At 61.1% G+C, this 47,072-nt stretch carries 42 protein-coding genes and 2 pseudogenes (1 of these 44 running past the window's edge); 16 read left to right on the top strand and 28 right to left on the bottom strand.

Annotated elements, in window-relative coordinates; genetic code table 11:
* Positions 1–11: 11 nt before the first annotated feature.
* Positions 12–1,007, bottom strand: coding sequence for a P-type conjugative transfer ATPase TrbB (gene trbB / locus VNS12_RS07140; protein WP_325487134.1), 996 nt, complete (start codon positions 1,005–1,007; stop codon positions 12–14).
* Between the two features lie 208 nt (positions 1,008–1,215).
* Here trbB and VNS12_RS07135 point away from each other — a divergent pair, with 208 nt between their 5' ends.
* Positions 1,216–1,785 carry an ATP-binding protein gene (locus VNS12_RS07135; RefSeq protein ID WP_254693014.1) on the top strand — a complete coding sequence of 190 codons (570 nt, stop codon included), beginning with the start codon at positions 1,216–1,218 and terminating at the stop codon, positions 1,783–1,785.
* A gap of 17 nt (positions 1,786–1,802) precedes the next feature.
* On the opposite strand, the gene VNS12_RS07130 is transcribed toward VNS12_RS07135, so the two are convergent.
* The 5 genes from VNS12_RS07130 to VNS12_RS07110 form a co-directional block, all read right to left on the bottom strand.
* Positions 1,803–2,255: a GNAT family N-acetyltransferase gene (locus VNS12_RS07130; RefSeq protein ID WP_254693015.1), complete on the bottom strand. Its 453-nt coding sequence runs from the start codon at positions 2,253–2,255 to the stop codon at positions 1,803–1,805.
* 127 nt (positions 2,256–2,382) lie between these two features.
* Complete coding sequence (locus VNS12_RS07125) at positions 2,383–2,862, bottom strand: CopG family transcriptional regulator (RefSeq protein ID WP_254693016.1); 480 nt, start codon at positions 2,860–2,862, stop codon at positions 2,383–2,385.
* 10 nt (positions 2,863–2,872) lie between these two features.
* Positions 2,873–4,861 carry a conjugal transfer protein TraG gene (locus tag VNS12_RS07120; protein ID WP_325487133.1) on the bottom strand — a complete coding sequence of 663 codons (1,989 nt, stop codon included), beginning with the start codon at positions 4,859–4,861 and terminating at the stop codon, positions 2,873–2,875.
* Between the two features lie 131 nt (positions 4,862–4,992).
* A complete protein-coding gene (locus VNS12_RS07115; protein ID WP_254693018.1) occupies positions 4,993–5,946 on the bottom strand; it encodes a LysR family transcriptional regulator in 954 nt (317 codons plus the stop codon).
* A 298-nt stretch (positions 5,947–6,244) separates the two neighbouring features.
* On the bottom strand, positions 6,245–6,679 hold the full coding sequence (locus VNS12_RS07110) for an SRPBCC family protein (RefSeq protein WP_254693019.1): 435 nt from the start codon (positions 6,677–6,679) through the stop codon (positions 6,245–6,247).
* Positions 6,680–6,737: 58 nt separating this feature from the next.
* On the opposite strand from VNS12_RS07110, the gene VNS12_RS07105 reads away from it, so the two are divergent.
* The gene (locus VNS12_RS07105) at positions 6,738–7,553 is read left to right on the top strand and encodes a helix-turn-helix domain-containing protein (protein ID WP_254693020.1); all 816 of its coding nucleotides are present in this window, start codon (positions 6,738–6,740) and stop codon (positions 7,551–7,553) included.
* A 114-nt stretch (positions 7,554–7,667) separates the two neighbouring features.
* Here VNS12_RS07105 and VNS12_RS07100 read toward each other — a convergent pair whose 3' ends face one another.
* The 8 genes and pseudogenes from VNS12_RS07100 to VNS12_RS07070 all read right to left on the bottom strand — a co-directional run bounded on the left by VNS12_RS07100 (position 7,668) and on the right by VNS12_RS07070 (position 14,419).
* Positions 7,668–8,900 carry a DUF3363 domain-containing protein gene (locus VNS12_RS07100; RefSeq protein WP_437437287.1) on the bottom strand — a complete coding sequence of 411 codons (1,233 nt, stop codon included), beginning with the start codon at positions 8,898–8,900 and terminating at the stop codon, positions 7,668–7,670.
* A 174-nt stretch (positions 8,901–9,074) separates the two neighbouring features.
* Positions 9,075–9,530 (bottom strand): annotated as a pseudogene (locus VNS12_RS15435) (relaxase/mobilization nuclease domain-containing protein); the annotation flags it as partial.
* 505 nt (positions 9,531–10,035) lie between these two features.
* Positions 10,036–10,803 (bottom strand): lytic transglycosylase domain-containing protein, encoded by a 768-nt coding sequence (locus tag VNS12_RS07095; RefSeq protein WP_254693021.1) that lies wholly within the window; start codon positions 10,801–10,803, stop codon positions 10,036–10,038.
* A gap of 34 nt (positions 10,804–10,837) precedes the next feature.
* Positions 10,838–11,383: a S26 family signal peptidase gene (locus tag VNS12_RS07090; RefSeq protein ID WP_254693022.1), complete on the bottom strand. Its 546-nt coding sequence runs from the start codon at positions 11,381–11,383 to the stop codon at positions 10,838–10,840.
* Positions 11,380–11,895 carry a DUF2840 domain-containing protein gene (locus VNS12_RS07085; RefSeq protein ID WP_254693023.1) on the bottom strand — a complete coding sequence of 172 codons (516 nt, stop codon included), beginning with the start codon at positions 11,893–11,895 and terminating at the stop codon, positions 11,380–11,382. The genes VNS12_RS07090 and VNS12_RS07085 overlap by 4 nt, the downstream gene beginning before the upstream one ends.
* Positions 11,892–13,121: a DNA cytosine methyltransferase gene (locus VNS12_RS07080; protein WP_325487132.1), complete on the bottom strand. Its 1,230-nt coding sequence runs from the start codon at positions 13,119–13,121 to the stop codon at positions 11,892–11,894. Before VNS12_RS07080 ends, VNS12_RS07085 begins: the two co-directional genes overlap by 4 nt.
* A complete protein-coding gene (locus VNS12_RS07075; RefSeq protein WP_325487131.1) occupies positions 13,118–14,146 on the bottom strand; it encodes a replication initiator protein A in 1,029 nt (342 codons plus the stop codon). Before VNS12_RS07075 ends, VNS12_RS07080 begins: the two co-directional genes overlap by 4 nt.
* Positions 14,147–14,419, bottom strand: a complete 273-nt coding sequence (locus tag VNS12_RS07070; protein ID WP_254691266.1) for a helix-turn-helix transcriptional regulator — start codon at positions 14,417–14,419, stop codon at positions 14,147–14,149.
* A 468-nt stretch (positions 14,420–14,887) separates the two neighbouring features.
* Between VNS12_RS07070 and VNS12_RS07065 the strand changes: the two genes are divergently transcribed.
* The gene (locus tag VNS12_RS07065; RefSeq protein ID WP_325487130.1) at positions 14,888–15,175 is read left to right on the top strand and encodes a DUF2285 domain-containing protein; all 288 of its coding nucleotides are present in this window, start codon (positions 14,888–14,890) and stop codon (positions 15,173–15,175) included.
* 16 nt (positions 15,176–15,191) lie between these two features.
* Here the strand turns inward: VNS12_RS07065 and VNS12_RS07060 are convergent, their stop codons facing one another.
* From VNS12_RS07060 to VNS12_RS07030, 7 genes are all read right to left on the bottom strand, one after another.
* A complete protein-coding gene (locus VNS12_RS07060) occupies positions 15,192–15,671 on the bottom strand; it encodes a DUF2285 domain-containing protein (RefSeq protein WP_254691264.1) in 480 nt (159 codons plus the stop codon).
* 88 nt (positions 15,672–15,759) lie between these two features.
* A complete protein-coding gene (locus tag VNS12_RS07055; RefSeq protein WP_254691263.1) occupies positions 15,760–15,975 on the bottom strand; it encodes a transcriptional regulator domain-containing protein in 216 nt (71 codons plus the stop codon).
* A 264-nt stretch (positions 15,976–16,239) separates the two neighbouring features.
* Positions 16,240–16,530, bottom strand: a complete 291-nt coding sequence (locus VNS12_RS07050) for a hypothetical protein (protein ID WP_254691262.1) — start codon at positions 16,528–16,530, stop codon at positions 16,240–16,242.
* Positions 16,531–16,600: 70 nt separating this feature from the next.
* The gene (locus VNS12_RS07045) at positions 16,601–17,272 is read right to left on the bottom strand and encodes a DNA methyltransferase (RefSeq protein WP_254691261.1); all 672 of its coding nucleotides are present in this window, start codon (positions 17,270–17,272) and stop codon (positions 16,601–16,603) included.
* A gap of 324 nt (positions 17,273–17,596) precedes the next feature.
* On the bottom strand, positions 17,597–20,884 hold the full coding sequence (locus tag VNS12_RS07040; RefSeq protein WP_254691260.1) for an error-prone DNA polymerase: 3,288 nt from the start codon (positions 20,882–20,884) through the stop codon (positions 17,597–17,599).
* Entirely contained in the window at positions 20,881–22,404 is a 1,524-nt protein-coding gene (locus tag VNS12_RS07035) for a Y-family DNA polymerase (RefSeq protein ID WP_254691259.1), read from the bottom strand. The genes VNS12_RS07040 and VNS12_RS07035 overlap by 4 nt, the downstream gene beginning before the upstream one ends.
* On the bottom strand, positions 22,319–23,080 hold the full coding sequence (locus VNS12_RS07030) for an ImuA family protein (protein ID WP_254691258.1): 762 nt from the start codon (positions 23,078–23,080) through the stop codon (positions 22,319–22,321). Before VNS12_RS07030 ends, VNS12_RS07035 begins: the two co-directional genes overlap by 86 nt.
* Before the next feature lie 161 nt (positions 23,081–23,241).
* On the opposite strand from VNS12_RS07030, the gene VNS12_RS07025 reads away from it, so the two are divergent.
* Positions 23,242–23,910, top strand: a complete 669-nt coding sequence (locus VNS12_RS07025; protein ID WP_254691257.1) for an SOS response-associated peptidase — start codon at positions 23,242–23,244, stop codon at positions 23,908–23,910.
* A gap of 57 nt (positions 23,911–23,967) precedes the next feature.
* Positions 23,968–25,041: a DNA polymerase IV gene (dinB, locus tag VNS12_RS07020; RefSeq protein WP_254691256.1), complete on the top strand. Its 1,074-nt coding sequence runs from the start codon at positions 23,968–23,970 to the stop codon at positions 25,039–25,041.
* Positions 25,042–25,056: 15 nt separating this feature from the next.
* Here dinB and VNS12_RS15430 read toward each other — a convergent pair.
* A pseudogene (locus VNS12_RS15430) lies at positions 25,057–25,197 on the bottom strand (DUF6429 family protein); the annotation flags it as partial.
* Positions 25,198–25,424: 227 nt separating this feature from the next.
* On the opposite strand from VNS12_RS15430, the gene VNS12_RS07010 reads away from it, so the two are divergent.
* The 7 genes from VNS12_RS07010 to VNS12_RS06980 all read left to right on the top strand — a co-directional run bounded on the left by VNS12_RS07010 (position 25,425) and on the right by VNS12_RS06980 (position 40,052).
* Entirely contained in the window at positions 25,425–29,309 is a 3,885-nt protein-coding gene (locus VNS12_RS07010) for an AAA family ATPase (RefSeq protein ID WP_325487129.1), read from the top strand.
* A 73-nt stretch (positions 29,310–29,382) separates the two neighbouring features.
* On the top strand, positions 29,383–30,870 hold the full coding sequence (locus tag VNS12_RS07005) for an ATP-binding protein (RefSeq protein ID WP_254691254.1): 1,488 nt from the start codon (positions 29,383–29,385) through the stop codon (positions 30,868–30,870).
* A 567-nt stretch (positions 30,871–31,437) separates the two neighbouring features.
* Positions 31,438–32,619, top strand: coding sequence for a Fic family protein (locus tag VNS12_RS07000; RefSeq protein ID WP_254692428.1), 1,182 nt, complete (start codon positions 31,438–31,440; stop codon positions 32,617–32,619).
* Positions 32,620–32,631: 12 nt separating this feature from the next.
* Positions 32,632–34,515: an SIR2 family protein gene (locus tag VNS12_RS06995; RefSeq protein WP_325487128.1), complete on the top strand. Its 1,884-nt coding sequence runs from the start codon at positions 32,632–32,634 to the stop codon at positions 34,513–34,515.
* Positions 34,512–35,963, top strand: coding sequence for an argonaute/piwi family protein (locus VNS12_RS06990; protein WP_325487127.1), 1,452 nt, complete (start codon positions 34,512–34,514; stop codon positions 35,961–35,963). Before VNS12_RS06995 ends, VNS12_RS06990 begins: the two co-directional genes overlap by 4 nt.
* A 164-nt stretch (positions 35,964–36,127) precedes the next feature.
* Entirely contained in the window at positions 36,128–36,943 is an 816-nt protein-coding gene (locus VNS12_RS06985) for a Hachiman antiphage defense system protein HamA (RefSeq protein WP_325487126.1), read from the top strand.
* A gap of 46 nt (positions 36,944–36,989) precedes the next feature.
* A complete protein-coding gene (locus VNS12_RS06980; protein WP_325487125.1) occupies positions 36,990–40,052 on the top strand; it encodes a DEAD/DEAH box helicase in 3,063 nt (1,020 codons plus the stop codon).
* Between the two features lie 293 nt (positions 40,053–40,345).
* Here VNS12_RS06980 and VNS12_RS06975 read toward each other — a convergent pair whose 3' ends face one another.
* The 6 genes from VNS12_RS06975 to VNS12_RS06955 form a co-directional block, all read right to left on the bottom strand.
* Positions 40,346–41,080: a hypothetical protein gene (locus tag VNS12_RS06975; RefSeq protein WP_325487124.1), complete on the bottom strand. Its 735-nt coding sequence runs from the start codon at positions 41,078–41,080 to the stop codon at positions 40,346–40,348.
* On the bottom strand, positions 41,077–41,604 hold the full coding sequence (locus tag VNS12_RS06970) for a hypothetical protein (protein ID WP_325487123.1): 528 nt from the start codon (positions 41,602–41,604) through the stop codon (positions 41,077–41,079). Before VNS12_RS06970 ends, VNS12_RS06975 begins: the two co-directional genes overlap by 4 nt.
* 3 nt (positions 41,605–41,607) lie before the next feature.
* Complete coding sequence (locus VNS12_RS06965; RefSeq protein WP_325487122.1) at positions 41,608–42,345, bottom strand: hypothetical protein; 738 nt, start codon at positions 42,343–42,345, stop codon at positions 41,608–41,610.
* 112 nt (positions 42,346–42,457) lie between these two features.
* Positions 42,458–42,766: an Arm DNA-binding domain-containing protein gene (locus tag VNS12_RS15425; RefSeq protein ID WP_414693080.1), complete on the bottom strand. Its 309-nt coding sequence runs from the start codon at positions 42,764–42,766 to the stop codon at positions 42,458–42,460.
* A 422-nt stretch (positions 42,767–43,188) separates the two neighbouring features.
* Positions 43,189–43,692 (bottom strand): GAF domain-containing protein, encoded by a 504-nt coding sequence (locus VNS12_RS06960; protein ID WP_325487121.1) that lies wholly within the window; start codon positions 43,690–43,692, stop codon positions 43,189–43,191.
* Positions 43,693–43,780: 88 nt separating this feature from the next.
* Positions 43,781–44,536 (bottom strand): FadR/GntR family transcriptional regulator, encoded by a 756-nt coding sequence (locus VNS12_RS06955; RefSeq protein ID WP_325487120.1) that lies wholly within the window; start codon positions 44,534–44,536, stop codon positions 43,781–43,783.
* Positions 44,537–44,783: 247 nt separating this feature from the next.
* On the opposite strand from VNS12_RS06955, the gene VNS12_RS06950 reads away from it, so the two are divergent.
* The 4 genes from VNS12_RS06950 to VNS12_RS06935 form a co-directional block, all read left to right on the top strand.
* Positions 44,784–45,593 (top strand): transporter substrate-binding domain-containing protein, encoded by an 810-nt coding sequence (locus VNS12_RS06950; RefSeq protein ID WP_325487119.1) that lies wholly within the window; start codon positions 44,784–44,786, stop codon positions 45,591–45,593.
* Between the two features lie 82 nt (positions 45,594–45,675).
* On the top strand, positions 45,676–46,395 hold the full coding sequence (locus VNS12_RS06945) for an amino acid ABC transporter permease (protein ID WP_325487118.1): 720 nt from the start codon (positions 45,676–45,678) through the stop codon (positions 46,393–46,395).
* Positions 46,392–47,048, top strand: coding sequence for an amino acid ABC transporter permease (locus VNS12_RS06940; protein ID WP_325487117.1), 657 nt, complete (start codon positions 46,392–46,394; stop codon positions 47,046–47,048). The genes VNS12_RS06945 and VNS12_RS06940 overlap by 4 nt, the downstream gene beginning before the upstream one ends.
* A protein-coding gene (locus VNS12_RS06935; RefSeq protein WP_325487116.1) for an amino acid ABC transporter ATP-binding protein crosses the window boundary here: on the top strand, positions 47,029–47,072 show its start. It continues 688 nt past the right edge of the window; the window shows 44 of its 732 coding nt (coding positions 1–44); its start codon is at positions 47,029–47,031; its stop codon lies off the right edge, out of view. The genes VNS12_RS06940 and VNS12_RS06935 overlap by 20 nt, the downstream gene beginning before the upstream one ends.

Genomic DNA, 47,072 nt, shown 5'->3' with positions numbered 1-47,072 from the left:
GAGCGTGCGGATCATGAAGATTCTCCTGTGCTGGTGGGGATTGCCGAAGGGATGGGATGCGTGATGCGGTAGTCGCCGTCCGGCCCCAGCCCCTCGACGCGGGCAAGTTCGGCCAGCCGGCGCGCGGAACCGCGCCCGGAAAGGACGGCAACAAGGTCGATAGTCTCGGCGATCAGCGCGCGCGGGACGGTGACGACAGCCTCCTGGATGAGCTGTTCAAGGCGACGGAGCGCGCCGATGCCGGTGCCGGCGTGAATGGTGCCGATCCCGCCCGGATGGCCGGTGCCCCACGCTTTCAGAAGGTCGAGGGCTTCGGCACTGCGCACCTCGCCAATGGGAATACGGTCGGGGCGCAGGCGCAGCGAGGACCGGACCAGATCGGAAAGCGTCGCCACGCCGTCTTTCGTCCGCATGGCGACAAGGTTGGGCGCGGCGCATTGCAGCTCGCGCGTATCTTCGATGATGACGACGCGATCCTGCGTCTTCGCCACCTCGGCGAGCAGCGCGTTGGTCAGCGTGGTCTTGCCGGTGGAAGTGCCGCCGGCCACCAAGATATTGGCGCGGGCTGCGACGGCTTCGCGCAGCGTTTCCGCCTGATCGGCGGACATGATGCTGGCGGCCACATAGTCGTCGAGCGTGAACACCGCGACGGCGGGTTTGCGGATGGCGAAGGCCGGCGCGGCGACGACTGGCGGAAGAAGCCCCTCGAATCTTTCGCCCGACTCCGGCAGTTCGGCCGAGATGCGCGGGCTGCGCGGATGAACCTCCGCGCCGACATGATGGGCGACCAGGCGCACGATGCGTTCGCCATCGGCGGCGGACAGCCGTTCGCCCGTATCGGACAGCCCTTCGGACAGCCGGTCCACCCAAAGGCGGCCGTCCGGATTCAGCATCACCTCGACCACGGCCGGGTCTTCGAGCAGCCGGGCGATTGCGGGGCCGAGCGCGGTGCGCAACATGCGCGCGCCACGCTGGATCGCTTCCTGTCTGTGGTGGTTGCTAGTCATGTCGGCCCCGGCTTCTGGCGGGGCGCAACAGGCAATCCCCGGATCGGGGTCGATTAAGAAAGACCGAAATCGGGCCGGTTCAACAAGTATTTACGCGCGTGCGGGCATCGGCGGCGATCGGCGGCAAATAGGATGGGTGGGGCAGCCTATGTTGAGCGGGTCAAGCCGCATGAATATGAAGGCAGGTATGAAAAGGGAATCGATCTGAATGCACGGCAAGCCGAAAATATACATAACGGGAGCTTCCTGTTCCGGCGTCTCGACGCTCGGTGCGGCCCTGTCAAACCCGTTCGACATTCCACATATCGATGTCGATGACTTCTACTGGATGCCGACCGACCCGCCGTTCAGCGTCAAGCGCCCGCCCGAAGATCGCGTGAAACTGATTGCAGAACGGCAAGCTGCGTCCGATGGATGGGTATTGACCGGCTCCTTCATCGGATGGGGAGAGGCCCTGATCCGGGACGTTGGCCTGATTGTCTTTCTTTACACGCCCGCCGCCATCAGGTTGCAACGTCTCGACCTGCGCGAGGCGGCTCGCCACGGTGATCGCATCCTTCCCGGCGGTGACATGCACGACGCGCATGTTGCGTTTCGGACATGGGCGTCTGGCTATGATGATCCCAGCTTCACCGGGCGGAACCTCGCTCAACATGAACGCTGGCTTGGACAGCAAACGGCTCCGGTTCTCAGACTGCAAGGCGAGAAGCCGACAGACGAACTGGCAGATGCGGTAACGAGTGAGATTGCCCTCATTGGTGAGAGGGCGGGAAATTAACCTGCCCTCTCTGAGGTTTACGTGCTCAGCGTCAATCGCGCGTTCTCGAACGGCAAGCCCTCATCATCGTAAGGACGACGCGAGATTTCTCTGAAACCAAGGCTTGTATAGAAGCGGATGGCCTGTTCGTTCTGTGTATAAACCTCGAGTGTCAGTTCCCTTTTCCTTTCTAGCGCGAAGGCGATCAGCTGGCGTCCGACACCCTTTCCCTGTTGTCCGGGTGCAACGAAAATGCCGCCGACGAATTTGTCGAGGAGGCTGATGAAGCCGAGCGACTTGTTGCCTTGGCAGGCAACCCAGGTCTCGGAATTGGGCAAGTACTTGTCTTCGATCAGCAGCCGCTGTTCCAGCAGACGCTGCCTGCCGATGAAGGGATGCGCGATGAGGGAGGCGTCGAGCCATATGGCTGACAGCGTTCTTGTGTCCGATGCCAAATTGAATGGCCGGATAACAACGTCATTTTGTGTCATGATATTCCTGCAGAAAAGACATGCGAAAAGGATCGGCAAATCATCGTGCCGAAAGACACCGCTCGATGCGGCTCACTAGAAACCTCTGCGCATAAATCTCCTTCTGCTTCGATGGATCATATAGACCTTATGTACCGCGTTCAATGGTCTGCGGCTCTGCCGCTAAATCATAGGGCTCATCGCCCGGCATATCCCGCGACAGCTCTTTGAGGAACCTGTCGCCCGTCGCCAGACGCCGGCCGAGGGTTTGCATGAAGCCCTCGAACCGCTCTGCCGCTTTGGCACGGGCTGATTGTCTCGCTGCATCCGGTAAAGGCGGTGTAATCGTCATCCAGTAATGGATGAACTGCGCCACCGTCTCGCCGAGGACGGCGAGATCCAAGTCGAGCGTGTCGATCTGGCGGCCGAGCTTGTCCAAGCGGCGAGACATGGCGGCTTCAAGCTGGTCGTCGGCATCGCCGGATAGGTAGGACATGACCGCCGCCTCCACGATGGCGGATTTCGAGACATTGCGGCGCAGCGCCACCGAGCGGCGCAACGCCATCGCCTCGATCTGCGGAATGAGCGCGGGGTCGAAATAGATATTCAGGCGGGTGCGTGTGGTCATGGGCGTATCCTCAAAGGTCGATTCCGTCATCGGGGTTCATCGCCACCTGCCGCGCCACCATCCTCATGCGCTGGCGCATGGCGCGGGCCTTGGCCGCGTCAACGTCCGGCTCGTCGTCCAGAAACTCGAATTCCTGTTCGGGTGACGGCGGCGGGGCGACGATTTCCTCTTGGCTTGGCAATTCCGGCTCGCGGCGGATTCCGGCATTGGCCGGATCGCCCTCGGCCGCGTCTGCGGCGGCCGAGGCGGAACGGCTATCCGCTGCGACCACCCGGCCGGACCAATCATCGGCGGATGGGCTGGGCGCCAGCGGAGCGGCGGCCAGATCGGGCGGGGTCAGGATGCGTTCCTGAAACCGTGCATCCTCATAGTAGCGGGCCTTGGTGGCGCGGATCGGCGGCGTGCCCGCGACCATCACGATTTCATCGGTGGGCGGTAGCTGCATGATCTCGCCGGGCGTGAGCAGCGGCCGGGCCGTCTCCTGCCGCGAGACCATGAGATGCCCGAGCCACGGGGCCAATCTGTGCCCGGCATAGTTGGTGGAATCGCGCAGCTCGGTCGCGGTGCCGAGTGCGTCACTCACCCGCTTCGCGGTGCGCTCGTCGTTCGTGGCAAAGCTGACGCGGACGTGGCAGTTGTCGAGGATCGCGTTGTTCGGCCCATAGGCGCGCTCGATCTGGTTGAGGCTCTGCGCGATCAGGAAGCCTTTGATGCCGTAGCCCGCCATGAAGGCGAGCGCCGATTCAAAGAAATCGAGCCGGCCGAGCGCCGGAAACTCGTCCAGCATCAGCAGCAGCCGATGGCGTTCGCCGGAGGTAGTCAATTCTTCCGTCAACCGCCTGCCGATCTGATTGAGGATCAATCGAATGAGCGGCTTGGTGCGGTTTATGTCGGACGGCGGCACGACCAGATAGAGCGTGACGGGCTGGCGGCTGCCGACCAGATCGGCAATGCGCCAGTCGCATCGCTCCGTCACCCGCGCCACCACGGGATCGCGGTAGAGGCCGAGAAACGACATGGCGGTGCTCAACACGCCCGACCGTTCGTTCTCGGATTTGTTCAACAGTTCGCGGGCCGACGACGCGATGACGGGATGAACGCCTGCTTCGCCGAGATGCGGCGTATCCATCATGGCGCGCAAGGTCGCCTCGACCGGGCGGCGCGGGTCGGACAGGAAGTTGGCGACGCCCGCCAGCGTCTTGTCCTTCTCCGCATAGAGAACATGCAGGATCGCGCCGACCAGCAAGCTATGGCTGGTCTTTTCCCAATGGTTCCTTTTGTCCAAGCTGCCTTCGGGATCGACCAGAATATCTGCGATGTTCTGCACGTCGCGGACTTCCCATTCCCCTTGCCGGACCTCCAGCAGCGGGTTGTAGGCCGACGATCTGGCGTTGGTCGGATCGAACAGCAGCACGCGGCCATGCTTCGCGCGGAAGCCCGCTGTCAGCGTCCAGTTCTCGCCTTTTATGTCGTGAACGATGGCGGATGCCGGCCATGTCAGCAGCGTCGGCACCACCAGCCCGACACCTTTGCCGCTGCGCGTCGGAGCGAAGCATAGGACATGCTCGGGACCGTCATGGCGCAGATAGTTCCTGTCGTATCGGCCGAGCACAACGCCATCGGGGTCGAGCAGTCCGGCATTGCGGATTTCCCGATCCTCGGCCCATCGCGCCGATCCATATGTGGCGACATTGCGCGCTTCACGCGCCCGGATGATGGACATAAGGATGGCGGCGGCGATGGCGAGGGAGCCGCCCGATACGGCGATGATGCCGCCCTCGACGAAGATCGCGGGCGCATAGGCGTCGAACGAAAACCACCACCAGAAGAAGGCGGGCGGGTAATAGACCGGCAGGCCCGCCAACTCGAACCACGGCGCTCCAAGCTGCGCCTGAAAGCCGAGCCGCCACGCGGCCCATTGAGTAGCCGCCCACGTCATCGCCAGAACGATGGTGAAGACGACAGCGATTTGACCCCAAAGGATTCGGCTTCCACGCAATACAGGCTCCAGTCGACAAAAGAGACGGAGCCGATCAGAGAATAGGCAAAATCGCGACAGGCAACAGGAAAGAGGATGCGGGAGGGCTGCCGGATACTATCGGCGGCAAATAGGACGGATCGCCTTCACTGTTATAGTTCCGTCCGAGTGCCACCGCGCAACCGATTGGGCGAATCGCTGTCACGGTTCATCTTGCCTGCGAGGTCGAGCAGATTTTGCAGTGCGGCGCTGCGATTGAACGGCGACCAGACTGCGGTGAAGGCAACCGGCTCCGGCTCGTCGGCGAAGGGCAGGAAGACGATGCCGGTTGTCGGCAACAGCGCAGTGGCTGCCCCGACGATAGTGATGCCGAAGCCCTGTCCGACCATGGACAGCAGCGCGCCGCGCCCCACGTCGAAGCGCAGGATCGACGGCGCGGGCGAGCGTCCGGCATGGCGCAGGACGATATGACTATGGACCTGCGGGCCGGTGCCGCCATGCCGGACAAGGAACGTGTCGCCCGCCAGATCGGCCCAAGTAACGGCCGACCGCGCGGAGAGCGGATGCTGCTCCGGTAACACCGCCAAGAGCGGTTCGGTCCATATGCGCCGGGAATGGCAGTCGGGCAGTTCGGGCGTGCCTGCGACGAACACCACGTCCAGCGTGTCGGCACGAAGCTGCATGACCGCATCGCGGACCGTGCCTTCGGTGATTTCGACCTCGATGCCAGGATGGGCCTCCCGATACCGTCCGATCAGCTCGGAGAGGAAACTGCCCGGGATCAGAGCGTGGATGCCGATACGAAGCCGGCCGCACTCACCCACCGCCGTCATACCTGCGGTCTTCACCGCATGGTCGAGTTGATCGACGCCGACCGTCACTCGCTCGACGAAGTGGCGTCCGGCCTCGGTCAACCGGACACCGCGCGCATGACGCTCGAACAGGAGGATGCCAAGGTCTTCTTCCAGCGCCCTCACTCGGGCGCTGACGCTGGATTGCGCTACGCCGAGCGCTTTGGCGGCGTGGCGGAAGTTGAGATATTCGGCGACGGCAAGCGTTTGGATCAGGGACGCCAAGGGGATGCGCGAGCCGAGCGAGGTCGGCATCCCGAATTGACAATCGGTAGTAGATGCTGAACGTCGCCGCATGGATCGAAGGTTCCGCTTCTATGTTGGATTGAGGCGTCTGGTTGCTCTCGCAACGCACGAGCCCTGATGCCAACCATGAATTCTCAGTTCGCGTGTCGGAATTGAAAAAGCAAACGGTGACACTGTACTTCGGTCACGTATAGATCGCGTCCTTGTTGACAAGTGAGAGCAATTTAGGAAGCGAGCGTCGAGAACCTCACCGCGTAGCAGCAAGACTCGCTAAGCTTTGCTATTGAAGGATAGGCAGGTGCAGAATTTATTCCGTTCGCGTCAAAAACTCGCCAAGCTGGCCTAGCACGACATCCCAGTTCTGTTTGGATCTGTCGGCAAGCTCCTGTGACGGATTGTTGCCCTGCCGGATTAGGACGCGACACCCATTCCCTTCGGGCCGGACTTCAAATGCCAGGGTATTGTGGCCATCCGGCACAGCGTGTCCCGAGTCGGTTTCCCGCGCCACGGTCATCGCCAACAAGCGGGGTGGCTCCAGAGCTGTGATTGTCCCCCGATCGAAGAAAACCTTGCCTTCCCATTCGTAGCGATAGGAAATGGGTCCGCCGACGATACCGGAGCTTTCAACCTGCGCTCCGAACATATACTGGCGGACCTTTGCCGGGTCGATTAGGGCACTCCAAGCGGCCTCAGGTGATACCGGGAAAAATGACGAAGATTCAGTTTCATAAAGCGATTGCATCACTGGCTCCTGAGATTAGGGTGTGACTTTCAGCCTAGGTATAAAATCGAGCAGCGTATTGAATATTTCCGCAGATCAAAGCGTAGCTCTGTTCCCTACCGATGAGGGGATATTGCACCCCGCGTCCGACCGCCCTGCTTTGCGGATGGAACGTTTTGCGCCGCCATCGCCGTTGGTGCCGTTCCTAGATCATTTCTGGGTTGCTGAATGGTCCGTCCCGCCCGGCACGAAATTTCCGGTCGAGGTCTTAGCCATGCCCTGCGTCAATCTCGTGCTGACGAGCGCAACGGCCATGGTGGCGGGTGTAAAGACAGAGCGCCAATGCCACGAGCTTTTCGGTTCGGGTCGTATCGCGGGCCTGCGCTTTAAACCAGGAGGGTTCCACCCGTTCTATTCGCGGCCAGTGGCCAGCATCAGGAATCTGGAGTTTCCGTCCGAAATGTTGCATCCGTCGCTAACTACGGGCTGGGTGCAGTCGCTCATGTCCAGCGACGATTTCAGCACAATGGCAAATACGCTATTCGACACCATCACGCGTTTACCTACCCGCCGGGCGCCTAAGACCGTTCTGGTGGAGCAGATCCTCAAGAGATGCTGGCATCAACCCGAGCTTCCAATTGCAGCTATCGCGGAATCATCTGCGATGAGCGTTCGCACATTGGAGGCATTGTTCCATGATGCCGTTGGGGTAAGTCTTGTCTGGATCAGGCGACAGATTCGCGCCATCTCGGCAATGCGCGTGGATAGTGCCGATAGCGGATGGGCGGAAATCGCCCAGCAGCTCGGCTATAGCGATCAGGCACATTTGACAAATCAGTTCCGGCAGGTGGTCGGCGTGCCTCCAGGCACGTTCTTCCGAAAATACAAAAGCTGAGGTCACGCAGCGCAACACTGGCCTCGGAGTGGGTTGTAATGGGCAGCCCTTTGCTAGAGCTTCCAAACTACATCGAATTGATCATTCAAGCGATGCGAACTCCAGCTATTTGTTCTATATGGCGTGTCCGCGTGTTCGCCCCAACTGCCACGACACCGATCCGCCCTGCACGACGCCCATAATCTCGCGGCCGAGCTGGCGGTCGATGACCGGCCGCCACGGGACAAGGGTGAACTCGTGGGATTGCTCGACTACGGCGAACTTGCCGCTGGATAGCTGCACGGTGCTGGTGAACTTGCCGCTGACGTTTTCGCCGTCCATGGCGGCGCGGAACGGCAGCCCCTTGCTCTCGACCATCTCCGCGCCGACGCGGGCAACCTCCCGCTCGCGCAAGGTGGCGAGAAGGTTGCGCCGATAGAAGATGCGGCCGTTCCGCGCTCGGGTGGCGTCGCCCTGTTCGACATGATGCTCGCGGCGCTGGTCCATGGCCTCGCGCACCTGCTGGCCGAACCCGGTCGGGGCAAGGTCGGCCGTTTCGCCATGGATCAATCGCCGGTCCAGCCATGTCGCGCCGTCCGATCCGATCTGCTTGCCAAGATCGACCGGGGAAAGGACGCGAACGCTGGCCTGCCGGTCGCGGCCTGCGTCATAGATGGCGGCGCGGCTGATCAGATCATCGGGGATGCGCCATTGGTCGGCGTCGATCCGCTCGACGATCCCGGCCCGGCGCAATGCCTCCAGCCGGCGGACATGGGCATCGACATAGCCCTCATAATCGCCGCCGGGAACGCGGCCCTCGAACTTCGCCTGCTCCAGATGGCGGCTCGGCCGATAGATTCCGTCCTCGGCGATGGCCGTGATGGTGCGGTCGGACGGCCGGGCCGTCGCCTCGGCCGGGCCGATCTCGATGATGCTGCCGATGCGGGCATCCTCCAACCGCTCGGGCGCGATGCCGGCGATGTGGTGCGTCCGCCCGTCGATGCCGTCCACCACAATGGTCAGGTTCTCGCCCAGCTCGTCGGACAGATGCTTGTCCACGACGCGGCCGACGATGGGCGTCTCGGGCGCTCCGTCATGGATTTGGAAACTCATGGGATCGCGTTCGCCGCCCTGCGGGCCGAGCGCCTTCTGCATGGTGCGGATAATGTCGCCGCGCTCGCCCAACTCGCGCAGGGCCGGTTCCATGTCCTTGCTCAATTCCCAAACGCCGGGCGCGTGCTCGGTCGCCAGCCCCATCTTCTCCAGCTTGCCAAGCCTGCGCAGGCGCAGCGTCCGCTCGAACTGCCGCCTCGGCTCTGCCGGTTCATGGCGCAGGTCGAGGAAACGGGCATCGGCTTCCTCGGTCATGGCGCGGTCGATCCGAGTGAAACGGTCCTGGTCGATTTCGGCCGACAGCTTGCGGGTCTGCTCGATCTCGGTCACGGGGCCGAGTTCCAGACTGGCAAGCTCGCTGGCGCGTTCGCGCAGGCCCGCGGAAAGGTAGTCGCCGTTGATGACCAGATCCCCGCCGGCATCGTCGCGGCCGTTGACGATCACATGCACATGGGGATGGCCGGTGTTGTAGTGATTGACGGCGACCCAATCGAGTTTCGTGCCGAGGTCCGCTTCCACCTGTTTCATGAAATCGCGGGTGTAGGCCGTGAGGTCCGACAGCTCCGCGCCGTCCTCGGGCGAGACGATGAATCTGAATTGGTGGCGGTCGTCCTTGCCGCGATCAAGGAAGGCGTCGCCATCGGCGCGGTTCTCGGTTGCCGAATAGAGCCGGCCGCGCTCGCCGTCGCGTGACGTGCCGTCGCGCTGGACATAGCGCAGATGCGCGCGGGCGCGGCCGCCCTTCCACGCGGCCCGAACGCTGCGCTGCTTGACGATTACGCGGCGGCTGCCGGACTGGCGATGATGCCATTGACCGGAGATGTTGCGGGCGCGGACGAAGCTCGCGCCCCGGCCGCGCTTCACGCCCTTGCCGCTGGCGACCATGGCGCGGGACCGCCCCTGCGATGACGGGCGGCCGGGTGACGGCATGGAAGGATCGCGGGCGGCCGCTGCCTGATACTGGCGGGTGATCTTCCTGACCTGCGTGAAAAAGCTCTTGGGTCTCCCGGCCTTCGGCACGTCGGATTGGATACGTCCGGGCTTCGCACGGAAGCGGTTTTCGTCGTCGGCGCTCATGGGCGCGACTCCAGCAAAAACCGCCGAAAACAGGCCGATATGGGCCTATGGTGCCGCTCGAAACCCTGCAAAGCCAAGGCTTTGCGCGAAATCGCGGTACGCGGCCCCTCAAAACCATGGTGCCGGAACCGGGCACCTAACCAGTGTGCAGACAACAATAATTTCCAGAAGCGGCCCGATATGGTGCCGTCTTCTTTAATCTTGCCCTCCGCCCTTTCTGCCTTCTCTGCCCCTCCTGCCGGGAATCCAGCCGGGCAAAAACCTGCCTGACTGGACACCGGAATGAGCGCCGCCGAGCGCGGGAACGCCGCCCTCATGGCGTTCCCGCGCTCGCGTCGGCGACGAAAATGCTGTCGCCCTGTGACTCCGACTCCACGGGATCGCGCGCCGGAACGGTCGCGCGGCCGTCGCCGGATCGCGCGTCGGACGGCGGCGCGGCGACAGCCCGCACGTCGCCTGCACGCATGACGAACAGCGGTGCCTCGCGCCAATCGGGCGGCGGTGGCGGTGCCGATGACGGCGGTTCGGTTGCAGCCGCGCCGCCGAGGATCGGCGCGAGCGCAGCGACATAGGCCCGCGTCTCAGCCGGCAGGGTGCGGCCGGTCGCAAGGTAATCGTCATAGCGACCGGGACCGGCATTGTAGGCCGCCAGCATCGCCGCGACATTGCCGTAGCGGTCGAACATTTCGCGCAGGTAGGCCGTGCCTGCGAGTATGTTGTCGCGTGGGTCGTAGGGATCGCGGCCGAGGCCGTAGCGGATGCGCAGGCCCGCCCATGTGTCGGGCATCACCTGCATCAATCCCATCGCCCCGGCCATTGAGACCGCGCGCACATCGCCCGCGCTCTCGGCGTGCTGCACCGCAACGATCCAATGCTCCGGTATGCTGAAACGCTGCGACGCCTCGGCGATGTGGGCCGCATAGGGATGAGCGGCGGCTGGGCGCCCGACGGGCGCGGATTGCGCGACCGCGACGCCCGATCCGGCGCAGACGAAAAGCGCTCCGGCCAGCAACAGGACGGCATAATGCCATGATGTGGCGCGCCTATCGCCGCTGCTGATTGCCTGGCCGATCTGTGCCATGGAAAATCTCCTGCGGTTGGTTCTCGGGGTGGTTTCAGTGCGTCGGCGCGCGCCACTCGTAGCGGCCGACGCCTTCCTCATCAGTCCAGAGCGGGACCGCTCGGCCGATGACGGAAGTTGCGGGGGTTAGTCCGAAATAACGGCCGTCGAGGCTGTCGCGGACTTCCCAATTCATGAGGAAAAGCTGGTCGTCGCCGATGACGCGGCAGCCCTGCCAGGCGGGGAGATCGCGGCCGAGGCTGTCACGGTCCAGCGCCTCGCCCATCTCGATCCCATCAACCGTGATCGTGGATCGCAAGCGGCAAACCCGCTGTCCCGGCAGGCCCAAGACGCGCTTCAACAGCGGGACGCAGCGCGCGATATAACCGCGCTCAACCATGAAGGCCGCGAGCGGTTCGGGCGGCATGACGGCGACCAGCTCGTGCACCTCGATCCGCTCGGCCGGCTCGACGGTGTAGAAGCCGATGGGTGCGCTGGCCGTCGCGTTCCAGATGAGTTTCACGGGCCAATTGACGGCGCTGGCGGCGGCGATGCCGATGGCGGCGAGCGCCGTCACCGTGAGGGTGCGGCGGCGCGTCATGGCTCGATTCTTCGGCGATGAAGCCACGCGGCATGTCGCTCGGGCGTGTAGGCGTGCGGCTCCAGATTGGCGGTCAAACGGTTGTGGACGTGCCGCCAATGCTCCGGTGCGGCGTCGGCCGGATCGAGGCCGAGCGATTCCACGGCGTCGATGGCGGCAAGACCGCGCTGCACCTTCGGCCAGCCATCGAGGCGCAACAGGATTTCGCCGCCGGGGCGGACGAACGGCAATGTCTGGAATGGCTCACCGCGCCCGATGGCCCGCACGATATCGATGCGGGAGACGACCGTGCCATGCTCGCCATTCGCCCATCGGACGAAGGCGAAGACGCTGCCCGGCGCAAACCCGACGACGCTGCGGCGGCGGTCGATGATCTGTTCGTAGCTCTTGCGCCCGAAGCGTATCCAGTGTTCGACCTTCTTCCGCTGAAACGTCAGTTCGACCAGCGTGATGAAGGGTGGTGCATCCGCAAGACCGCGTCCGCGCGCGCCGGGAAAGGTGCGCCGGGTCATTGTTCTTCTCCGGGAATGTCTAAGGATGTACAGGCGAGCACCGCGTCGAGTGCAGCTTCAGTGCGCAGAATGGCGCGCCCGATGGCTTCTGGGATTTGCGGAAGAACGGCGTCGCCGAACGCCTCGACGATCAGGCTGGCCGCAGCAGTCCCTTTGCGACTGCCGAGCGCAATGCGCGTGTCAGCCACCCAGGCGGAAAGCCCATCATCCAGCCGTAGGTGATGGGCAAGGCCGCCGTTCCAGTTAGCCCATGGTTCCGCAGCATCGCCGCCAGCGCCCGCGCTCCCGCCCATCTGTCCGGCGCACGATTGGTCATCGCGCCATCCATCACCGCATCCATCGTCGGCGAATTGCGCCGATCGTAGGCCGGGCTCCAGCCGTCCATGCGGCTGTCGCGTTTCGTGGGTGTCGGCAGGATTTCCGCCGCGTGGCGCAAGAGGTTCGGCGTGTCGATCTGCGCCTTCGTCCCGTTCTCCCGCTTGCCCGTCTCGATTTCCCGCGGACTCAACCTGCGCCCGCCATTCGGCTTCACCGGCGTCGGCAGCATACCCGCATGGCGGCTGGCATGGCCCTGCAACTGGCTGAGAACGTCGCCCCTGCCACCTCGATCCGCATCCGATTTCCTCGGAGTCGCCAGGATTGCCCGCAGCGGATATGTCGATCCCGCTCCGCCGCCTGCGGCGTCTTTCATTCCATCCGAGGCCATGGGTGTTGGCAAGCTGCTCGGGATCATAGCCGATGAGCCATGACCGCTTGCGTATATGGTTGGCGCCGACGTCCGCAGCACCCACCACGCACGGTTCTGTGGCGTAGCCGAGCGCTTCCAGCTCGCCGAGCACTCGGTCAGCGCCGCGAGTTCTGAGATTAGCGCTGTTCTCAAAAGCGAACCAGCGAGGGCGGCAATCTCCGACCAGGCGGACGGCTTCAAGGTAGAGGCCCGACCGTTCGCCCTCGATCCCCTTGCCTTTGGTGTTGGCGCTGGAGATGTCCTGGCAGGGCGGGCTGCCGACGATGATGTCGGGGAGTATTCCAAGGTCGGAAACAAGGCGAGCTGCCGTGAGTCCACGGATGTCGTCGTAGAGGCGGACATGAGGATTGTTCTCTGCGTAAAGGATGCGCCGCCATTTGACGATCTCGCAGGCAGCAACGGTGATGAAGCCGGCGCGATGGAGGCCAAGCGACCGGCCTCCGGCGGCTGCGCTGAACAGATCGAGCGCGCGCATCATGGCGCAGCTCGGCGGTTGGCACCAGCACCATGGCTCGGATGCGCGCGCGTCAAAGAAGAAGAGTTAGTTTTATTGTTAGAGTCTTCTATAGAGTGTCGGCGGCGATTTGCGCCTGATGTCCCGATGCTGCGTGCGCCCGATGTCCCGATTGCCTCCATAGGGTTATCCACAGTGCCTGTGGATAGTTTTGCAGGGAGAAAGCGCAGCAGTTCTCGCCCGTCCTGCCACTCGATCTGGAGACGATAACCGGGCAGAGATTGGCGGGCTGCAATCCGGCGCAGATCGAGCGCGAAGTCAGACGGCCGTGCGAGGCTGCCAGATTTATGGTGCAGGTGAGAAAACTCGAATACCCAGCCCTCGGGCTGATGTCCGGCATGCTTGCGGGCGACGCGATAGAGCCAGCGCTCGATGCCACCTTTCAGCCGGAAATATGCCGGGTCGATTGCCAGAACCAGCGAGCGATCGATGACGCTCTGATAGAGCCATTCGGGCAGGACGAACTCCATGCCCTCGACGCGGCCCCTGCGCGTCGTCATCTCTTCCCATTCGTTGATCCATGAGAATTGGCGGCGCCGCCAATGCGCGCCATTGCGGATGCTGGTCGCGATGACGGTCGATTGCAGCCGCGCGAGTGCGGCCTTCAGCAGAAGATAGTCGCGGTTTCCGGTGGACCGGCCGACCGCGCGCAGGAGCTGATAGGGCATGAAGCGAAAGAAGCGCGAGGTGGGAAAGCCGGCGTTCTCGGCCGCGACGATCTGGGACGCCGCCCAGATCAGCACATCGGCATCCCAGATGGTCGCCATGCCGTGCTCGGGCATGGCGAGCACCTGCACCTCCACATCGGCGGCCTTGTAGAGAATGGGCCTGGTGCGCGGGGATTTGGCCAGCGAGAAGAACGGTCGTTCCATCAGGTCGCGCTGATCGCGCGGCGCGGCGTCTCCGGTGGCTACGACGAATGGGTCGAGGTGGCTGCGCTCGCTGACAGCATCGCGCCTCGACGGTTTATGATCGTTGGTGCACAGCATTCAGAGTTCACCCCTCTCGGCAGGGGTGAGCGGACGCGCCGGAAAGACCGTACCGGCATTTTGGTCGCGCGTGGATTTCCGCGAGCCGACTGCGCTCCAGGCCTCCAGATCGTGCAGGGTGTAAAGGACGCGCCCGCCGATCTTCCGATAGACGGGCCCAGTTCCATAGGTCCGGTGTTTTTCGAGGGTGCGCAGCGAGATACCGAGGAAGCGTGCAGCTTCCTGGGTGCGAAGCAGGCGCGGCGGCAGGTCGGCTTTGCGGCCGTGGGTCATGGGATCGCCTCCGGTTGGTCAGACAGACAGGCCGTCGCGGGGACGGCGGACTGTGGCGAACCATGGCGAGGCACCGGCGGCGTGTAGCGTGCCGCATTTGCGACCACTCGCTGGCGGCACCCCCTCCAAGACGGGGCTGGCACGGAAAAAGACGTGAGATTTCAGAGGCGAGATGGCTGCCTCGTCGAATTGCCGAAGACAATCCTGCGCGGTTCAGCTATGAATGTAGATGGAGCAGACGCACTGCTCCGGGGGCGTCGAAACCCCTGACTAGCGGTTGGTGTCGGCCGTGACGACACCAAACTCCTTGACCCTATGGTCGGGGAGCCCATGGCGTATGTCCAGGGCTACCCGCCTAAAGGCCATGGGGCCGTCTAGTCACGGTTTCGAACTTCCCGATCACCAGGTCAAAGGGGCCAGTTGCGGGGGCGCACCGCAAGCAAGGCAATTCTTCGGATGGGGAGTGAAATGAAAACACCCACTGAACTCGATCCCGATGTCGATGACGTCGCGCCGACCGGCGATCAGATCACGCCGTATGACGAGCAGCATTTTGTGACCTACCTGCGGCTACTCGATGCCAAGGCCGAAGATGCAGACTGGAAGGAAGTGGCGCAGATCGTTCTGCACCGAGATCCGATTGGCGAAGAATTGCGAACCTACCGCTGCTGGCAAAGCCACCTGGCACGCGCGCAATGGCTTTCGCGTGAAGGCTATAAACGGATTCTGGAGCAGGCCGCTGCAAACAAGGCGTGATGCTGAGATCCCAGTGTCAGGACTTGCCCGGCTTGACCGGGTAGTGAAGCAGCAGACGATAGCCTCCCCGCATCATCCTGATGCCATGCTTGACCAGACGGCGCGCCTTGTTCTTGCGCGGGTCGTTCTCAAAATCTTCTTTCGTCCCCTGAAAGCCGAGCAGGACTTCGGCAATGGCGCGATAGCTCTCACCGCGCAGTTTCGCGTCCAGCGCGCGCAAGGACAGGATGTGCCATTCGCGCAATTGATCTGGGAGCGTGCCGATGGCCGGGCCTGGCGGGCGGCGTGTCAGGGAGCGCCACAGTCGTCTTGCCGCGTGGATACGCAATTCCAGAAAGCTGTCCAGCGGCAAAGTCACCGCGTAGCTGGCTGCTGTGTCCGGTGTGCCATCCGGCAACCAGAATTGGTGCGCTATTCCGTCTAGACGCCATATGCCGTGCCAGCCGTCAGTCGCTCGGCGAAGCTCCAGACCATCAAGATGCGCCAGCGTGAACAAGGAGCTGCCGTGAGCTCCATCGGCCTCGACCTCTGATAACCTCACTGCTTGTGGCTGGAGTTTTGGCGACCATATTATGGTCTGCTGTTCATGCGGCTCGTCGGGATTGCTGGGGAAATCGCACACCCCAACGCTCGACGAACGCCTCCAGATGTCCGGAAGCCGACTGCTTACTCGCCGCCAGAGCCCTGTATTCCTGGCGGTATTCGTTGTTGCGGCGAAGGTATTCCCAGGCGAAACCGGCGGCCGGCAGATTCCTAGTGTGCCTGTAAGCCGCCGGAGTACGCCAATCGATGCTGAGCATGGCGCTTCCTCCCTATGTCGGGCGCGCAAGCGCTGCCCGCATAAAGATCATTCGGTACGTCCGGCCACAGGGGTAGCCCTCGTTGAGAGATAACTGGTCCGCGTAACCCGATCAGTGCCCCAATGCGTTCCGACAATGCTTGCATTGTCCTGCGAGCCGGGCCCCGCCCGGCGAGCGTGTTTTTCCAACGCGATGCCGAATGGACGCGCGAAAGCCGCCGTCCCGGCTGGGACGGCGGCGGCGACTTGCGGCCATACAATTTTTTTATGGGCGAAGCGAGCGCCAGGCGTCTTGAGTTCCTGCACGGCGGTATGACAGGCGGCGGCAATGGAACGGATGCCATAGGTAATTCAGCGGCTCGAAACCGTTCCACCAATCGGCATCGATGTCACCGCAACGGCCCTCGAACAGCACTTCTCCGCTTGCGAGGTGAAGCCTGAAATCCATCGGAAGGGCTGCGGCCTGTTTCGGTTCTCCGCGTGCCGGAATGCCATTCGCGTCCTCGCCCAAGCCTATGCAGCCGCCATGGTGATCAACCGTAACAATCCGGCGCATTGTGAGGTCCTTTTCGTAAAATGGTGGCATGATGGCGCCCGCCCCATCGACGAGCGCCGGTGCAAAGGGGCTATGCGGCCACCCGGTGGTGTTGCAGCTCCGCAAGGCGCTTTCTGGCGGTGTGATAGTGGGCGTTGTCCAATTCGATGCCGGTCCAGTTACGCCCAGTCTGCTGCGCGGCCGCCAGGGTCGAACCGCTGCCGCTGAACGGGTCCAGCACTAAATCGCCGGGCTTCGTGAACGCCTCGATAAGCGGCGTCAAGGCTTCGACGGGTTTCTGCGTCGGATGCAGCCGGTTGCCGGTATAAGGAAAGTCCAGCACGTCAGGGATAGGCTGGGCGGGCAAAGTCGGATTACCCTTTGCCAGCAAATAAGCCTGTTCGTGCTGATAGCGAAGGAAGCGCGTTGATGACGCATAACGCTTGCGGAAAACAAGATGCCCGACAACTCGGAAGCCTGCCGCCTTCCATGCGTCCATGAAAAGATCGACTTTGTTCCACCCATAAAAGCTGACGCAAAAGCCGCCGTCCTTCAAAACGCGGTGCATCTGAGTGAACGCCGGGCGAAGCCAGCGGCCGTTATCGTCGTTGGCAATAGTGCGGCCCTGCCGGTCGCGGAAGTTCGTCACATAGGGCGGGTCGGTCAGGATGAAATCCACCGATGCGCGGTCAAAGGACCGCATCACGTCGATGCAATCGCCATTGAAAATGACATTGCTGGGGGTGTTGGCTGTGTTGGTCATATCTCTAATCCTTCCGGTTTGGGTTCAGAGCCGCGAAGCGCGCGCTCCTGAACCCTTGCCCGTCGGCGAGACCGGGGGGTGAAAGGTGCAAGAGCGATCGGGATGGAGGGGGATCACCCGGCCTGCACGTAACGGAGGAACGAAGTGGAGGAAGGCCGGGGAAACCGTCCCGGTCGAGCGTCAGCGATCCCTTGCGCCGCGCTCGGGGGCGGCGTCCCCAAGCCTTTGAATAGAGTCGGCGGAAGCAACGGCGATGATTTAGTGACCGTATGCGGTCAAGCTTGGTGCGCCGCCGCTGATCTGATTATCCCGGCAGTCCCGATTTCACTTAAAATCCCGCGTTCTGACCCTGATGGCGTCGATATGCAGGTCGCGCACATACATATCGCGCGTTCTCGACACCTTGGGTGGCTGACCGCGGGGATCTGGCGAGGACGATCCGTGGTGGAATTCATCGCCACGACCATGCGGCAGCGGAAAGGCGGCGTCCCGCTGCCCGATGCTCGCCAGTTCCCGTGACAGATCGGTGATCCTATGCGCGACGAGATGCACAACCTCGCCCTCGCGCTGGATACGGCCCTTCACGGCGATCATGCCCGAGGACAGGATGATACGGCGGAACTTCTCAAACACCTTGGTCCAGACGACGAGATTGGCGATGCCGGTTTCATCTTCCACGGTTACGAACATCACCCCTTTGGCCGAGCCGGGACGCTGGCGAACGAGAACGATCCCGGCCGCTTCCAGCCATCGCCCATCGCGTGACCCCATGGCCTCGGCACAGGAGACGATCCGACGTCTCGCGAGATCAGCACGCAGGAAGGAAACCGGATGGCGGCGCAGCGACAGGCCGGTATGGCTGTAGTCCTCGACCACCTCGCGCCCGGCAGCCATGGCGCGCAAGCTGATCGCAGGCTCTTTGACCTCCGCAATGGTCGCGCCCGCCCGCGCTGAGGCGGCGGCGAAGAGCGGCAGTTCTTCATCGCGCAGGCCCTTGATGGCCCAAAGCGCCTCCCGACGGGCGAGGCCAAAGGCCGGACGAAAACCATCGGCTTCGGCGATTCTCGTCAATGCCGCGACCGGAACGCCGCAACGGCGCCAAAGGTCGTCAACCGATGTGAAGGGCTGATCGGCCCGTGCGGCGGCAATGGCGCCGGCATGGGCATTGGCCAGCCCCTTGACCATGCGCAGACCAAGGCGCACCGCGAAGCGAGTTTCGTCGCCGGCCGGCTCCAGCGTGCAGTCCCAGCGGGAGGCATTAACGCAGACCGGACGCACCTCGACGCCATGATCGCGCGCATCGCGAACAATCTGCGCCGGGGCATAGAAGCCCATGGGCTGAGAGTTCAAAAGCGCGGCGCAGAAGGCATCGGGGTGCCAGCATTTCAACCAAGCCGACGCATAGGCCACGAGTGCGAAGGATGCGGCATGGCTCTCGGGGAAACCGTAGGAGCCGAAGCCCTCCAACTGCCGGAAGGTGCGTTCGGCAAACTCTTGTTCATAGCCATTGGCCACCATGCCCTCGATCAGCTTGTCGCGGAACTTCGAGACCCCGCCGGTGAACTTGAAGGTCGCCATGCTCTTGCGCAGCAGGTCGGCTTCGCCGGGGGTGAAGCCCGCGCATTCGATGGCCACGCGCATGGCCTGTTCCTGAAACAAGGGCACGCCCAACGTTTTTCCCAGCACCTTCTCCAGCTCCGGCGTTGGGTAATGAACCTCTTCCAGCCCTTCGCGGCGGCGGAGATAGGGATGAACCATGTCACCCTGGATTGGTCCGGGCCGGACGATGGCGACTTGCACCACGAGGTCGTAATAGGTGCGTGGTTTCAGGCGAGGCAGCATCGACATCTGCGCGCGAGACTCGATCTGGAATGTGCCGAGCGTGTCCGCCTTGCGGATCATGGCATAGGTGCGTGGGTCTTCGGCCGGGATCGTCGCCAGATCGAGTTCGATCCCCTTGTGCTCCGCAATCAGGTCGAGCCCCTTGCGCATACAGGTCAGCATGCCGAGCGCCAGCACATCCACCTTCATGAAACACAGGGCGTCGATATCGTCCTTATCCCATTCGATGATCTGGCGATCCGCCATGGCGGCAGGTTCGATCGGCACAAGATCATCGAGCCGGTCGTGGGTCAGGACGAAACCGCCGGGATGCTGCGACAGATGGCGCGGCGCACCGCGGAGCTGGGCAGCCAGTTCCAGGGTCAGACGCAGGCGTCGATCTTCGGGGTTGAGGTTCAGCTCACGGATCTGCTGATCCGAGACGCCGGTTTCCGACCAGGCCCAGAGCTGGCCGGACAGGGACTGGATCAGATCCTCGGGCAGGCCCATGGCCTTGCCGACATCACGCAGCGCTCCCTTGGAGCGATAGCGGATGACGGTGGCGGTCAGCGCGGCATGCTCTCGGCCATAATGATTATAGACCCACTGGATGACCTCTTCGCGTCGCTCGTGCTCGAAATCCACGTCGATGTCGGGTGGCTCGCGACGTTCTTCGGAAACGAAGCGCTCGAACAGGAGATCGTTGCGGCCGGGATCAATGGCGGTGATGCCCAGAACATAACAGACGGCGGAGTTCGCCGCCGAGCCACGCCCCTGGCAGAGGATGCCCTTCGAACGCGCGAAGCGGACAATGCTGTTCACGGTCAGAAAATAGGGAGCATATTCGAGCTTGCCGATCAGGGTCAGCTCATGGCGCAGGGCCGCCGTCACCTCATCCGGAACGCCTTCGGGATATCGGGTTGCCGCGCCCTCCCAGGTCAGGCGCTCCAGCGTTTGCTGCGGGGTCAGGGTCGGATCGGCCCGTTCCTCGGGATATTGGTAGCGGAGTTCGTCAAGACTGAAGGTGCAGCGCCGCGCGATCTCCAGCGTTCGCGCCAAAGCCTCGGGCCAGCGGGCGAACAGGCGGTACATCTCGGCGGGCGGCTTGAGATAGCGGTCGGCATGGGGCTCCCGCCGAAGACCGAGGGCGTCTATTGTCGTGCTGTGGCGGATGGCCGTCACCACATCCTGCAACATGCGGCGACCGGGCTCGTGGAACAGCACGTCATTGGTCACGACGGTCGGCACCCGCGCCTGCTGCGCCAGTTGTGACAGTTCCCACAGCCGCATCTGGTCATTGGGGCGGCGTCGCAGTGTCAGCGCCAGATAGGCGCGGTCCCCGAACGCCTCGCGCAGGCGGCGCAGGCGCAGGGCACAGTCCTCATCGGCGAGGTCCGGTACCAGTACCGCGATCAGACCCTCGCCATAGGCGACGAGATCAGCCCATTCGAGATGGCATCCCCCTTTACCGGCCCGTCCCTTGCCGAGCGTCATCAGACGGCACAGCCGCGACCAGGCCGCGCGGTCGGTGGGATAGACCAGCACCGACATGCCGCAGGCCAGATCAAGGCGACAGCCGACGATCAGCCGGACTCCGGTGGCCTTCGCCGCCTCATGCGCACGGACGATCCCTGCGACGGAGTTGCGGTCCACGACAGCGAGTGCCTCGATCCCCATGAGGGCGGCGGTTGCGAACAACTCCTCGGCCGAGGAAGCACCGCGGAGGAAGGAGAATTGCGACGTCACCTGCAATTCGGCATAGCGCGGGCCATTGTTCGGAGCGTCCGTCATCCGAAGATTCCATGCAGGAACCAGCGATGCGAGCCGGTGGCAGCATCCTCGCCATCGCCGGCGCGGAAGATCCAGAAACGCTCGCCGGCGTCATCCTCGATGCGGAAATAATCGCGCACCGCAACCAGTTCGGCGTCGCGCTTCCACCATTCGCCGAACACCCGCTCGGGGCCGTCGGCCCGGCGCACCCGCCGACGCACACCGCGCCAGGAGAACCAGTTCGGCGGATGGTCGGGCAGAAGCGCCATGGTCTCGATTGGCTCTGGCCGCATCAAGAGCCGCGACGGACGCGGCCAGTGATCCGGCCAGCTTGCGCCTGTCTCCTCGGCCAAGGCCGGGATGCGGCGGACAGATCGTTCCGGCACATCGCTGGCGACGGGGGCAAAGCGATAGATCGCTCGCGCTCCGACCCGGTTGGCCAGCGTGTCGATCAGGCCCGAAAGATCAGATTCCGGCGTATCGATCAGCGAAGTGACCGCCTGCCGCGCCTCCAGAGGCTCGGTGATGGTGGCCGCAAGCGACATGATCTCAATGCCGAGGCCGGGATCGATGGTTTCGATCTTGTCGCAAAGCAGCCGGGTCAGCCGTTTCGGATCGCGAACCGGCCGGGCCAGCCCGATGCGGACCGTCTCGATGCGGTTGTCGATGCGATGGCACAGCAGATCGAGCCTGCGCGCGCCCAGGCCGCGTTCTTCCAGACTAGCGCAGAGGGAGACAACTAGCTTGCCGATATAGCGCGCGATGGTCTCGGCCGCACCGATCGGCTCGGCAAAACTGCGCCTCGCTTCGATCATGTCTTCGGGACGGACGGGCGTGATCGGCTCTGCGGCCAGCCCAAGCGCCTGGTCGAGCCTGCGTCCGAGTTCCGGACCGAACCTGCGGGTGAGCGGCGCGCGGGGCTGACCGATCAGATCACCTATGGAGTTGAAACCCAGATCGCGCAGCCCAGCCGGGATGGAAGGCGGCAGGCGAAGCGCCTCCAGCGGCAAAGGCGCCAACATGGCCTCTGCCTTTCCCGGCTCGGAGATCAGGATCGGATCGGCCCGGTATCGGGCGAGCGCATGGGCGGCGCCCCAAGTGTCGGCCATGGCGGCGCGGGCAGCAACACCCGAAAGGGTCAGCCGACCGATAAGCGCATCCAGCATGGCAGCCTCGCCGCCGTGTAAATGGTCGGCGCCGGTGGACTCAATGACGATGCCGTCCGGTAGATCGACAGCAACGATGGGGCTGAAGCGCTGCAATACCCAGAGGGCGAGACGCTCCAGGCCTTCCGCATCGGCCTTGGGGTCGGCGGGTTCGATGGCCAGCCCCGGCACCAGCGCCTGCGCCTTGGTGACAGGCATCCCGACCCGCAGTCCGAGCGTTTTTGCCGCCGCATCTGCCGCAGTGACGATGCGCCGGTTCCGGTCTCGCCCGACGAGGACCAGAGGCGCTTCAACCGGCAGCGCTGTGTCGCCAGTCTTCCGCCGCAGCCGGTCTGTCGGCCATGTCGGCAGGAAGACCGAGATGACCCGAGCCATCGCACGCCTCCAGTTCAATATCGAGGGATTCCCCCGCACGGGCGCGGATCAGCTCGATGAGCCAGCGCGCGCGTCCGACGCCCGGAACCGGCAAGGGTTGCGACGGAAGCACTGACACCCGCCACCGCGTCATCGCCGCCGTCGGCTGCCCAAAATCGCTAGCCTCGGCTTGCCGTCGCCAGCGCCGCAGGGCGATGCCTATGGTCCCGCTCTCCTTCGCGGCCAGATGCAGCCGCCGCGAAGCGGTCATAGGCAGGCGGGCGACATCGGCGACCACCGCGCCGAGTCCGCCATGCCGCAACCCTTCCTCCATGCAGGCAAGAACCGACTTGTCGTCCCCGGCCTCGACATGGATGACGCGATCAGGGGCGAGGCCAGCCTGTTCCAGTCCCGGCGCGAACAGATCCTGCTGCGCGACACACCACAGAACCTTGCCAGGTGTTCTAGCGGCTATCCCGGCCACGAAACAGGCGGCTGCCGCACCGTCGACAGCGCCATTCCCGCCGCCCGCCACCTCATGCAGGCAGCCAAGCGCCAGTCCGCCACCCGGCAACCTCCGATCCAGAACCGGCACGCCGAAGGGCAGAACCTCCCGCGTGCGCGCACCATCTCCCTCCAACTGCGTGATACGTTCACGCAGCGCCAGAATGGCTGGATTGAGGGGGCGCGTAGTCATGCGCGTTTGGTGCTCCGAGGGTTGTCACTGTGGATTCTCGCTGTTATGTTCCTTATTTGTTCTCATTTTCGCCAGGAGTCAATCTGAGTCCGGCGAGATGTGAACGACAGGCCCGTTCGAGGTCTTTATTATGGGAGCAGAGTAAAACCGGAGGATCGGGCTTGTGTAATCTCTACAATCTGACGACGAACCAGCAGGCGATCCGGGATTTCGTGGCAGCAACCCATGACAGCCTCGGCAATCTTGAACCGTCGCTGGATGTTTATCCTGATCGTCCGGCGCCGGTTGTTCGCAACATCGACGGCAACAGAGAACTGGCCTCCCTGACCTGGGGCATGCCGACACCGGCCGAACACCTGAAGTCACCCGAGGCGCCCGACACAGGCGTCACCAATGTCCGCAAGACGTGGATAAGACATTGGCAGCAATGGCTTGGAATCGAAAACCGATGCGTGGTCCCGGCCACGGCCTTCTCGGAATACGGACAGACGCCTGACCCCGTGACGAGGCGCAAACCGCTTTACTGGTTCGCTCTGGACGACAGCCAGCCGCTGTTCTTCTTCGCCGGCATCTGGACGCGTTGGGAAGGCGTTCGCGGATCGAACCGGACCCCGCGTCCCGGCCAGCATGAACTGTTCGCCTTTCTCACCACCGAGCCGAACAACATCGTGAAGCCGATCCACCCCAAAGCCATGCCTGTGATCCTGACCAGCCGGGAGGACGTCGAGACCTGGCTGGGGGCAGACTGGCATGAGGCAAAGACGCTGCAACGCCCGCTCGATGACGACCTGCTTGAGCTCATCGAAAAGCCCACTCCTGAGGCTGGCTGAGCATTTTCCATGTCGGGGCACGCAGAACAGATCGAGGAGAGGGATGATCGGGAGGGCATGGTCCGCAAGATCATCCATGTCGATATGGATGCCTTCTATGCCTCGGTCGAACAGCGCGACAATCCCGAGCTGCGCGGCAAGCCGGTCGCGGTCGGCGGTTCAGCCGCGCGCGGCGTGGTGGCCGCAGCAAGTTATGAAGCGCGCGAATATGGTGTGCGATCGGCGATGCCGTCGGTCACGGCGAAGCGGCGTTGCCCCGATCTGGTTTTCGTGAAGCCCCGCTTCGAAGTCTACCGCGCCGTCTCGGCGCAAATCCGTGAGATCTTCGCTGAGCACACCGACCTGATCGAGCCCCTGTCGCTGGATGAAGCCTATCTCGATGTCACCGAGAACAAGCAGGGCATCCCTGCCGCAACCGAGATCGCTCAGATAATCCGCAACAGGATCAAGGAGGTGACGGGCCTCAATGCATCAGCCGGGATCAGCTATTGCAAGTTTCTCGCCAAGATGGCGAGCGACCTGAACAAGCCCAACGGCCAGGCCGTCATCACTCCGGCGCGCGGCCCGCAGTTCGTGGCCGAGCTGCCGGTCAAGAAATTCCACGGGGTCGGCCCTGCCACGGCAGCGAAGATGGAGCGCCTTGGCATTGTGACCGGCGCTGATCTCAGGGAGAAATCGCCGGAATTCCTGCGGGAGCATTTCGGGAAATCCGGCGGCTGGTACTATCGTGTCTCGCGAGGCATCGATAATCGGCCGGTGGAGCCGAATCGCGAAAGAAAATCGATTGGCGCCGAGGACACGTTCGACGCGGACATCTTCATGCTCGACCAGGCCAAGGCGGAGATCGCCGCACTGTCAGCGAAGGTCTGGCGAAGCTGTGAGGCCAAGGGGTTGACCGGGCGGACGGTGACGTTGAAGGTGAAATATGCTGATTTCCAGCAGATCACGCGCAGCCGGACCGCTGAAATACCCATCCGAAACGACAAGGATCTTGAGAGCGTAGCCTCTCAGCTCCTCACCCCGCTGTTCCCGACAGTGAAAGGTATCCGCCTGCTGGGCGTCACATTGTCATCACTGATGCAGAGCAGCGCTGAGCAAAATGATCGACAGCTCAGCCTGCGGCTTCTTTAGCGTCTTTACAGATCATCACTGTTCGTGGGCCTGAAAAATCGCGCGGAACAGCTTTTCTGGCTGCCTGACGCCTTCGATGGTCAAGACTACGGATTTTGCTTCGCCGACTGGATTGCTGATGAACCCCTTCTCATGAAGCCTGTTCATCGCTTCCCAATCAAAACTTTTTCACGATCGGCCGTCATGATCGCGTGAGAGGAAGATCAGCGCTAAGACTGCATCGCCGATTTTCCAAGAGGAGGTGGCACGTTCACTGTCGTAGTCTATACAAAGGTCAGTATCGCTGCGAAAATCTGGTAAGCGCTGAGCTAGGGGGAGGTGAGATGGGAGTTAATAAGGGCAGTGATGGTGCGGTGTCGACAACAGTCCGGCCTCTGCACCTATTGACCACCGACATCCTGCTAGCCGACCTGATTTCGGGACGAGCGATTTCCACCAACGAGGGGCACTCTTTAGCTGTCGCGACGGACCATGCCCGATCAGTACTCAATTGGTATCGAAGCAACCGCAAGTGGGCTGGCAACGTGATGGCCACCGACTGCGAGGCGATCATCGACGCTATTGCCAACGTAGCTCCCACACTTGCTACCCCGGTTTCGGCTTCGAGCCGAGCAGTGCAACACCTGAAGCTGGTAAAGCTCGTGGCACATCGCTTTGCCGGCCTTCATGCCTATGGGACCGCCACCAGCGCACCCGACGATTTTGTTTTCGAGCCAGTGAAACCCATCACTATGTTTGAAGGGTGGAACGGATCCGGCAAGACTTCGCTTGTGAATGCCATAATCTGGTGCTTGACAGGGCAATTGCTGCGCCCGCAGCGGCTGCCCGAGGGCGGTGATCGCGATTTTGATTGCATCATTGATCGGGATGTGGACCCGACCAAGCATATAATCAGCCCTGTTACTCCGCTGCCGCATGCCAACGACTGGACGCCCGACGCATCGGCAAAGTCGATCCCGGCGGATACTTGGGTAGAACTAACCTTCGCCGATGTGGGCGGTAACCTGCTTCCGCCGGTGCGGCGCACGCAGACCCGTAAGACGAACGGAAAGTTGGTTGAGGAGGGGCCGGACATCGCGACCCTTGGTGTCGACCCTATCGCGTTTCGGCTGGGCACCTCTATGCCGGGGATTCTTCCCTTTCTCCAAATCGGTAGCAGCTCTGAACTGGGTGTCGCGATTGCCAAGTTGACAGGGCTCGCGGACTTAGTCGATCTGGCACGTCATGCGGGGAAAGCGAGCAAGAAGATCGCCGGTGATATAACGAAAGAGCGCAAGAATGAGCTCGATCGGATCGACGACGGTTTTGCCGAGCACAGGCGTGACCTCGAAGCGCGGATCGAGGAGTTTCCGGCGATGAGACCGGCAGATGCTCTTCCCAACGCAGCAGACGAGAGTGCAGCGGAAGTCGTTATTCGACTTCAGATCCATTTCGAGAAACTTAAGGCCGAGGGGCTCGCCGACGCACGGGAGGTTTTGGGAGATAGTTTTGATCCGGAGGTCGCCAGCCAACGCAAGGACCTGGAGGAGAATATCGGGCCGGCGATCGAGCAACTCCGGATGGTGCGCACGCTTCCCAGCATCGAGCGGATCGGGAAACTCGTGCTGGACGCTGAGGCAATCGCGAAGGCTCGCGATTTGCTCAAGACACTGCGAACCGAGGCATCGATGCTTTCGGAACTTGCGGACAATCCGACGCTGGCCCGTCGAACCCAGCTCTATGCGCGCGTCGCGACCTGGATGGCCGAACAGGGGGAGACGCAGGAAGACCATTGCGCCGTCTGTCGGCATTCACTTGCGGGCGTGATCGATCCCGATACCAACATGGCAGTTGCGGAACATATACGACAAGTGCGCGACGATGGCGAACTCGTCGCGCAGACGATCGCCCAGTGGGAACGTCGATGGTCGGGAACATTGTCGCGCGACTTGCCGGAAGCGCTTCGCGCAGAGATGGAGCGCGATCTGCCAAAGCACCCTGGCGCACTGCTCGATACGGGACTCAAAGAAGAACTGTTCGCCACCGACGGCTTCCGCGGCACGCTGCGGGCGTTACAACCTCTAGCCAAAGAGCTGGTTGAGGCGGCAACGGCTGCGCTGCCGCCGTTTGAAGAACCGGAGAGCGAGGCCCTGCCGGAAAATATGGTCGCCGAAGTTGGCAAGCTCCCGATCATGATCGCCAGAATCGAACGCGCCTTGGCCTTTGCCGAGTGGATGGCAGCAAATCCTGGTGCCTTGCGGTCTGCATTAGAGAAGGTTCGCAATGGTGGAGGCACGGCAGCAGGGGAAGTCGTTGTGGGGATGCAGGAACATGCCGCTTCTATCGGCGGAAGCCTCAGTCGCCTTGACGAGATCGTGAAAGGAGTAGCACCTATCTCGGCCGCGATCACCCTCACAGACCGGCTCGACGCTTCGCTCAAGTCACGGCAGACAAAACTTGCGCGGATCGAGGCTTGTGGCCAGTGTGCCAAGGCGCTAGACGAAATTGTTCCCATCGGCGCGCTGGCACAGGAGCAAGTGGAGGGCTTGCGGCGCCAACTCCATGATCGCGCGGAATATTGGCGTGATCAGATCTACCAGAACGCCACGTCGTTTGCGCCTAAGCCACTAGCCTCAGGGATGAGTGCACAGGGCGTCATCGACATTCAAGTGGGGCGAGGTATTGTTCGCGCTCCTGCCCAACACGTGTCAAATTCCTCTGCGCTGCGCGCGGGGTTGATGGCCTTCTACCTCGCGTTCCGGGAATATGTGCTGAAGACCAGTGGTGGCCTAACGATCTTGGTGCTCGATGACCCGCAGGATCTGCTCGATTATGATAATCGACAGCGTCTAGCCCGAGCGTTTACCCAACTCGCGAGTGACGGCGCTCAGATTGTCACCACGACACATGATCGCAGCTTTGCGCGGACGCTGGTACAGGAATCCCGGCCCGCCGATTTGATCGCGCATCGGTCCGTCCACCCGGTGAATATCTCGCGTGCCACGCTCGAGACGTCGCTTGCTGTCGATGAACTGGACCGGAAACGTCAGCTATTCATCGCAAATCCCGACGTCGCATCTTACGCGCAGGACTATGCGAACGAAGCCAGGATCTTCATCGAAGCAAGACTCGGTGACCTCTTTGATGATCCTGCCTATCCTGCACACTCCGCGCCGACCAAGGCACCGACACTGGTGCCGCTGTTCGACCGACTGAAAGCATTGGTCAGCGGTCGCTCGAATGAATTGTTCCGCAGCCCGGTGTTGAATGATTTTTGCAACGATCAGGCGATGACTGCTGGCGCCGACACACGGCGCATCCTGAACACTTCACACCACGACAAGGCGTCGATCAGCTATGCTGATGTCGAGCGTGTTGATGGCGACCTGAAGCGTCTCCGTGCTGGCGTCGAGCGCGTTCACGGCGAATTCCGCCGCTATCGCTGGCGTGAGCCACTGACCGAAGCGCTACCAACTAATGTCGTGACGTTAATCCCGGTCAAGGTACCGGCGTTCAGCATTCCCGTCAGACAAGATATCGCGGCGTTCACCGGCCATCTCCCGTTGGGAGAAAGCCAGGTAGCCGAGTGCGAAATTTTTTCGAGCAGTTGGTTCGACGATAAGGCCCTGTTTTACATAAGGCACGACACGATGGGTTTCGCGATGCCGGCTGGATCCGTAGCTATCGTCGAGGCGGAGCCTTCGCCAGCGCGCGACCATAGTTTGGTCGTCGCTCGGCGTGGAAAGCAGGCTTATGCCCGTCGTCTCCTGCGTCCCAGAAATGGCGAGGGCTTTTCACTCGCTGCCGAAGCGACCGACCCAAGGAAAAGTCGTCCTACCCTAGCCTTCGAGGATCATGGTATTGATGTGCATCGTGTCGTAGGCCTTCTGCTCAGTCATCTGCCGCCGCCCCATGGCCGTGAAGAGGCCATCGAAATCGAAAGCGATCCGATCCTCGCCAAAGTAGAGGTGGCTTATCGGGTGCGGGAAGAAAGCGCGGTTCCACTTGCGCTTCCGGGTCAGACGATACTGGGAGGAAAAGTGCTGACGGCGGGGGAATTGTCGGCGCTTGAGGGACAGGTCGTCGCGCTAACTCTGGATGACGGCACGAGCATCCTGAAGCGGGTCGGATCTCAAGTGACCTCCGCCTTCCCGTATCTGCGCCAATTTGAGACGATCGGCGGTCTCGGCGAATCTGTCGTCATTGCGACCGAAAGCATTGAGGGAGCACCGAACATGCCGATCATGGCATATGCTCGGCCGATCATCGGCGTGATCTACGATCACTGACGGAGCCTGCGTTCGGAAAACGCAGGAAGTTCAGGCAAAATGCGGAGCTTCCAGTGTTTTCGAAGACCGCGATATGCTAGTGTTAGAAATGCCTTCAAATAAGATCACTAGGACAGTAACTGCGGACACCGCAACTCTGCTGCAGGCAGGGGAAGGTGATCGCGCGGACTTCAAGCGCGGCCCTGACGGAGTGTCTGCTGAAGACTTGGTCGCGTTCGCCAACGCGGGTGGCGGAGCCATCCTTGCCGGCGTCGACGAACGCGCCAACGATGGAGGCGCACAGGTCGGCGTCGTGGTGGGATGTGATGTTGGCGATGGAACGATACTCCAGATAGCCAACAAAGCTTTGGGGTGCATCCCTCCGGTCGCTATCGATGTCAGCATCGAAAATGACGACGGCAAGCCGTTTTTGCGAATCGATATCCCGAGCAGCGCCACGAAGCCACACTGCACTCCCAAGGGTATCTACTGCACGCGTGATGGGCGACGTAATCGCGCACTGCATCCAACCGAGCTTCTGAAAATCTTCCTCGAAAGCGAAGCGCGCGCATTCGCCGAGCGGTTTGAGGCCGCAGCAGGCCGTATAACAAAGGAACTCGGTCAGCTCGAAGCTTCTTTAGATGTCAGCATCCAGAGCATGGCCGATCAACTCGGCTGGGCTGACAGCAAGCTTGGCGATACCGAAAGCGCTCTCGACACCATCCAAGCTTACGTCACTCGCATCAACTCAGAAACCAACGATATTGCCTCGAGACTTCGAACGATTTTCCGTCAGGACAAGCGCGATGATCCCGTCACGGAGCGTGAGCGGACCAAGCTTCGTGACGAGTTAGTCGACCAACTTCTAAACGATAGAAAGCTTCTGGACGTCATCGCGAAAGGCACCGCCAACTTCACGATCAATGCTAAGGGTAAGGCCGCAGAAGAGCTGACGAAGGAAGATCTCCACCCAATTTTCAAGGGCGCGCTCAAGATCGCCGTCGACAAGGTCGAGAAGGAGAAATACTCGGTTCAAATCAAGAAGCCCGGCGAATGTACCAAAAACGAACTCGATGATTTCGCGCTCCTCGTAAAGAAGGGAGGTGAAGTCGCGGATGGCATTGAGGCTCGTCTCAAGAGGGCGGATGTCTTGGGCTTCATTCGATATGAGAAGGCAATTGTTGGCGTCGGGGCTCTTAAGAAACCGGCTCTCGCTTACCGAAACGGTGTTTTTCAGAAGGCGCAGGCTACGGCCAATTCTGGTGACTTCACGCGTGAAATAGGATGGCTCTTCGTCGAGCAAAAGCATCGCGGAAAGCAGACCCGGAACCTCATCACGAGCCTGCTAGATGCGGCGCGTGCCAAACTCGTTTACGCGACGACGCGGAAGGCGAATGAGAAATTACAACGCATCCTCAAGCATCATGGCTTCGTCCAGAATGGCGTTGCGTACCCCTCGACTGAAAATCCCAGCGAAGAAATCATCCTCCTGACACAGATCTCCAGACCGCCATCTCAAAGAAAGGATGGCATAGGCCGAGTTCAACACGATCATGAGGCAAAGCGCGGTGCGCCTCAATAATCAATAGGCTGACGAGCATCCTTGGACAGCCCGGTCCCGAACTCTGTCATTACGGCAGAGCTTTCCGCTTGGAGCGTCACCACGGTTCCCGTAAGCGAGTGGCAAGAATGGAGGCGCAAAGCAGAAGTCCTTATTTAGGAGGGATATAGAGGGCTATGGAGTAGGTATCGTGCCCATCGGTATCCCGCATGGCCCGCCATCCCGCCGATTGCCCTCTATAGCGCGATATTGCCGCCGATCACCGCTGATGGCCGCAACGTCACCAAGTAGCATACGCACCGTCGATCACCGCCGTTTCTACGCTACAGCCCGACATATCAGCGTCTATAGCGATGATGATCTCGATGGGTTGTTCGTGAAAGACCGTGTTGTCGGCGACGGGCCAAAGGGCGAATGCGATCGGCAGGGGTTCCGTCATTGAAGGCGGGAAAAATGCTGCTACGAACCTTTTGCGTGTACGCGCCCATAATGTTGTCGACCGTTATTTAAGAGCACTTACTTTAGTTCAACGCCTATTTAAGCCAAAAGCCAATTGCTTAAATAAGGCCGCTCTCGCATAGTGGGAGCATGTCCGAATCAGCATTCAGCCTCCGGCTAGGCCGCTTTGTCGAGACCCCTGTTGCGGGAGAAATCGTGCGCGCCTTCGTGCCGCCCTCACTGCCGCCCGAACCGCCGATCGACGTGCTGGCCCTTCTGGAGCGGCTAGGCCTGGCCGAACGCGCGTTAGGTCGTCTGGACGGGATCACGATGTTGCTCCCGCGTCAGGAGCTGTTCCTCTACATGTATGTAAGGAAGGAAGCAGTCCTCTCGTCCCAGATCGAAGGAACGCAGTCCACCCTTTCGGACCTGCTCCGCTTCGAAACCGAGGCGCAGGCCGGCCAACCGATCGACGACATCCGTGAAGTATCGAACTATGTCGATGCGATGATGTATGGGCTGGAGCGTCTGGAAGATCTTCCGCTGTCATTACGTCTGATCCGCGAGATGCATGAGCGACTGCTGCAAAGCGGGCGCGGCGGCACGAAAAATCCCGGCGAGTTTCGGCGGTCTCAGAACTGGATCGGTGGTTCACGTCCAGGCAACGCACTGTTCGTGCCGCCACCGCCGACCGAGATGGATGCTTGTCTCGATGCGCTTGAGCGCTTCATGCACGAGGACGGCTCGCGTCTGCCCGCCCTGATCAAGGCAGGGTTGCTGCACGTCCAATTCGAGACCATCCACCCGTTCCTGGATGGAAACGGCAGGATCGGTCGCTTGTTGGTGACGCTGTACCTGTGCGTCAACGGTGTGCTGCGCAAGCCGCTGCTCTATCTGAGCCTCTACCTTAAAACGCATCGCGCCGACTATTACCGCCTGCTTCAGGAGGTGCGAGAGCACGGGGCATGGGAAGCCTGGCTCGATTTCTTCCTTGCCGGTGTTGCGGATACGGCCAATCAGGCATTCGAAGCAGCAACCCGGATTGTCGATCTGTTCAAGGAAGACCGCGAGCGGATCACGACAGAGAGCGACCGGGCAGGCTCCGCGCTGCGTATCCACGATCTTTTTCAGCAAAACCCGTTCCTGACGGCCAACCAACTCGTTCAGCAAACAGGGCTCTCAGCCCCCACGGTCAATGCGGCGCTCGCCGATCTGGAACGGTTCGGCATCGTCGAAGAAATCACCGGGCGCAAACGGGGGCGCGTGTTCAGTTACCGGCGATATCTCGCCATCTTGAGCGAGGGAACCGACCCGCTCCCCACGACGGCCTGAAAGGGGGAGCCTGTGCCGATAAAAACTATCTCCGCCGCACAATTCACGACAGCGTTCGATCTCAGGCCAAATCTTGTGGCCTGGTTCCTCGGCGCAGGCGCATCGGCCGCCTCCGGCATTCCGACGGGCTATGCCATGATCCGCGATTTCAAGGCGCAAATCTTTTGCCGCGAAACGAACCTGTCAAAGCGCGAGATCGATACCGCTGACCCGATCTGGATCGACAGGATCGATGCCTTTTTCCGCCAAAACTCGCTGTTGCCACCTGACGGTGATCCTACAGAATATGCCAAGGCCTTCGAAGCGGTCTATCCAGAGGCCCGGCATCGCCGACAGTATATCGACGATGCGATCTCCAAGGGCACTCCCTGTTTTGGACACAAGGTACTTGGCAGTCTGATGGCTGCCGGCAAGGTCGATTGCGTTTTCACGACGAACTTCGATCCGCTCATCGAGGAGTCGGCGCATTCGGCAAATGGGATTCTGCCAGTGGGCGACCAGAACCGCCCGACTGTGGCTGCGATCGATTCCGCCGACCGTGCCATGCGGTGCCTCAATGAATCGGACTGGCCATTAGTCGCTAAGCTCCACGGTGATTACCAATCGATCGCAATTAAGAATGCGGGATCGGAACTGGAGGAACAGGACAACCGGATGCGGCATGTGTTGGTGGAGTCCGGCCAACGCTTCGGAATGATCTTCGTCGGCTATAGCGGACGTGACGCTTCGATCATGGAGGCTCTGAACGAGGTTCTCGACGCGCCGTCGCCATTTCCCAACGGACTTTATTGGCTTGCCTCGTCGGCGTCGCGCTTGCTGCCCGCAGTGATCGAATTTCTGGGTCGGGCCGCAGCGGCTGGCGTGGATGTGGCCGTCGTTGAGTGCGCGACCTTTGACGAACTGGCTGCCGATATCATCAAGGTAACCGATTTACCCAAGCCGCTTCTTGATCGGGTGATGGAAGGGCGACCTACGCCGCGTCTCATACCCGTTCAGATTCCAAATGCCAAAGCCCGCGCATTCCCGGTGCTGCGCTATTCGGCAATTCTGCTTCAATCGATGCCGACCGCGGCCAGGCGCATCAGGTTGAGCCAACCGACAACATCGGCAGAGGTGCGCGAGATCTTCAAGGCGAAGGGATGTCGGGCGACGGCGGCCGCTTTGGGGCGTGAGCTAGCGGTGTTCGGGCGTGACCAGGAAATCCTGGATGCCTTGGCTCCGCTTGGCCCATCGCTCGCTGGAACGATCGACCTAGATCCGGTCGCTGATAGCTGGGCGACGGGATTGCTCTACGACACGCTCGTGCGATCTCTCGCCCGGCAGCGCCCGCTCATCCCACGCTACAGGCGTTCCGGCCATTCGCTCGTCGTTGCAACACCGCGCGACGGCGATGATCCTGATCGAACGCGGCGTCTTCAACAAACCCTATCCCGGCTGCGCGATGCCTACGGCACCAGTCTGTTTGGCACAGTGCCCAAGCTCGGCTTCCCGTTTCAGGAGGGTGTCCAGCTCAAGCTGGAACAGGTCGATGGAAAGTGGTGGTGCGGCTTCGAGCCTTACACGTTCGTCCAGTTGCCCCGACAAGACACTCCACAAACGGAAGGTTCGGAGGATCTGGTCGCGCAAGAAGCTGCGGCTGAAATGGGCATCCAAGCCGAGCGACGAGGTGATCCTGCCGGTGACTGGCGCCGGGAACGATGGGCTCCGCGCTATAATAGGAATTGGGCCAGCATTATTGGGGCCTGGGCCCAGCTTCTGACGGAGACGGGCGGCACGCTTCGAAGCGCTTTCGGACTCGAAGACGGCACTGGCATTGATGCCGTGTTCAAGGTGTCACCCGTTACAGGGTTTAGCCGACCGTCGCATCACCATACCTACTTCGACAGGAGCAGATGATGGCGAACCCAGCCCTAACCGAGCTGCCGCCATTCACGCTCTTGGATGAGCCGGACCTGTCGTTTTCCCCATCCGATGCCACCCAGGTAGATGTCCATCCATTGCGCGGCCTCCTGAACTTCGGGCCGTATTCGAAAGGATCGTTTAGCGGATACACTCCCCGCATTCGAATCGCGACGGTTGGCCCGGAGAGCGCTTTTCATCGTCGTGGCGATCTGATGAAGCTGTTGCGCGACGTGCATCGGCCTTCCGACAGATCAGAATATGTGCCGGAATATCCCGGTTTCGAGCGCCTGTTCCGCGTGTCGCTCGATCCCGCGCCAGCGAGCGCGCACATCAAGTGGCCTGAACACCTCGACCAACTACCGGGTGACGGCAACGTGCAGCATCGCCTATACCTCGCAATGGATGCCGCGCTCCGCCGCCTCGACACCGTTCGCAACGAGTTCGACGTTGTGCTGGTCCACTTTCCCGACAACTGGGACACGGCGACACGCGGAAAATTCTTTGACGCACACGACGTGCTGAAGGCTCTGGGCGCCAAGTATAATATTCCGACCCAGGTTCTGAACGATCGCGTCTTTAACTTCAGCTTTAAGGCCTCGCTCGCTTGGCGTCTTTCAACCGCACTGTACGTGAAGGCTGCGGGCACGCCATGGAAGCTCGCGCCGCTAAAAGGTGTGCCGGCGGACACCGCCTACATCGGGTTGGCCTATGCCCTGCGCGGTGACCAACAAGACGCGCATTATGTGACGTGCTGCTCGCAGGTCTTCGACATGGACGGTGGCGGCATGCAGTTCGTCGCGTTCGAGGCGCGAGACCCGGTGGCCGACGTGGCCGAAGCCCGCCGGAACCCCTTTCTAAGTCGCGACGACATGCGCGCGGTCCTCGCCCGTAGCCTGGAACTCTATCAGGGACGCAATGGCGGCAACCTACCAAAACGCATGGTCATTCACAAAACGACCGCGTTCAAGGACGCTGAAATCGAGGGCGCGTTAGATGCGCTTACCGGCGTAGCGGAAATAGAGTGCGTCGAGGTCAGTTCGGCATCGTGCTGGCGCGGCGTCTGGCTCATCAAGTCGGGCGTAGAGAAACCGCCATCAAAACCTTCGGGGTTTCCCGTGCCGCGCGGGACGATGGTGATCCGCACGGGCAATTCTGCCTTAATATGGGTGGCGGGCAATGCTCCCGAGGTCTCAACCAAAGGCGATTACTATCAGGGCAAGAAGAGCATTCCCCGGCCGCTACAACTGATCCGTCATGCCGGCAGCGGGCCACTTGAACTCACCGCCCATGAGGTGTTGGCCCTCACGAAGATGGATTGGAATAACGACGCGCTCTACGACCCAGTGCCAGTTAGCATTCGCTATTCGCAGAAACTGGCCCGCACAATAGCGAACGTCCCGGACCTACCCCGGAATGTTTATCCTTATCGGTTGTTCATGTGAGGAGGTTTCTACAAATTATAAATAAACCGAAGCGATGGTATTGCTGAGAACTAATTATGAAATCTGAATTAAATTATACTTCGTAAGAAACGCGCGCATTCTGCGTTGCAAAGATGGCTTCGAATCGACGCCATATTATTTATCGGCCTTGGGGGAGGCATACCGTGGCGACACCGAGCTATCTGAACTGGCTGGTCGATACTGGAGAGCGTCAAGCAACGGCGTGTGGCCGTGAAATCGAGATATGGGAACTAAATCCGCAAGATGACGCTGAAATCCTTTCAAACTGGGCTCGGCATTTCCGCAACCACTACATCGCCGATGCCGATTTACCGTTCATGGCTGGCGGAACGGGACTCGGCCATCCCGATTATCTAAGGACCATTCTCTTCCCCGATGCGAAGGTGGCACCCGGCCCGAGCCTTCGATCAGGAGATTTTGGCGAGATCGTCGTCGCCGACTTCATCGAATATTTCCTAGGATATTGGTGCCCACGCGAGTTGCGCTACCAGGATCGCTGGAACCGAAATGACTCGACAAAGGGTTGCGATGTTATCGGGTTCAAGTTCGCGAACGAGGACAACCCCGGTCCGGCCGACGAGCTTTTTATCTTCGAGTCCAAATCTGGCATGTCTGCGTCCGACGCAAACCGGCTCCAGGATGCGATCGATGACAGCGTAAAGGACAGACTTCGCGAGGGCATGAGCCTCAATGCGATTAAACGCCGTTTCTTCGATCGGGGCGAAATGGGCGATGCCCGAAAGGTCGAGCGCTTTCAAAACGAGGCCGACCGACCCTTTCGCCGGATCAACGGAGCGGCCGCCATTCTCGACGAGGCCGTCTTCGCCGAGACCGACATGGCGGCGACCAACGGTGCGGCTCATTTTAACCAAGAGAATTTGCGCCTTCTGGTTATCCGCGGACCGTCATTGATGAAGCTCGTACATACGCTTTACGAGAGGGCAGCCGATGAGGCCTGAGGCGACCGCGCTCACCATCCTATCCACCGCGCGAGCACGAGCAAAGATGCACGAATTCCGCGTCGCGCCAGCGGACTTCAATGCGTTGCCGCGCGACCCGTCGCTACTCTTCTCATTGGCAATCGGCATCTTGGGAGATGTTGCGGCCGCCGTCGCAGATACGCTCAATGTTGCAGGAGTGGCACCGGCCGCGCTTCCTCAACCGCCCGGCTGGGACGAGTTGGATGAGGACCCGCAAGATGTGCTACGCTTTTCCTCAGTTTTCTTCGATGCATATTTGAACGCGCAGCTCGATGCCGACTTAGACACCGAATTTTCACTCCTGTGCGCAGCGGCATACTACATCGCCGGGAATGTCGGCAGCGCGACGGTAATCATTCGGCACATGACGGAGCCGAGCCTCGACCTCGCGGGCGGGCTTGGTCATCTCGTATACAGCATCCTCAAGAACAGCTTCGCTCCGACCGAGGCGGCCCATGCTCATCAAGCGGCGACGACTGAGCTTCTCCAGGCGCTAGCCGGCTATTTCAACTTCGAGGCCGGGGCGGATGGCATTGCCGAAGCGTGCCGCAGAATCCGCGAGTATTTCCACCGATCCGGCTCACCGCGCGAATTGCTCTACGCCGACATTGCTGGCGCCTTGTGTGCGCTCAAGCTCAGAAATTCTGCCCGGACGATCCTGCCAACAGCATCAGGCTTGGCGCCGGACGCGTGGCGCCTAGCGCTCGCGAAGTCGCATTTTCCGATAGAACTCTGGCCTGCTCAGCAGCGGATCGCGGATGCTGGCGTGTTCGCTGGACGTTCCGTAGTCATTCAGATGCCGACCAGTGCCGGAAAGACTCGCGCCACCGAAATCATCATTCGATCGGCCTTTCTGTCCGGTCGAGCGCACCTTGCAGTGATCGTCGCACCCTATCGTTCGCTCTGCCACGACATCCGGGGCGACCTGGTAACGGCCTTTGCCGGTGAGAATGTGCGCCTGGACGAAGCATCAGACGCCTATCAATTCGACCTCGCACTCGATGCGCTGTTCGCCGAAGACTCGGTGCTCATCGTGACGCCCGAAAAGCTCCTCTATATGCTGCGCCGGGCTCCGGACCTCGCCCAGAGGATCGGATTGGTGATCTATGACGAAGGACATCAATTCGACGGAATGACCCGGGGGCCGACCTACGAACTCCTCCTCACGTCGCTGCGCATGTCGCTCCCCGCTGAAACCCAGATCATTCTCATCTCTGCCGTGATCGGCAACGCGCCGGATGTCGCTGCATGGCTGATCGGCGATGCCGATGCGGTTGTCGGCGCCGAGGGTCTGCTACCGACGACTAAAAGTATCGCCTTTGCGAGTTGGCAGGACCAACGCGGGCGACTCGAATATGTAAAACCGGAGGATCCGGCCGAGCGAGAATATTTCGTGCCTCGCATTATCAGCGACGTCGCTCTGCCACTCCGTGGCAAGGAAACTGCCCAGCGCAGATTTCCTGAGAAAACCGGCGGTGACGTCGGTCTGTTCCTCGGCCTGCACGTCGTGCGCAACGGCAGCGTTGCGATCTTCTGCGGCCGAAAAGACAGCGTGACGAAGATCTGCTCGCGCGCCGTCGAAATCGTCGATCGCGGCGTCGTCCTCGAATGGCCGATTGAAGCCTCGGACGCCGCCGAGGTGGAGAAGATCCGAGCGCTTTGCGAAGTCGAGCTCGGAGCCGGCGCGTCAGCGACCCGCGCGGCAGCGCTTGGAATATTCGCCCATCACGCCGACACGCCGCACGGCATCCGCCTCGCGATCGAACACGCCATGAAAGAAGGTATGGCGAAATTCGTCATTTGCACCTCGACCTTGGCGCAAGGCGTCAATTTTCCGCTCAAATATCTGATCATCACATCGACGCGCCAAGGCGGCGAACAGATCTTGGTGCGCGACTTCCACAATCTGATGGGGCGTGCCGGTCGCGCGGGGATGCACACCGAGGGCAGTGTCATCTTCTCGACCCCGTCCATCTACGATCAGCGGCAGCAATTTCGCGGCCGATGGACGTGGGACCGCGCAACCGAACTGCTCGATGCTCGAAACTCTGAACCCTCTCGCAGCTCGATCCTTGCTTTGTTCGATGCGTATCAGCAGCGCCAACCGCCGATCGTCCAAGAGATTCCGCCCGATTGGCTCGACCTCGCGTTCGCCGATGCCGCGCGGATAGATGAGGTGGTGGCCGCAGCGCTCGCGGCGCAACCTAATATCAGCGAACGGGAATTCCGCCGGTTCATCGAAGGTCGCGCCCGCGCTGTCCAGAATATCGCCGCCTTCCTCGTAGCCAATATGACCTTTGCCGAGGGAGAGGACGTGGCAGCGCGGATCGGTGAACTTGCAGCTAATACATTAGCTTATCACCTCGCTGACGAGGAGACGCGGGTTCGTCTCGTCGAAGTGTTTCGATCGATCGGGGATTCGATTACGGCCAACACCGATGGCGACCAGCGCGCGCTTATTCGACGGTCCCCCCTACCGCCGGCGGCAGTTGCAGAACTCAAAACTTGGCTGACTGAGAACCTTGAAACCCTGCAGACCGCAGTGCAAGAGAACCGGCTATTCGCCGAAATCTCTCCGTTGGCACTCCGGTTCACCACGTCCCGGGCGATCCAGGCGATTAGCGATCAGAATTTAGTTCCGCGCTCTCTTGAAGAGTGGGTGGCGGGCAGATCCTATGCCGTGATCTTCGACATATTGGCTGATGCAAGAGTCCGGGTCGGGCGTGACCATGTCACTGTCGAAGATGCTGTTGCGCTGTGCGAAAGCGGCTTCGGCTACGATGTTGCGATGATCGTTGCATCGATAGCGGACCTGACCGAGGACTTGGACGACGCACTGCACACGGGCGTCAGCCTGCTGCAAAAGCAGATTAAATACGGCCTGACTGATCGCGCGGCGATTGCGTTTCACGAGGCCGGGTTCGCGGATAGGCATGTAGCGAGCATTCTCGGTCTCGTCTGGGGAAATGTCGTCGACCGCGGCGGCGTCCGCGCAGCTTGCCAGCAAGAGGAGATTCTACGCGCGGTGCTCGCGCATATCCCGAGCTATTTCGTCAACGTCGCTGCTGAGCTTGGAGGATGGGCCTGACGCGGGCCATGCCGGGTAGCTAGAACCGTACGCACATCTGATGACGGTGATGCAGCTCTATCTTCCCCTCATTCCTATTTTGGAGGGCTATGGAGGGCTATGGAGGGCTATGGAGTAGATATAGTTCTCATCGCTATCCCGCATGGCCCGCCAATTTTGCCATATCTAGTGGGTTTTCCGTGTGGTTTTCAGGGCGAACCCGCCTAAAAGCCCGCCTTCCCCGAAGTGGTGGGACGCTACTGGATAAGGCGCTGTAAGACGATGAAGAAGCCACCCTTGCGGTGGCTTTTTTGTTACTTGGCGGCGTCCTGCTGACGCTTGATCTTACGCAGCCGCTTCGCGTGAGGCTTCATCTTTATGACCACGCGCTGCGTCGCTTCCGAGCTCAACCATTTTGGGCCTGCTTCGGATCGGACGTGCTCTGCTTTCAACAGCAATGCCGCGCGTTGCTCTGGGGTTGCGTTGGGGCCATAGGCCAGCTTTGCGGCTTCATCTACAAGTTGCTCGAAGGGGCTTGAGTGACCGCCCATCGAGTAGATGTCCTGCTGCGTGACAGAGGCGACCTCAAGCACGACTTCGCTTTGATTGTTGCCGTAGCGTCCGGCTCCGTCGTGATAGCCGGTGATACTCCCCTTGTGCTGTTCTAGCGCCGCAGTGAAGTCCGGGTCACGGTATAGCTCGCGCAGATTGATGATGACAGAGCTGGGCGGGGGAGACACGCAAAGGATAACGCCCTGATACCCCTGTCCTTCGGGCGGTACGCCTCCCTTGAACCCCTTCGCCACTTCAAGGTCGAGCGTCCATGATGATATTTTCTCGGGCAGGCGATCCTCGCCAATGAGATTCCACACGCCGCCCTTGGGCAAACCAACTTGTCGAAAGCAACATAGCGAGCAAGTACGGTACTTCTCGGGAAGGGACGCACACACCTCTTTCAGCCTCTCGCCGCGTTTCTTGTTTTGCTTGGCATCACCGCCGCGCTGCCAATCGCTGACGGCTTGGAGTAGGGAAAGAGAGAATCCACTCATGGTGACGAGGGCAGATAAGACAACGTCTGTCGGATCAACTCGTCAACGTACCCGATAGCCGCATTCATGCTTGGGCGGTAGAGCGTCGGGTGTGCGCACTGGTTACGCTGCGATAGCTGACCATCAAGAATGCGTAGCTGAGCCTTGGTCGTGAACTTCACATCTTTAGCGACAATCAGAAAGTGGGACTCAGCGATGGCCTCTTTCAGCTCTCCAAGGTCCTTGAACGTCCATTTCGGGCGCGCAGCTCGGATGTCCGCTTCATGCTTCTGATAACAGACTTCCGAGAACACATGGAAGTGTCCCGCCCAAGCGAGGACGATCCCGGACCTGTACAGCTCGCTTTCAAGGCATGAAATCGCCTCGCTGAAATAGTCCTGTACGTCCACCGGGGTGCCCGACAGGCTCTTGGTCAAGTCCTCCAAGAGCACGACACGGGAGGCGGCGCTTTCGTGCTTTGCCAATGCCCAATGCGCCGAGCGGCGGGCTTTGCTCGCCCGGGCGGTCCAGTCCTCCAGCCCCATGGATTATTCCTTCGGACTGAGAAGATGTTCGCGGAGCGCCTTGAACAGCTTCTCGTACACCTCTGCATTTTCAGTTTCCGGCAGGTGTAGCTGGATATTGATTGCGATTTGCGGCGTCAGGTTCGAGGTTTGCGGGATCACGGGCAGGGTGGGAAGCGGGGTTTCGGCTCCACCTCCATTGCCATTCTCCTGCGTCGTCGGCTGTGTGGGCGTAAGGACGGCGAGCTTGAGGTCAGCGGACGTCTCCTTCGCGGGAGCGGAAGACACAACTAGTTTGCCGTTCTCCTCCTGAAGAAGGTTCGCTGCGAGTAAGACATCAACGACACAGCGGGCTCCGGTCTTGTTCCCTGCGTTGTTCTTTTGACCGGACACATACAGCACGTGCGCAGAGAACTCGTTTTCCGTCATGCCGCCTTTAATGCGCACGGTAGTGACCAGCCCAGCGACCTTCTCATTGGTTTGGACCGCTTCTTTCCAGTAGCCCTGAGCATCGGCATCCTGCTTATGGTCCAGGGCACGCCCGAGTTTCTTGCCCAACTCGGTTGAGCTTTTCTTCATGCCTCCTGTGATGAGGCCGATGTCGGAGAGGAACTTGTTATTCCTGCTGATAACGGTTGCGTGAAGTCCAGTCAGTTTTGACAACTGGTCGAGGGACGCCTGCTCTGGGGCATGGCTGTATCCCTTGAGAATCTTCTGAATCTCCTCGAATGAGGAGCCCGGCAAGTTGAATTCGGTAGTCACTGACGCCCCCTGCATGAATTTACGATTCACGCAATTTTGTATCAGATTCAGTAAATCTACAAGAATCTATTTCAGGAGGCTGAAGGCCAACCCCTTCCCGCGCCCGGCCCCTTCATCGGAGTGAACGCCCAGCCTTGCGCTCCGCTATCGGGTCGATGCCTTGGGCGATCTTCTCCCGGACCTCGCGCGCCTTGTCCCGGGCCTGCTGTAGTTTCACCGCCGGATACCCGCCCAAGCCGACCTCGCTGCGGCGCTGCTTGCCGCTCGCGGTCGCCCCGATAGTGACCCGCAGCAGCCAGGTCTTTCCTCCGCCGGGGAGGACTTGAAGATGGAGCCCAGGCACGCCCCCAACGGCGTACATCCCCGGCTCTGAGAGGCGTTTCACCTCCAACGCGGATAGTTCTTTCGCTACTCTTGGCATAATCGCACCCGCCTATAAACCCGCCTAAGATTATACGATCTTACGCGATAAGTCGAGACCATCCGAGACGATCAGCGCGGAGAAAGTCTTGTATTTACGAGGGTTTGCTGGCAATCTGGCGACGTTACGCGATGACGCGAGACGCTAAGGTGGGGGACTCCGTCTCCGCCATTATTTGCCCCGCGCTCATTTTACTTCGTAAAAACGCTCCGGCGGGGCGGTCGGTCGGGCAGGCGCGCTCCTGTCGGCAAGTTTGGACTTCGTCCTGAACTCTCCGCCATAATGCCCACTATATTGTCATCATTGAGTATTTCGCTCGGAGCATCCCGCAGGACAGCGGGATTTCGCTTGGTTTCTCTGCTACCAAGCCGACCCCGTTATCTCGAACGCTGATCGGGTCTGCGGGGCCGCATCCCCCGGCGCTATTGCTCGGTTCGCCAGTCTGACGCCTCGACAAATATCGCTGCGAGCGCCTCGATGCCGGCCTGGTCATCGGCGTCGAACCTGCCCACCCGGGGGCTGTCGAGGTCGAGGACGCCGAAGACGCTGCCTTGCCGAATGAGGGGAACGACCAGTTCCGACCGCGAGTCTGCGTCGCAGGCAATGTGGCCGGGGAAGGCGTGGACGTCCTCGACCCTTATCGTCGTCCCCCGTTCGACCGCGGTGCCGCAGACCCCTCGGCCGACGGCGATACGAACACAGGCCGGCTTGCCCTGGAACGGTCCCAGAACGAGCTCGGATTCTGAACGCAGGAAATAAAATCCCGCCCAATTGACGTCGGGCATCGCACCGAACAGGAGCGCGGCAGTGTTTGCCGCATTGGCGATCGGGTCGGTTTCCGCTGACAGCAGCGCGCCGAGCTGGGTACGCAACTGGGCATAGAGGTCGGCTTTCGTGGCGTGCGCCACTTCGGTCATCGCGAACATAGGTCTCCACCATCGCCTTGGTTGTGAACGATAGTACCCTATATCGCTGGCAGTGTCCGCGCTACACGCGGGCTGAGCGCCACAAGGCTCAGGAATTGCCCTTTTCGATGGCGATGCGCAGGTAGTCGGCGCTGCTCTCGATGTGTTCGCGCATGAGGGATTTGGCGTCGGTGAGGTTGCCTTCGCGGATTTTGTTATAGATTTCCGCATGTTCGGCCAGGGCGGCGGCGTAGGATTTGGTCGGCACGCTGCTGGTCACGCGAATAACCTCGGTCACCAGCGCGAACACGTTGTCGTAAAACACCGAGAGAATGGTGTTGTCGGCGGAATCGACAAGAGCGCGGTGGAACGCGGCGTCGGCCGCGGTGAACCGGGCAAAATCCTTGCTCTCCCCGGCCGCTTCCATCTCGGTCAATGCGGCTTCCACCTTGGACAGGTCGACATCGGGCTTGTCGGCCAGAAGGTCGAGCACGTCGGTTTCGATCATCCGCCGGACGACCATGAGTTCGGTCATGTAGTTGGAATCATTGCTCAGCAGCTGCCGGACGCTGGTGGCAAGAGTGCCCAGAAATTCATCGACATCATCGCGGGCGACCGTGGTGCGCTCGCCGTGCTTGCGCCGGACCAGGCCTTTTGTTTCAAGGATCTGCATGGCCTCGCGCACCGAGCGGGTCGAAATCCCGAAATCGCGCGCGATTTCGCTTTCGGACGGCAATTTGTCGCCGACCGCCAGCGCGCCTGAAAGAATGCGCTCTTCGAAGGCGCTCGCAACGACAGCGTGCAATCTGTCGCGCAAGCGGGGAAGAGTCGCCTCCGCGCGGTCTTTCATCTTTTCAGCGTCCATGACGCCCCCCTGAAAGCCGATGCCATCCGTCTTCTTCCTGATGCCCGTAAACGTATGCGACTGCAAGTCGCGGCGGTCGAACACAAGTGTATCGAAACGCCATTGACTCTTACTTATGACATAAGGCATATGTCAAGTGTCATATCCGAAAGGGTGCTTGCCCGGTGGGGTGATGACGTCAATCAAGCGGTTCTCGCCTGGCTGGGTTCAGGGCCGCGATGAGGATTCTCCAGGGAGAGGAAAAACTATGTTTTCCAATTTTGTCCGTCGCACGGCGGGCGTGATCGGGATCGCGGCCATGTTGGCGCTGCCCGGGGCTGCCAACGCGCAGTCCATCGCTGAAATCGAAGCCAAGGGACGCATTTCCATCGGCGTGCTGACCGGTATTCCGCCGTATGACACGGTCGATGCGTCCGGCAACACGGATGGATTTCTGGTCGATCTGGCGCGCGATGTGGCGGCAAATATGGGCGTGGAGCTGGACATTGTTCCGGTCAACAACGCCTCGCGTGCGGCGGCTCTCGAGTCCGGCCGTGTCGATCTGCTGATCGCGCATATGACCGCGACCCCCGAGCGGGCGAAGATGTTTCTCATGACCAACCCCTATGGGGCCTATGAGATGCGCTTTGTTGCTGCCAAGAGCATGCAGCTGACCAGCCTTGACGATCTGGCCGGCAAGCGCGTGTCGGTGCCGCGCGGTGGCACCCAGGACGACGCGGTGTCGGGCTATGATGTCGAGGGTCTTGAAGTCGTGCGCTTCGACGATGACGCGCTGGCCATGCAGGCTCTGATTTCGGGCCAGGTGGACGCGACTGCTGCGGTCGCAACGGTTGCCAATGATGTCATCGCCAACCGCAATCTCGACACGCTCGAAGTGAAGTCCGACGTTCCGATTTTCACCCTCTACTGGTCCATGGCGGTGCGTCAGGGCAGCACCGAACTCCATCACTGGCTCAACAACTTCATCTATTACACCGAAGTGACCGGCCGGCTTGATGAGCTGCACGAAAAGTGGATCGGCGTCCCCACGCCCGGCGGGAAGCTGCCCACGTTCTAGGCGCGGCGAATATCCTCCTTAAACCCCCTTTGGTGCGGGCTGAGCCATAGTCGGTCAGCCCGCCCCGTTCGAGGCGGCTTTCATGGCATATGAGATGAACTTCGCCCCTGTGCTGGCGCGTGCGCCGTTGCTCGTCCAGGGTGCGACCGACACTATTGTCCTTTCCGCGCAGTCGATCACGCTGGGCCTTGCGATTGGCCTTGCTGCCGCGATCGTGCGCACCAATGGTCCGAAGTGGTCGTCCGTTCTGGCGGGCGTCTATGTAGAGGCGTTTCGCAACACGCCGCTTCTCGTCCAGCTGTTTCTCATCTTCTTCGGCTTGCCCTATCTGGGGCTGCGCATGAGCGCCGAGCAGGCGGCTCTGTTTGCGGTCTCCATCAATCTTGGCGCGTATTCGACGGAAATTTTTCGCGCCGGTTTGATGGCCATTCCCAAAACCCAGATCGAAGCCGGTCTGGCGCTGGGCATGTCGCGCCTTCAGGTGCTGCGCCATGTGGTGATCGTGCCCGCGCTGCGCATCATTTATCCGGCGCTCACCGGGCAGCTCACGCTGACACTCCTGGGCACCTCAATCGTCTCGGCCATCTCGGCGAGCGAGTTGACGCTGGCAGGGGCTCGCATTGAATCGCAGACCTTCCGCAGCCTTGAGACGTTTCTGGTCATCGCGGCGATCTACATTTCCATCACGTTCGCGTTCCGGCTTGTCTATTGGCTCATCGGCCTGCGGCTGTTCCGGCGCAAGAAAGCGCCCTCGGTCGCCCAGGCCGTGCGCCCGGCTACATCTTCGGAGGCGGCGTCATGATCCAGGATTTTGGCTGGTCCAGCGTCCAGTTTCTCATCATGGGCCTGACCTGGACGGTTGGCCTGTCGGCGATGACGTTTGTGCTGGGCGGCTTTTTCGGCCTGTTTCTGGCCATGGGGCGTGCGCTGGGGCCGAATTGGCTCAAGCTGGTGATCGCCGGGTACATCCAGATCGTGCAGGCAACCCCGCTGCTGATCATCGTGTTCCTGTGCTTTTACGGGCTGAGCTTTCTGGGCCTGCATTTCCCGCCCTTTGCCGCCGCGGCCATTTCGCTCGCCGTCTATGCGACAGCCTATCTGGCCGATATCTGGCGCGGCTGCATCGAGGCCATTCCCAAAACCCAGTGGGAAGCCGCCGATGCGCTGGCGCTGAGCAGAATCCAGCGGCTGCGCTATGTGATCCTGCCGCAGGCCTTGCGGATCGCGCTCGGGCCCACCGTCGGGTTCATGGTGCAGATCGTCAAGAACACCTCGGTGACCGCCCTGATCGGGTTCGTGGAACTGACGCGGGCCGGGCAGTTGCTCAACAACATGACCTTTCAGCCGTTCCACGTCTTTTTGACGGTCGCGGCGATGTATTTCGCGCTTTGCTATCCGCTGTCGTGGTGGAGCGAAAAACTCAAGGAGAGAAAAAGTGGCGTCTCTGCGCATTGAGGATTTGTGGAAGTCCTACGGAGC

Source organism: Pelagibacterium sp., assembly GCF_035555455.1.
Classification (GTDB): Bacteria; Pseudomonadota; Alphaproteobacteria; order Rhizobiales; family Devosiaceae; genus Pelagibacterium.
This window is presented reverse-complemented; position numbering and strand designations above follow the sequence as displayed.

Bases quoted from the DNA above. Each gene is read 5' to 3' on its own strand.
- VNS12_RS07045 (WP_254691261.1), bottom strand. From the start codon at position 17,272: ATGACCAACACAGCCAACACCCCCAGCAATGTCATTTTCAATGGCGAT.
- VNS12_RS07100 (WP_437437287.1), bottom strand. From the start codon at position 8,900: ATGACCGAGGAAGCCGATGCCCGTTTCCTCGACCTGCGCCATGAACCG.
- VNS12_RS07125 (WP_254693016.1), bottom strand. From the start codon at position 2,862: ATGACCACACGCACCCGCCTGAATATCTATTTCGACCCCGCGCTCATT.
- VNS12_RS06960 (WP_325487121.1), bottom strand. From the start codon at position 43,692: ATGTTCGCGATGACCGAAGTGGCGCACGCCACGAAAGCCGACCTCTAT.
- VNS12_RS15425 (WP_414693080.1), bottom strand. From the start codon at position 42,766: ATGCCAAGAGTAGCGAAAGAACTATCCGCGTTGGAGGTGAAACGCCTC.
- VNS12_RS07110 (WP_254693019.1), bottom strand. From the start codon at position 6,679: ATGCAATCGCTTTATGAAACTGAATCTTCGTCATTTTTCCCGGTATCA.
- VNS12_RS06990 (WP_325487127.1), top strand. From the start codon at position 34,512: ATGATGGCGAACCCAGCCCTAACCGAGCTGCCGCCATTCACGCTCTTG.
- VNS12_RS07085 (WP_254693023.1), bottom strand. From the start codon at position 11,895: ATGACCCGGCGCACCTTTCCCGGCGCGCGCGGACGCGGTCTTGCGGAT.
- VNS12_RS06950 (WP_325487119.1), top strand. From the start codon at position 44,784: ATGTTTTCCAATTTTGTCCGTCGCACGGCGGGCGTGATCGGGATCGCG.
- dinB (WP_254691256.1), top strand. From the start codon at position 23,968: ATGGTCCGCAAGATCATCCATGTCGATATGGATGCCTTCTATGCCTCG.
- VNS12_RS06945 (WP_325487118.1), top strand. From the start codon at position 45,676: ATGGCATATGAGATGAACTTCGCCCCTGTGCTGGCGCGTGCGCCGTTG.
- VNS12_RS06980 (WP_325487125.1), top strand. From the start codon at position 36,990: ATGCACGAATTCCGCGTCGCGCCAGCGGACTTCAATGCGTTGCCGCGC.
- VNS12_RS06955 (WP_325487120.1), bottom strand. From the start codon at position 44,536: ATGGACGCTGAAAAGATGAAAGACCGCGCGGAGGCGACTCTTCCCCGC.
- VNS12_RS06970 (WP_325487123.1), bottom strand. From the start codon at position 41,604: ATGGGGCTGGAGGACTGGACCGCCCGGGCGAGCAAAGCCCGCCGCTCG.
- VNS12_RS07040 (WP_254691260.1), bottom strand. From the start codon at position 20,884: ATGACGGACGCTCCGAACAATGGCCCGCGCTATGCCGAATTGCAGGTG.
- VNS12_RS07130 (WP_254693015.1), bottom strand. From the start codon at position 2,255: ATGACACAAAATGACGTTGTTATCCGGCCATTCAATTTGGCATCGGAC.
- VNS12_RS07035 (WP_254691259.1), bottom strand. From the start codon at position 22,404: ATGGCTCGGGTCATCTCGGTCTTCCTGCCGACATGGCCGACAGACCGG.
- VNS12_RS07070 (WP_254691266.1), bottom strand. From the start codon at position 14,419: ATGACCCACGGCCGCAAAGCCGACCTGCCGCCGCGCCTGCTTCGCACC.
- VNS12_RS07135 (WP_254693014.1), top strand. From the start codon at position 1,216: ATGCACGGCAAGCCGAAAATATACATAACGGGAGCTTCCTGTTCCGGC.
- VNS12_RS06940 (WP_325487117.1), top strand. From the start codon at position 46,392: ATGATCCAGGATTTTGGCTGGTCCAGCGTCCAGTTTCTCATCATGGGC.
- VNS12_RS07075 (WP_325487131.1), bottom strand. From the start codon at position 14,146: ATGCTGTGCACCAACGATCATAAACCGTCGAGGCGCGATGCTGTCAGC.
- VNS12_RS07055 (WP_254691263.1), bottom strand. From the start codon at position 15,975: ATGCTCAGCATCGATTGGCGTACTCCGGCGGCTTACAGGCACACTAGG.
- VNS12_RS07005 (WP_254691254.1), top strand. From the start codon at position 29,383: ATGCTAGTGTTAGAAATGCCTTCAAATAAGATCACTAGGACAGTAACT.
- VNS12_RS07095 (WP_254693021.1), bottom strand. From the start codon at position 10,803: ATGGCACAGATCGGCCAGGCAATCAGCAGCGGCGATAGGCGCGCCACA.
- trbB (WP_325487134.1), bottom strand. From the start codon at position 1,007: ATGACTAGCAACCACCACAGACAGGAAGCGATCCAGCGTGGCGCGCGC.
- VNS12_RS07080 (WP_325487132.1), bottom strand. From the start codon at position 13,121: ATGATGCGCGCGCTCGATCTGTTCAGCGCAGCCGCCGGAGGCCGGTCG.
- VNS12_RS07115 (WP_254693018.1), bottom strand. From the start codon at position 5,946: ATGCCGACCTCGCTCGGCTCGCGCATCCCCTTGGCGTCCCTGATCCAA.
- VNS12_RS07090 (WP_254693022.1), bottom strand. From the start codon at position 11,383: ATGACGCGCCGCCGCACCCTCACGGTGACGGCGCTCGCCGCCATCGGC.
- VNS12_RS07030 (WP_254691258.1), bottom strand. From the start codon at position 23,080: ATGACTACGCGCCCCCTCAATCCAGCCATTCTGGCGCTGCGTGAACGT.
- VNS12_RS07000 (WP_254692428.1), top strand. From the start codon at position 31,438: ATGTCCGAATCAGCATTCAGCCTCCGGCTAGGCCGCTTTGTCGAGACC.
- VNS12_RS07050 (WP_254691262.1), bottom strand. From the start codon at position 16,530: ATGCGCCGGATTGTTACGGTTGATCACCATGGCGGCTGCATAGGCTTG.
- VNS12_RS07065 (WP_325487130.1), top strand. From the start codon at position 14,888: ATGAAAACACCCACTGAACTCGATCCCGATGTCGATGACGTCGCGCCG.
- VNS12_RS06975 (WP_325487124.1), bottom strand. From the start codon at position 41,080: ATGAGTGGATTCTCTCTTTCCCTACTCCAAGCCGTCAGCGATTGGCAG.